Consider the following 55,289-nt stretch of genomic DNA (forward strand, 5'->3'; position numbering starts at 1 on the left):
TGCGCGCAGGGGGGCGCCTATCCCCCCGCGCTGGAAGACCGCATCACCAGGTTCCGCGACCGGCTGAAGACCATCCTGGCGCAGGATCTGGACGAGGTTCTGGTCATCGGTCATTCCTCGGGGGCCTATCTGGCGGTGTCGGTCCTGGCCGACCTGCTGCGCGAAGGCCCCCGCCCCGGCCCCGGCCCCGGCCCCGCGCTGTCGCTGCTGACGCTTGGCCATGTGGTGCCGATGGCGGCCTTTCTGCCGCACGCGGACCGGCTGCGGGCGGATCTGGCCTTTCTGTCGCAGGCGGATGGCATTTTCTGGACGGATGTCACCGCGCCGGGCGATGCCTGCTGCTTTGCGCTTTGTGATCCGGTGGCGGTCTGCGGGATGGCGGGGCCGGACCAGAAATGGCCGCTGGTGCTGTCGGCCGCCTATACCCAGACCCTGTCGCCCGAGCGCCAACGCGCCATCCGCAACCGCTGGTTCCGGCTGCATTTCCAATATCTCTGCGCCTTCGACCGTCCGGGCGATTACGACTACTTCGCGATCACGGCAGGGCCGCAGACGCTGGCGCAGCGGTTCGGAGGGCGCAAACCCTCGCCCGGTCGCATCACCCGTCCCGTGGGCGCGCGGCCGTGAAGGCACCCCGCCCCACCGGCACGCAGGGACGCGGCACCATGCGCACGCTGATGCGCGGTTTCCGGCACGACCTGCTGGGGGCGCTGCCCGAACGGCTGTACCGCGCCTGGATGGCCGAATTCCGCACCCCCATCATCCACAGCTTCTTCTGCAACGACCCCGCGCTGCTGAGGACCATCCTGCAGGACCGCCCCGGCGATTTCCCGAAATCGAACCGCATGCGCGAAGGGCTGGCGCCGCTGCTGGGCAATGGCGTCTTCATCAGCAACGGCGCGGAATGGGCGCATCAGCGCCGCATCATCGACCCCGCCTTCGAGGGCGGTCGCCTGCGCCACAGCTATCCCGCCATTCTGGACGCCGCTCGCGCGGCGGTGGCGCGGATGCCGCAAGGCATCACCGATGTCGAACCGCAATCGGCCCATGCCGCCGCCGACGTGATCTTTCGCGCACTGTTTTCGCTGCCGGTCGAACATGCCACCGCCGCGCAGGTCTTCCACGCCTTCCGCGCGCACCAAGAGGCACAGCCGCTGGTCAACCTGGCCGCCCTGCTGCCCCTGCCGCGCTGGATGCCGCGGCCCCATTCCCGCCGCACGCGGGCCAGCGCCGCGCAGATCCGCGGGCTGATCGCCGATCTGGTCGATGCGCGGCTGGCGCAGATCGCGGATGGCACCGCGCCCGACGATCTGGCCACCAAGATGATGACCACCCCCGATCCCGAAACCGGCGCCTGCTTCACCCGGACCGAGATGATCGACCAGGTCGCGGTGATGTTCCTGGCGGGGCATGAGACCAGCGCCTCGGTCCTGGCCTGGGCGCTGTGGCTGTTGGCGGCGCATCCCGAATGGCAGGACCGCGTCGCCGCCGAAGGCAGCCAGCTGGGCGATGATTTTGCCAGCGTCGCGACCCTGAAATCCACCCGCGCCGTCTTCCGCGAGGCGCTGCGGCTCTACCCCGCCGTGGCGATGTTCGCGCGCGAGGCGACGACGCCGCAGACCTTCCGCGAACGGACCGTCCCACGCGGGGCGCAGCTGGTCGTGTCGCCCTGGCATCTGCATCGCCATGAACGGCTGTGGGACCGGCCGGACGAATTCGACCCCGGCCGGTGGTCAACGCCCGAGGGCAAGGCCAGCGCCCGCGCAGCCTATCTGCCGTTTTCGGCGGGGCCGCGTGCCTGTCCCGGCGCCGGGCTGGCCATGGTCGAGGGGGTGGTGATGCTGTCGGCCATCACCCGCGCCTTCCGGCTGGAAACGACCGACCGTCAGCCCATGCCCGTGGCGCGGCTGACGATCCGGGCGCGCGACGGCATCTGGCTGCGCCTGACGCCGCGGGGTTAGCGGAACAGCACCAGCGATCCGGGCGACCAGGCCAGGCGGGTGCGGGTGCCGACCTCCTGCACGTCGCGGCCAAAGACGTTGCGCATGGAAATTCGCACCGTGCGCGCCTTGCCGTCGGCGCGGGCAACCCCGTCCAGCCGCAGGTCGTAATAAGTCATGTCGCCGTAGTAGACGACCTCGTCGATGGTGGCGTTGGTTTCGCGCGGCTGGTTATGCGTGGCACCGGGGCCGACCAGGGTCATGGTTTCGGGGCGGAAACCGATCATCGCGCCCTCGTCATCGGGATTGGCGCGGCTGATCTGGCGTTCGGGCAGCTCGACCTCGCCCAGCCCCGCGACATCGACGGTGACCGTGCCGCCGATATGCGACAGGATCTCGGCGGGCAGAAAGTTCATGACGCCGATGAAATCCGCGACGCGGCGCGTGGAGGGGCGGGCATAAAGCGCCTCGGGGCCGTCCAGCTGGGCGATCTCGCCGTCGAACATGACGGCGATGCGGTCGGACATGACCAGCGCCTCTTCCTGGTCATGGGTGACCAGAACGAAGGTGATGCCCACCTGGCGCTGCAGCTTGATCAGCTCGACCTGCATCTGTTCGCGCATCTTGCGGTCCAGCGCAGACAGGGGCTCGTCCAGCAGCAAGACCTTGGGTTTCAGGATCAGCGCGCGGGCCAGCGCGACCCGCTGACGCTGACCGCCCGACAGCGCATGGGCCGACCGCGCGCCGTAACCCTTCAGGCCGACCATCGACAGGGCCTCGTCCACCGCGGCGGCCTTTTCCGCCTTGCCGCGCGGGTCGCGCCGCAGCCCGAAGGCCACGTTTTCCGCGACCGTCAGATGCGGAAAGATCGCGTAGGACTGGAACACCATGTTGGTGGGACGCTTGTTGGCGGGCACGTCACCCATTTCGCGCCCGTCGATCAGCACGACACCGCTGCTGATATCCTCGAACCCGGCAATGGTGCGCAGCAGGGTCGTCTTGCCGCAACCCGACGGCCCCAGCAGCGAAAAGAACTCGCCCCCCTTGATGGTCAGGTCGATGCCGCGCAGGGCGTGGTAATCGCCGTAATACTTGTGCACGTCCCGGCATTCGATCATCGGCTTGGCGTCGGTCACAGCAACCCTCCGGTGGGCGAGCCGCCGATGCGGGCATTGCCCCGGCGGCGGAAATATTCGCCGATCGCCAGAAGGACGATCGACAGGATCACCAGCACCGTCCCAAGCGCCATGATGACGGGGATCGCGCGCGGAAAGCGCAGCTGGCTGAAGATGTAGGTCGGCAGGGTCGGTTCGTTCCCCGCCAGAAAGAAGGCGATGATGAATTCGTCCAGGCTGATCGTGAAGGATATCAGCAGCGAACTGATGATCCCCGGCATGACCAAAGGCAGCGTGATCAGCCGGAAGGCCCCCCACTTGCTTTCGCCCAGATCGAAGGCCGCTTCCTCCAGCGACCGGTCCAGGCTGGAAAAGGCCGTGGACAGGATCGCGATGGCATAGGGCATGCAGATCAGCGCGTGGCCCAGGATCACCGTCAGCAGGGAGAGCTGCACCCCCATGCCCAAGAGCACGACCAGCAGCGACATGGCCACGATGATCTCGGGCAGGACCATGGGCAGCATGATGAAGCCCATCATCCCCCCACGCCCCGGAAAGCGGAACCGCGTCGATGCGCGGGCCGCAAAGACCCCCAGGCAGGTCGCCAGCACCGACGAGCTGACCGCGATGGTCAGCGAATTGGTCAGCGCCCGGCGCAGGGTCGCATTCGCCCACATCTGGGAAAACCATTCGGTCGTGAAACCCTGCAACGGAAAGGAGATGATCGTGCCGGAATTGAAGGCAAAGATCGGCAGCAGCAGGATCGGCGCATAAAGGAACAGCAGGTACAGGACCGCATAGGCCTGAAGACCCCGCCCTTTGGAATGGATGCTCATTGGCGCACCTTCAGGAAGCGGCGGTTCAGGAACAGGAAGATCAGGCTGATCACCGCGACGATCAGCATGGCGGTCACCGCAAGGGCGGAGCCCAGGGGACGGTTGTCCAGCGCCAGCATCTGGACCTGGATCATGTTGGCGATCATCGGGATCTTGCCGCCGCCGATCACCTCGGGGGTGACGTAATCGCCGATGGTCGGGATAAAGACGATCAGCACCGCCGCCAGTACGCCCGGCATCGCCAGGGGCAGCGTCACCCGCCAGAAGGTCATCGCCCGGCTTTCGCCCAGGTCGCGCCCGGCCTCCAGCAGGGAACGGTCGATCTTTTCCAGCGCCACGAAGATCGGCAGGATCGCGAAGGGCGCATAGGCATGGGCCAGCGTGATCACGATGGAATTGACGTTGTAGAGGATGAAGGTCAGCGGCTCGTCGATGATCCCCAGCCCTGTCAGCGACGAATTTACGACGCCGTTATAGCCCAGGATCACCTTCCACAGGAACACCCGGATCAGATAGCTGGTCCAGAAGGGAATGGTGATCAGGAACAGCCACAGCGATTTCCGTTCGGGCCGCACCACGAAGCTGACGTAATAGGCGACCGGAAAGGCCAGCAGGACCGTCACCGCCGTCACCACCATCGCCACGATCAGCGACCGCGTCATCACCACACGCACGATGGGATCGGACATCACCTGCGCATAATTCGTCCAGGTGAAATCGCGGATGATTTCCAGATAGCCGTCGGTCAGAAAGCTGTAGGCCAGGATCGTCAGCAGGGGCGCGGCCAGGATGACCAGCGCATACAGGAATGGCGGTGCGATCAGGGACAGACCCGCCCTTGCCTCTGCGTCGAACTTGGCCATCGCGCCCCTTTCATCCTGCCCGATCAGCCGGGTCATTTTTCAATTCCTTCCATAGCTGTTCCGGAAGGAAAAGAGGTTTCTGCATTCTCCTCAGCGCCACCAGCGCCCGGTCATGGCCAGCCGCGCCAGCGACGCGCGCCGCTGGAACGGCGTCAGCGGCACCGTTTCCGCATAGGCATCGACCCGCCCCGAGGCGATCTCGCTCAGCAGGCGCGGCACGCGCGGCCCAGGATAAAGCGCCGCCGCCGCACGGGCAGGCAGCTTGCGGTGCAGCCGCGCGGCCATGCGCAACCCGTCGCGCCCGATCGCCGTCAGGGCCTTCGGATGGTCGGGATCGGGGCGATCCATGCCCATCCCCATTGCCTGCAAGGCGGGCAAGGCGCGCAGCCAGGCGGCAATCCCCGCACCACGTGCCTGATGGGCCACGATCTCGCGCGTGCCTTCGGGGGCGCCGCAGCGATGGGCCGCGGCCCAGACCAGCGCGCCCGCCGTGGCATCGACATAGGCCACCACCTCATCGACGCTGCGGAACGGTTCGCGCGCGCAATCGCGGCGGCGTGCCTCGGCCAGGGCCACCAGCGCACCGGCATCCTGCCCCCAGGCGTCCCACAGGGGGGTCAGCACGTCATGCAGGGGCGGCGGGGTCCCCTGCCCCATCTCCTCCAGCCGGTCCACCCACCATTGCAGCCGCATCTCGGCCAGCATCGGCTCGGAGGACTGGAAGGGCGCGCGGGCAATCTCCAGGTTCAGCGCATAGAGCGTGACCAGCGCGGCCCGATCATCGGTCTCCGCGGCCAGCACGGCCCCGAAACGGTCGGGGTCGTGCTGGCGCAGCATCTCGGTGCAGGCCTCGATGGTCATGCGCCCTGCGTCCGTGCCAGTTCGGCCAGACGTTCCGGATCAAAGCCTGCGGACAACGACCATTCCGGGCCGGCGGGCGTGTCCTTGACCTCGACCCCGGCAGCGGCAAAGCCGTCGCGGATGGCATCGGCGCGCGCGAAGTCGCGGGCCTTGCGGGCCTCCAGCCGCGCCGCCAGCAAGGCCTCGATCTGCGCCGAGGCCGCGTCATCGGCCGTGGCCCATCCCGCCAGTTCCGGCAGCAACAGCCCCAGCATCCGCGCCGAGGCCAGCAGCCCCGCGCCGTCCCCCTTGGCCGCCAACTCGTGCAAGGCCGCAATGGCACCCGCAGAGTTCAGGTCATCGGCAAGTGCCGCGATCACCGAGGGTGCCGGGCTTGTCGCGGGCTCGATGCCCGCGACAAGCCCATGCCACCGCCGAAGCACCGCTTCGGCATCCGCCGCCTTGGCCTCGGTCCAGTCCATCGGCTTGCGGTAATGGGTGGACAGCATGACGAAACGGATCACCTCTCCGGCCACGCCCCGGTCCAGCAGGTCGCGGACGGTAAAGAAGTTGCCAAGCGACTTGGACATCTTCTTGCCCTCGACCTGCAGCATCTCGTTGTGCAGCCAGATATTGGCGAAACCCGCACCCGGATGGGCGCAGCAGCTTTGCGCGATCTCGTTCTCGTGGTGCGGGAACTGCAGGTCGATGCCGCCGCCATGGATGTCGAAATGCGTCCCCAGCAGCGCCGCCGACATGGCCGAACATTCGATATGCCAGCCCGGCCGCCCGCGACCCCAGGGGCTGTCCCATCCCGGCAGGTCGTCGCTGCTGGGCTTCCACAGCACGAAATCCATCGGATCGCGCTTGAAGGGCGCCACCTCGACCCGTGCGCCCGCGATCATGTCATCGACAGAACGGCCCGACAGCTTGCCGTAATCCGGGAATGACCGCACGTCGAACAGCACATGCCCCTCGGCCTCATAGGCATGGCCACGAGCGATCAGGTCGGCGTTCATCGCGATCATCTGGGCGATGTATTGGGTGGCGCGCGGTTCGTGATCAGGGCGCATCGCCCCCAACGCATCCATGTCTGCGTGATACCAGCCGATGGTTTCCGCGGTACGTTCGTCGATCAGCGCCTCCAGCGACAGCGTCGATCCGGCGGCGCGGCGGCGCTGCGCCTCGGCGTTGATCTTGTCGTCCACGTCGGTGAAATTACGCACATAGGTGACGTGATCACCGCCATAGACGTGGTTCAAGAGCCGCACCAGCACGTCAAAGACCAGCACCGGGCGGGCATTGCCCAGATGCGCGCGGTCATAGACCGTCGGTCCGCACAGATACAGACGGACATTGTCGGGATCGATGGGCGCAAAGGCTTCCTTGCGCTTCGTGCGGGTGTTCGTCAGTCGGATCTGGACCATCTGGGCCTCTTTCGTGAAGTCCAAAGGGTTTAGCGCATCGCCCCCTGGCTTTCCACCCAGTCGATCTGGGCAGGCAGGCAGCGGCTGCGCAAGTCATAGCCCTGCACGATCGTGTCGCGCGCCGCCTGGCGCAGGCGCGGCGCATCGGGATCGCCCGCAAGGCCGTGGATCAGCGCGCCCGCCAAGGCATCCACGTCGAAGAACGGCACCAGCCGCCCGTTTTCCCCGTCGCGGATCAGTTCGCGCACGGGTTCCGTGTCCGATCCCACGACATAGCATCCCGCCGCCATCGCCTCGGTCAGGGACCAGGACAGAACGAACGGATAGGTCAGATAGCAATGAACCCGCGCCACGCGCAGCAGCGACAGATAGCTGTCATAGGGCACCCGCCCCAGAAAATGCACCCGCGACAGGTCCAGCTGCCCGCCGACCTCGGCCAGCAGCTTCTCCTTCCAGCTGCCCGCATCGCGCGGCTTGCCGCCATAGCTGACACCCTCGGCCCCGATCAGCACCACCTTGGCATGGGGCCTGGCCTTCAGGACCTGCGGCAGGGCGCGCATCAGGACGTGGAACCCGCGATAGGGTTCCAGCGACCGCGACACGAAGGACAGGACCTCGTCCTTCGGGGTCAGCACGGTGCCGTCCGGCAGTGTCAGGCTGGCATAAGGGTCGGGGCAGACAAGATCGGTGTCGATCCCGTCATGCACGACCGTGATCTTGCCGCGCAGTTCGGGGGGAAAGCTGTCGGCCTGATAGCGGGTGGGCGCAATGGCGGCGTCTGCCTGCAGCACGCCCTGCATCAGATGGGCCGACCGCGCGACGGTCAGGAACCGGCCTTCATCGGTGGCGGGGCTGATCTCGGGGTCGAAGCCGACGTCATGGCCGCGCGTGCGATACATCAGTTCGGCATAGACCAGCAGGCGCGCCTCGGGCCAGATCTCGCGCAGGAACAGCGTCTCGCCCCAGCCGGGATGGCCGATGATGACGTCGGGGTGAAATCCGTGGCGGTCGCGCAAGGCGCGCGCGCCGCGTGCGGCCATCAGCCCCCGTTCGGCATGTTCGGAATAGACCCGCCCCAGGGGGCTGTCGGTCTTGACCCCATCGGGCGCCTTGTAGCGCAGCGTACGGACCGCGCTGCTGCGCTGGTTCTTTTCATCGGTCAGCGCCAGGACCTCGTGGCCGCGGCGGACCAGTTCGGTGGAAAGATGGGGAAACTGGCCGGGAAAGTTCTGGTGGACGAAAAGGATCTTCACGAACGTCCCTGTGGAAATGCCGCCCTGAGCAGGTTGATGGTGTATTCGTGCGAGGGCGCGTCGAAGATCTGCGCGGCGCTTCCCTGTTCGACGACCTCGCCGGCGCGCATGACCATGATGTCATGCGACATGGCGCGCACGACGCGCAGGTCGTGGCTGATGAACAGGAAGGCCAGCCCGTATTTGCGCTGAAGGTTGCGCAGCAGATCGACGATCTGGACCTGCACGGTCATGTCCAGCGCGCTGGTCGGTTCGTCCAGCACCACCACCTTGGGGCGCAAGATCATGGCGCGGGCGATGGCGATGCGCTGGCGCTGACCGCCGCTGAATTCATGCGGATAGCGGTGCATCATGTCGGGCTGCAATCCGACCTCGGTCATGATCTCGGCGACCATCTGGCGGCGGTCGCGGCCCGGCTCGACGCCGTGGACGCCCAGGCCTTCGGTGATGATCTGTTCGACCGTCATGCGCGGCGACAGGCTGCCGAACGGGTCCTGGAACACGATCTGCATGTCGCGGCGCAGGGCGCGCAGCTGTTTCGAGCCCCAGCCCTGGATGTCCTGCCCCATATAAAGGATCGGCCCGTCGCTTTCGATCAGCCGCATGATGGCCAGGGCCAGCGTGGTCTTGCCGCTGCCCGATTCGCCGACGATGCCCAGGGTCTGACCCGCGCGCAGGTCCAGCGTCGCCCCGTTGACCGCCTTGATATGGCCGACGACGCGGCGCATCAGCCCGCGCTTGACCGGGAACCAGACCTTCAGATCGCGGGTCTGGACCAGCAGCGGCGCATCGGCGGGCAAGGGCTCGGCCACGCCCGCGGGCGCCGCGGCCAGCAGCTTGCGCGTATAGGGATGCTGGGGATCGGCAAAGATCCGGTCGACCGGGCCCTGTTCGACGATCTCTCCGTCCTTCATGACGCAGACGCGGTCGGCGATGCGCCGCACGATGCCCAGATCATGGCTGATGAACAGCATCGACAGACCCTCATCGGCCTTCAATTCCGCCAGCAGGTCCAGGATCTGCGCCTGGATGGTCACGTCCAGTGCCGTCGTCGGTTCATCCGCGATCAGCAGGTCCGGCCCGTTGGCCAGCGCCATGGCGATCATCACGCGCTGGCGCTGACCACCTGACAGCTGGTGCGGATAATCGGCCAGGCGGCTTTCGGCGTCGCGGATGCCCACGCGGTCCAGCAGCTGCACGATCCGCGCCCGCGCCTTGGCCCCCGTCAGCCCCTGATGCAGCGCCAGGCTTTCCGACAGCTGCTTTTCCAGCGTGTGCAGCGGGTTCAGCGATGTCATCGGTTCCTGGAAGATGAAGCTAATGTCGTTGCCGCGGATCTCGCGCAGGGTTCGGTCCGACGCGCCGACCATCTGGCGTCCCGCATAAAGGACCGATCCCTGAACCTCGGCCGAAGCCCCCAGCAGCTGCACCGTGCTGAGCGCGGTCACCGATTTCCCGGACCCCGATTCGCCCACCAGCGCCACGGTCTCGCCGCGCCCGACATGGAAGCTGACGCCCTTGACCGCCAATGCCAGCTGGCCCTCGGACCGGAAACCGATCTTCAGGTCGCGCACGTCCAGCACGGCATTCGACGCGCCCGCATCGATCGCCCGGCCATCGGCATTGCCCGGCATGGAGGCGCCATGACCTTCGGCCACGGCAGCCTCGGCGCCGGGCGCGGGGATGGTCGGGTGCAGTTCACCCTGGTCGTCAGGTCCGGTCATCGGAAGGTCTTTCTGGGGTCGAAGGCGTCACGCACCCCCTCGAAGATGAACACCAGAAGCGACAGCATGATCGCGAAGGTGAAGAACGAGGTGAAGGCCAGCCAGGGTGCCTGCAGGTTCTGCTTCGCCTGCAGCGCCATTTCCCCCAGCGATGCCGACCCGGCGGGCAGGCCATAGCCAAGGTAGTCCAGCGCCGCCAGCCCACTGATGGTGCCGGTGACGACAAAGGGCAGCATGGTCAGCGTCGCCACCATGGCGTTGGGCAGGATGTGGCGGAACATGATCTTCATGTCGCCCACCCCAAGCGCGCGGGCCGCACGGACATATTCGAAGTTCCGCGCCCGCAGGAATTCCGCCCGCACCACGCCCACCAGCGCCGGCCAGCCGAACAGGATGGTGACGAAGACCAGCAGCCAGAAGCTGCGCCCCAGGATCGCGAAGAGGATGATGATGACGTAGAGGCCGGGGGTGGATGCCCAGATCTCCAGCACCCGCTGGAACACCAGGTCGGTCCGCCCGCCGAAATAGCCCTGCACCGCCCCCGCCGCGATGCCGATGGTGGATGCGACCACCGTGACGATCAGCGTGAAGAGGATCGAGGTACGGAACCCGTAGATCACCCGTGCCAGCACGTCGCGCGCCGTATCGTCGGTGCCCAGCAGATGCGCGCCGTCGGGCGCACTGGGCGCGGTGCCGACATTGTTGATGGTGCGGAAGTGATAGGGGATGGGCGGCCAGATCATCCAGCCCTGTTCGGCCTTGGGGACGTCGGTCGATCCCGACCGGACGGCGGCCATGAAGCCCTCGGGCTCGTCCCAGCATTCCTCGCGGCCGCCCGACACGATCAGGCATTGCACGGCCTCGTCGCGATAGATGGCCTCGGTCCCGAAATCGCCGCCGAAGGCGGTCTCGGGATAGAAATTATAGGCCGGGAAGAACAACTCGCCGCGAAAGCTGACGACGACGGGTTTGTCATTGGCCACCACCTCGGCCAGCATCGCCACCATGAACAGGATCGCGAAGATCACCAGCGACCAGAAGGCGCGCCCGTTGCGGCGGAAATTGCGCCAGCGGCGGCGGTTCAGTTCGGACATCGCCATCAGCCCGCCCTCTTTTCAAAGTCGATGCGCGGATCGACAAAGACATACATCAGGTCCGACAGGATGCCGACGACCAGCGACAGCAGGCCAAAGACATAGAGCGTGCCGAAGATCACCGGATAGTCGCGCTGCACCGCCGCCTCGAAGCCCAGGCGGCCCAGACCGTCCAGCGAAAAGATCGTCTCGATCAGGATGGACGACCCGAAGAAGACGCCCAAGAACATCGCCGGAAAGCCCGCGATCACGATCAGCATGGCGTTGCGGAAGACATGGCCGTAAAGGACCCGCCGTTCGGTCAGGCCCTTGGCGCGGGCGGTCATCACGTATTGCTTGTTGATCTCGTCCAGGAAGCTGTTCTTGGTCAGCAGGGTCAGGGTGGCAAAGCTGCTGATGGTCGCAGCCAGCACCGGCAGGGTGGCGTGCCAGGCGTAATCCTTGATCTTGCCCCAAGCGGACAGGTCCGCGAAATTGTCCGATGTCAGGCCGCGCAGCGGAAAGATCTGCCAATAGCTGCCGCCCGCGAACAGCACCATCAGCAGCACCGCGAACAGGAAGGCCGGAATGGCATAGGCCATGATAATGACGCCCGACGTCCAGGTGTCAAAGCGCGATCCGTCCCGCATCGCCTTGCGGATGCCAAGCGGGATCGAGATGACATAGGCGATCACCGTGGACCACAGCCCCAGCGTGATCGATACGGGCATCTTTTCCACCACCAGGTCGACCACGCTGATCGACCTGAACCAGCTGGTCCCGAAATCGAAGCGCAGGTAGTTCCACAGCATGGTGAAGAAGCGTTCGACCGGCGGCTTGTCGAAACCGAATTCCTGTTCCAGCTGGGCGATGAATTCGGGCGGCAGGCCGCGGGCGCCTTCATAGCCTGTCGGGGCGGCCTGCCCCGCTTCGGCGCCGCCGCCGGCAATGTTGCGGAACGCGTCGCCTTCGCCCTGGATCTGGGCCGCGATCTGTTCGATCGGGCCGCCCGGCACGAATTGGGTCAGCGTGAAGTTGACCAGCATGATGCCGATCAGTGTCGGGATGATCAGCAGCAAACGCCGCAGGATATAGGCGCCCATCGGCCTGGCCCTTCCGTCCCCCTTGCAGGGTCATTCGGGCCTTGGCGGCCCCTTCTGTCATTGGCCCGTCTTGTCGGCAATCGGGCATCGAAAATCAAGCGAAATGCCCTAGCGCCGCAGGGCACCCGCATCGCGCAGCGCCTGCGCCTTGTCGGCGTCATACCACCAGAAATCCATTTCCCCCAAGGCATAAGGGGGCAGCGTCTCGGGGCGGCCGAACTGGTCGTAATAAGCGACCAGGTGATTGGCGTTGTACCATTGCGGCACCCACAGATGCAGGCTGCGCAGGGCGCGGTCCAGCGCGTGGACGCGGGTGTTCAGCTCCTCCTGGGTGGAGGCGGCTTCTACCTGGGTGATCAGCGCATCGATGGCCGGATTGGCCAGCCCCGCGGGGTTGAAGACATCGCCGACATTCGCGGATCCGAAGGCCTGCTGAAGGCCCGCGCCGGGGATCTCGGGCTGGCCCAGATGGTCGCTGATGATGTCGAAATCGAAGCTGCGGGCGCGGTTTTCGTATTCGGCATTGTCGACGCGGCTGTTGCGCGCATCAATGCCAAGGGCGCGCAGGTTTTCGACGAAGGGGTTGATGACCCGGTCGAAGGTCTGGCTGTCATTCAGGATCTCCAAGGTCAGCACCTGCCCATCCGCGTTGCGGCGCAGGCCGTCGCTGCCGGTTTCCCAGCCTGCCTGGCTCAGCAGGTCGGCCGCCTTGCGCAGGTTTTTCCGGTCGGTCTGGCGTTCGCCGCTGACGGGGGCGGTGACCACATCATCCGTAAGGACTCCGTCGGGCAGATCGGCAGCCAGCGGTTCCAGCAAGGCCAGTTCACCTTCGGAGGGCGTTCCCGTCGCTTCCAGGTCGCTGTTTTCCCAGAAGCTGTCGACCCGGTCGTAGAGGCCATAGAACAGCGCCTCGTTCGACCATTCGAAGTTGAACATCAATCCGATCGCCTCGCGGACGCGGACATCCTGGAACTTGGGGCGGCGCAGGTTCATCACCCAGGCCTGCCCCGAGGCGACATTCCCGTCCGGCAGCGTTTCCTGTTTCACCCAGCCCTTCTGCATGGCCGGAAAATCATAGCGGTTGGCCCAGATGATGCTGCTGACCTCGCGGCGGAAGGTGTATTCGCCGGCCTTGAACGCCTCGAAGGCGGCATCGTAATCCGAGAAATATTCATAGCGCAGCCGGTCGAAATTGTGTCGCCCCCTGTTGATCGGCAGATCGGCGCCCCAGTAATCGGGGTTGCGGCGGAAGGTGATGTTGCGGTTCAGATCGGCGCTGTCGAAGACATAAGGCCCCGACCCCACCATCGGCACCTGCATGGTCTGTTCCAGGTCGCGGTCGTTCGCCTCGAAATCGGCGCGGCTGAAGATCGGCAGGCTGCCCACGGACTGGATCACGTCGCGGCGCGGGTAGTCGGGGGTGAAGGTAAAGCGGATACGGTGATCGTCCAGCACCTCGGCCTTGGCGACCTGCTGCTTGATCACCACGCGAAAGCTGGACAGCCCCTTGTCGCGCAGCGTCTCATAGCTGAACAGCACGTCGGCGGCGGTCAGGGGGGTGCCATCGCTGAAGCGCGCCTCGGGGCGCAGGTTGAAGATCACCCAGTCGCGGCTTTCGGGATATTCCAGGCTTTCGCAGATCAGGCAATAGGCCGCGCCCACCTCGTCGGCGGGGGCCTCCAGAATGGATTCCAGCATCACCGTCGACAGCGCCGCCGCCCGCCCGCGGAAGGTGAAGGGGTTGTAATTGTCGAACCCCATCGAATTCGGGATCGACTGCGACATCTCTCCGCCCTTGGGGGCATCGGGGTTCACATAGGGCAGGTGGTCGAAATCGGCAGGCAGCGCCAGATCGCCGAAGATCGAGACCCCGTGCGTGCGCGTCATCCCGTCGGCGTCTTGCGCCATGGCCGGGCCAAGCGACAGGCCGGTCAGCAGCAGGGCAATCAGGGCGGTGCGGCGCATGGGGCAAGCTCCTTGGTCACGATCGGGAAAGGCTAGGCCAGCAGGCCGCCGGGCTTCAAGCCGCGTTTTCGTGAAGTGCCGCGTTTTCGCGAAACCCTTGCAGATGCCACGAAAAAGGGCGCGACCTGCCGGACGCGCCCCTGTCATCAATCCCGGCCGTTCAGGCGATCAGGACTGGCTCTCGATATAGGCGATGACGTTGGCCCGGTCCTCGGGCTTCTTCAGGCCGCCGAAGGACATCGCGGTGCCCGGCACGACGCCGCGCGGGTTCTCGATGAAGTGCTGGATCGCCTCGACGTCCCATACGGGAACCTCGGCGGCGTGGTCGGTCATCGCGCCGGAATAACCAAAGCCCGCGATGCTGGCCACCTCGCGGCCGACAAGACCGTTCAGATGCGGGCCGACGCCGTCGCTGCCGTCAAGGGCGTGGCAGGCCCGGCATTTCGCCCACTGCTTTTCACCGGCCGCGACATCGGCTTCGGCCATCAGGGCCTCGAAATCGATCTCCTCGACCTCGGCTTCCCCGCCGCCTGCGGCGGATTCGGGTACGTCGATCGCATAGGCCTGGGTGATTTCCTCTTCGCCATGCTCTCCGCCATGTCCGGCCGGGCCGACATGGAACAGCGCGCTGGCTGCCCAGTTCGCCAGCATCAGAAACAGCAGTGCGCCGATGAAGGCGCCGGCTGCCTTGGTCACGGTCATGGTGTTGAACATCGCGTGCGGTCCCCGCCTTGGTAAGCTCGTCAATTCGGGGGACATCTATCCGCTTTCGCTTTGCGTGATCAAGGTATAGTTACCCCGGCACGCTGACTTTCTTGGACCATCGGGGGCTTTGGCCATGACCACGAATCGTATCGCCTTCCAAGGAGAGCCGGGCGCCTACAGCCACGAGGCCTGCCGGACCGCCCGCCCCGACATGGAGGCGCTGCCCTGCCCCACATTCGAGGATGTGATCGAGGCCGTGCGCGGCGGCGCCGCCGATCTGGCCATGCTGCCGGTCGAGAATTCGACCTATGGCCGGGTCGCCGATATCCATCATTTGCTGCCCGAATCCGGCCTCAAGATCGTCGACGAGGCCTTCGTGCGGGTTCATATCAGCCTGCTGGCCGTCCCCGGCACGCCGCTGTCGGACATCCGCCAGGCCATGAGCCATACGGTCCTGCTGGGCCAGTGCCGCGGCTTTCTGCGCCAGCACGGGATCAGCGCCATGACGGGCGCCGATACCGCCGGATCGGCCAAGGAGGTGGCCGCGCGCGGCATTCCGTCGCTGGCGGCGCTGGCAGCCCCCCTGGCGGGCGAAATCTATGGGTTGGAGCGTCTGGCCGACCAGATCGAGGACCGCCAGAACAACACCACCCGATTCCTGATCATGTCGCGCCAGGCCGATCACAGCCGCCGCGCCGAACGGATGCTGACCAGCTTCGTCTTCCGCGTGCGCAACATTCCCGCCGCGCTTTACAAGACCATGGGCGGCTTTGCCACGAATGGCGTGAACATGACCAAGCTGGAAAGCTACATGGTGGACGGCGTCTTCACCGCAACCCAGTTCTATGCCGATATCGAAGGCCACCCCGAGGATGACAATGTCCGCCGCGCCCTGGACGAGCTGAGCTATTTCACGGCCTCTCTGGACATCCTGGGGGTCTATCCCGCCGACCCCCTGCGCGAGGCGCAGCGCCAGCAGGCGTGATGCGCCCTAGCTGTGCCGGCCGCTCATCTGGGTGACGAATTCGCCGACGCGGCGCTGGAAACGGCGGTCCATCTGGCCCTTGCCCAGCTTGGCCGTCTGCAGCATCAGCCGCGCCTTCATGTTGCGCGGCTTGACCTCGGTTTCAAAGATCAGGCGTGACTTCACGCGGCTCAGCGCGACGACGGTGGCATTGACCAGCAGGTCCAGCGCGTTCGAACGTCCCACCATGGTGATCTGTTCGGGCCGGTCAAAGCGTGTCACCGCCAGCCGCAGGTCGCGCCTGCGGCCGCGCCAGTCGAAGCCGACATTCCAGCCCATGGTGATGCCGGGTTCCTGCTTGGGGTCGATCCGCGACACACTTGCGCCCTTGCCGATCAGCATGCGCTCCAACGCATCGAAATCGCCGATCGCCTCGAAAAGTTTCTCGGCGGGAAGGTCGGTATCTATGCGTGTCGAAAATTTCATCGGAAACAACCCACTGACGATGTCGAACTGTCTTGGGGGACAGTTCCACGCCTGTTACTGATAGTCCAGAAGGGCTTTCCCTTTCAACAATGGTGCCGGATCGCCGCCTTGGCCGCGGCACCCGGCCATCCGCGGCCAAGGCGCTGTCCTAACGCTGCGCAGAGCGCCCCCAAGATGGCTGAATCATGGGCGAGTCGGCAACACAAGAACAATCTTTGATTGTGCGGCATTCCGCCGATGCGCTATCCAGAGGCGACACGCAGTTCAAGCAGCCACGGGACGGACAGAATGTCTTATCGCCCTTTCAGCCAAGCGAATGCCTGACGGCGGCCATTTGCCCGACAGGTCGGACCAGACCTCCTGCGGGACCGGCATCGGTCTGAAGCTGCGCATCCTGGCCACCAGCGACATGCACATGCATCTGCTGCCCCATGATTATCTGGCCGACCGGCCCTGCGACCGGTTCGGCCTGGCCCGGACCGCCGACATGATCCAGCGCCTGCGCGCCGAAGGGCGGCAATGCCTGCTGCTGGACAATGGCGATTTCCTGCAGGGTGCGCCGATGGGCGATGTGGTGGCGCGGCAGGGCGGCAAGGGTGCGGCCCATCCCGCCATCGCCGCGATGAATGCGCTGCGATACGACGCGGCGGCGCTTGGCAACCACGACTTCAACTTCGGGCTGACCTTTCTGCGACGGACCGTGGCGCAGGCCCGCTTTCCCGTGCTGGCGGCGAACCTGACGATGGCGCGTGGCCGGAACTTTGCCCGATACTGCCTGCTGGATCGCATCCTGCAGGACGAGGCGGGGCAGGATCATCGCCTGCGAATCGGGGTGATCGGCTTTCTGCCCCCCAAGACCGAGGAATGGGACCAGGACCTGCGCCCCGTCATGCGCAGCCACGACATCATCCGGACCGCGCAACGGCTTCTGCCCCGGCTGAAGGCCGAAGGGGCGGATCTGATCGTCGCCCTGGCCCATAGCGGCATCGGCAGCCCCGAGCCCCATCCGGGGATGGAACATGCCGCCACAGCGCTGGCCGCGCTGCCCGAAATCGACGTGGTCATCGCCGGCCACACGCATGAGGTCTTTCCCGGTCCCGGCTGGCAGGACCGCCCCGGCACGGACGCCCTGCGCGGAACCCTGATGGGCAAGCCTGCGGTGATGCCCGGCTATGGCGGGTCGCATCTGGGGGTGATCGATCTGGACCTGCGCATCGGGGCGCAGGGGCCGGTCATCCAGGATTTCGCCGTCAGCTGCCGCCGCATTGATGCCGGCACGCCCAGCCTGCCCCTGGTGTCCCGCCCGGTGGCCGAAGCCCATCGCGCCACCCGCCATCAGCTGGGCGCGCGGATCGGGCGCAGCGCCACGCCCCTGGGCAGCCATTTCGCCGTGATCGGCCATGATGCGGGGCTGCGGCTGGTCAACATGGCGCAGCGCTGGCATGTCAGGCGCAGGCTGCAGGGGACGCCCTTGGCCGATCTGCCGGTGCTGTCGGCCAGCGCGCCCTATCGCGCGGGCGGACGCGGCGGGCCGGGGGCCTATACCGACGTGCCGGCGGGGCGGCTGGCGCTGCGGCACCTGGCCGATCTCTATACCTATCCCAACCGCATCACGGCGATCCGCATCACCGGCGCCAAGCTGCGCGACTGGCTGGAACGCTCGGCCAGCCTCTTTGCCCGGATCACCCCAAAAGCCCAGGATGCGCCCCTGCTGGACCCGCGCTTCCCCGCCTATAATTTCGACGTCATCGACGGGGTCGAATGGCGCATCGACCTGTCGCAACCGGCGCGTTTTCACCCCCAGGGCGGGCTGGCCGACCCTGACGCGCATCGCATCCGCGACCTTTGCTGGCGTGGACGGCCGGTCGGTGATGCGGATGTCTTCGTGCTGGCCACCAATTCCTATCGCCTGGCCAGCTGCGGGTTGTTCAGTCCGCTGGTCGATGAAAACGAGGTTGTGCTGGACCGTGACGCGCTCAGCCTGGATGTGCTGCGCCGCTATGTGCGGGTCCGGCGCGACGTTGCCGTCCCGCATCGACCCAACTGGCGATTCGCGCCTATGCCGGGCACCACGGTGCTGTTCCCGACCGCGCCCGTCGCGGTGACACGCCCCCTGCCCGTCCCGATGGAACACGCGGGCATAGATGCCGATGGTTTCGCGCTGATGCGGCTTTCGCTGTGATGCGCAAGCACGGGCTTGCATCCGCGCGCCGCTTTGCCTATTTGTCGCCCCGAGAGGTTGGCGCGGGCAGGTGTCTTGCCAACTCGGTCAGGTCCGGAAGGAAGCAGCCGTAACAGGATCCACTTGGGTCGCTGTCCAGCCTCTCACCCATCCCCCCTTTTGACGCATTGCTGTCATGTCGCCATGCGACTTGTGACCGGCCGCGACCACCCCCATGTTAGCGGCGGACATGATGAAAGGACCACCCATGACGCAACCCCGCTTCGACGCCGTGATCTTCGATCTGGACGGAACGCTTTTGGCCACCGAACAGATGGGCATCGAGACGCAAGAGGCTGCGCTGCACCGCATGGGTCGGACCGCCCCCGAAGGCCTGCTGGAATCGCTGGTCGGCATGGATGAACCAAGCGCCCGCAAGATCCTGCGCGACCATATCGGCGCGGATTTCGATTTCGACCAGCTGGACCGGTTCTGGGCCGAGGCGCTGATCGAACGCCGCGACCGCGACGGCATTCCGCTGCGGCCCTATGTCGCCGATCTGCTGGCGGCGCTGCGCGAGATGGGCATGCCCTTTGCCATCGCCACCTCCAGCACCACCGACCAGGCGCGCGAAAAGCTGGCGGCAGCCGGGCTGACCGACAGCTTCCACATCGTCGTCACGCGCAGCGACGTGCCCGACCCGAAACCGGCGCCCGACGTCTATCTGCTGGCGGCACAGCGCCTTGGAATCGATCCGACCCGCTGCCTGGCCTTCGAGGACAGCGATATCGGTGCCCGGGCCGCCCGTGCGGCGGGCATGACCGTGGTGCAGGTGCCCGACATGACGCCGCTGTCGGGCGATCATGCCGACCTGATGGCCGAGGACCTGATCGCGGGCGCGCGCGGCATCGGATTGCTGGCCGCCTGACGTGATCCGGTTGTGGCAGAGGGGACGCGCCGCTAAGGTGGCGCGACGCCCGGGGGATCGATGACCGACACGACAAACGCATACCAGGTTCTGGCCCGCAAATACCGGCCCGAGACGTTCGCCGACCTTGTCGGACAGGACGCCATGGTGCGCACGCTGAAGAACGCCTTTGCCGCCGACCGCATCGCGCAGGCCTTCATCATGACGGGCATCCGCGGCACCGGCAAGACGACCACCGCCCGCATCATCGCCAAGGGCATGAACTGCATCGGCCCCGACGGCCAGGGCGGGCCCACCACCGAACCCTGCGGCACATGCGAACATTGCGTGGCCATCAGCGAAGGCCGCCATGTCGACGTGATGGAGATGGACGCCGCATCCCGCACCGGCGTCGGCGACATCCGCGAGATCATCGAATCGGTGCACTATCGCGCGGCATCCGCCCGCTACAAGATCTATATCATCGACGAGGTTCACATGCTGTCCACCAGCGCGTTCAACGCGCTGCTGAAGACGCTGGAGGAACCGCCCCCGCACGTCAAATTCATCTTTGCCACGACCGAAATCCGCAAGGTTCCCGTGACGGTCCTGTCGCGCTGCCAGCGCTTCGACCTGCGCCGGATCGAGCCCGAGGTGATGATCGCACTGCTGAAGCGCATCGCGGATGCCGAAAACGCGCAGATCAGCGAAGACGCGCTGGCGCTGATCACCCGCGCGGCCGAAGGATCGGCACGCGACGCGACCAGCCTTCTGGACCAGTCGATCAGCCATGGCGCGGGGGAAACCACCGCCGACCAGGTCCGCGCCATGCTGGGCCTGGCCGACCGGGGCCGCGTCATCGACCTGTTCCAGATGGTGCTGCGCGGCGATGCGGCGGCGGCGCTGACCGAACTGCAATCGCAATATGCCGATGGGGCCGATCCGGTCGCGGTGCTGCGCGATCTGGCGGAAATCACGCATTGGATCTCGGTCGTGAAGATCACGCCCGATGCGCTGGACGACCCGACCATTTCCCCCGACGAACGCGCCCGCGGCAAGGATCTGTCGGAAAACCTGCCGATGCGGGTCCTGTCGCGCATGTGGCAGATGCTGCTGAAGGCGCTGGAGGAGGTGTCCGCCGCCCCGAACGCCATGATGGCGGCGGAAATGGCAATCATCCGCCTGACCCATGTGGCCGACCTGCCCGACCCCGAGGCGCTGATCCGTCGGGTCCAGCAGGCCCAGAATGCCGGTGAATTCGCCCGCGGTCCCGCCGTTCAGGGACAGGTTCCCGATCACGCCCCGCAAGCCATGCGCCGCGCGCGCCCCGCGCCGGTGGTGCAACCCTCGGGCGCGGCCACCGCGCTGGCCGTGTCGCCGGACGTGCTGCATTCCTATCCCGATTTCGAATCGGTGCTGGAGCTGATCCGCCGCATGCGCGACATGACCCTGCTGGTCATGGTCGAACGCCATGTCGCGCTGGTGAAATACAGCCCCGGCCGGATCGAGTTCGAACCACGGCTGGACCCGCCCACCAATCTGGCGCAGCGCCTGGCCGAACGCCTGCGCGGCTGGACGGGCGGTCAGCGTTGGGCCGTCACCGTCACGAATTCCGGCGGCGCGCCCACCATCGCGGAAACCCGCGACGCCGAGGCGCGTTCCGCCCGCGAACGCGCGCTGGCCCTGCCCATCGTGCAGCAGGTCATGGCCGCCTTTCCCGGCGCCACCCTGACCAACATCACCCGCGCCGCGCCACCCCCGACCGAGGTCGAGGATCTGGCGGAAGGCGCAGCAAATCCCCATGATGCGACCCAAGGGCCCGTGGCCGAGGTCGAGGAATGGGATCCATTCGAAGATGAGGATTGAGACATGATCAAGGGTTTGGGCGGCATTGGCGACATGGCCAAGATGATGAAGGCCGCCAAGGATATGCAGGAAAAGATGGCGCAGATGCAGGAAGACCTGTCCAGCGTCACCGTGACCGGTGAATCCGGCGCAGGCCTGGTCAAGGCGACCTGCACCGTCAAGGGCGAGCTGACGGCGCTGGAAATCGATCCGTCGATCTTCGTGCCCTCGGAAAAGGAAGTCGTCGAGGATCTGATCCTGGCGGCCATCAAGGAAGCGCAGCGCGCCGCCGAGGAGAAGATGCAGGCCGAAATGGGCAAGATGACCGAAGGCCTGGGCCTGCCCGCCGGCATGAAGATGCCCTTCTGATCCATGGCCCAGGGCAGCGACGACATCCAGGCGCTGATCGCGCTGATGGCGCGGCTGCCCGGGCTCGGGCCGCGCTCGGCCCGGCGCATCGTGCTGCAACTGGTGCGCAAGCGCAGCCAGCAGATGACCCAGCTGGCGCAGCTGCTGGACCGGGTGGCGGTCAATTCCCGCGAATGCACCATTTGCGGGAACATCACCGATCGCAACGAATGCGCCATCTGCACCGATCCGGCCCGTGCCACGGGGGAAATCTGCGTGGTGCAGGACGTGGCCGACCTTTGGGCGCTGGAACGCGGGCAGGCCTTCAAGGGCCGCTATCACGTGCTGGGCGGCACGCTCTCGGCCCTGGACGAAGTCGGCCCGGATGAACTGGGCATCCCCGCCCTGATCACCCGCATCCATGCCGAAAACATCTCCGAGGTGATCCTGGCGCTGAACGCCACGGTCGATGGCCAGACGACGGCGCATTACATCGCAGACGCGCTGGAAGGCAGCGACATCTCGGTCACGGGGCTTGCCCAAGGCGTCCCCATCGGGGGTGAACTGGACTACCTGGACGACGGCACCATCAGCGCCGCCTTGCGCGCCAGACGCCGCATCTGAAAAAGGGCGGCCCGTCTGGACCGCCCTTCCGGTTCCGCAGCGACGCGAACGGGGGTCCGGGGGCAGTCAGCCCCCGGCCGTCGCGGGACGCAAGCTCAGGCGTCCAGCTTTTCCACCTTGCCCGCCGTCTTGGCGATCTCGATCCGGCGCGGCTTCAGGGCCTCGGGGATCTCTCGCACCAGGTCGATATGCAGCATGCCGTCCAGATGGCTGGCACCCTCGACGCGCACATGGTCGGCCAGGGTGAACTTGCGTTCAAAGGCGCGGGTGGCGATGCCACGATGCAGATAGGTGCGGGTTTCGTCCTCATCGGCCTTGCGGGCCGAGATGATGACGGCACCGTCGCGCATCTCGACATTCAGGTCATCGGCGCTGAAACCGGCAACGGCAACGGAGATGCGATAGGCATCCTCGCCGGTCTTCTCGATGTTATAGGGGGGATAGGTGGGGGCTGCCACGTCGGCAGACAGGGTCCGGTCCATCACATCGGCCAGTCGGTCGAAACCGATCGAAGCACGATAGAGCGGAGTCAGGTCAAAGTTACGCATGGGTCACATCCTTACGTCAAAGCGATGTCAACAGAGATGCCCCCCGATCATCGGGCGGGCAGATACCGACGCCGTCATGGCCGCCGGTGACGTTGATTTAGGATCGCTCGGACGCCGTTCAAGACCCCAGTGACGCGGGTTTCGGCCCGCCTGTCGCCCAATCCAGCAGTTCGACCGTATGCACGACCGGCAGGGCCGTCCCGCCGCCGATCTGCATCATGCAGCCGATGTTTCCGGCGGCGATGACCTGCGGCTCCAACACCTGCAGCGACGCCACCTTGCGCGCCTTCAACTGCGCCGACAATTCGGGCTGCAACAGGTTATAGGTCCCCGCCGATCCACAGCACAGATGCGGGTCGGCAGGCTCGACCACCTGGAAACCGGCCTGGGCCAGCAGGTCCTTGGGCGCCGATCTGATCTGCTGGCCATGCTGCAGCGAACAGGCCGAATGATAGGCCACGCGCATCCCCTGCCCCGCGTCGCCCGTGCTGTCGGGCAGGCCAAGCGCCTGCAGGAACTCGGTCACGTCGCGGGCAAGGCCAGCAACGCGGCGGGCGTCATCCTCCATCAGGTCGCCCGCGAAAAGATGCCCGTAATCCTTGATCGCCGTCCCGCAGCCCGAGGTGTTGATGACGATGGCATCGACCTTGCCCCCCGCCTCGGCGGCCAGCAGGCGCGCGATGCTGTCGCGTGCGTGGTCGCGGGCGTCCTCCTCCTGGCCCATATGCAGGGTCAGCGCGCCGCAGCAGCCGAATTGCGGCGGGATCACCACCTGGCACCCCGCACGGCGCAGCAGGCGGATGGTCGCGTCGTTGATGTCGGTGTTCAGCGCCCGCTGCGCGCAGCCGATCATCAGCACCACCCGCGCGCGCTGTGGGCCGATCGCCGCGAAGGTCTGGCCGCGGTCGTTGCCGCTGACCGGGGGGACGCGTCCGGGGGCCATGTCCAGCATGGCGCGCAGCCGCGCATCCGGCATCAGCCGCCGGAAGGGCCGCGCCAGCCGCGCCCCCGCCAGCGCCATCCGGAACCGCCCCGGATGGGGCAGGATCGCCGTCAGCAGCCGCCGCAGCATCCGGTCACGCCACGGCCTGCGATAGGTCGCGTTGATATAGCTGCGCGCGTGATCGACCAGATGGGCGTAATTCACCCCCGATGGGCAGGTCGTCATGCAGCTGAGACAGCTGAGGCAGCGATCCACATGCTTGACGGTCTTTTCATCCGCCGGACGACCCGATTCCAGCATGTCCTTGATCAGGTAGATCCGCCCCCGCGGGCTGTCCAATTCGTCGCCCAGCACCTGATAGGTCGGGCAGGTCGCGGTGCAGAACCCGCAATGCACGCAGCTGCGCAGGATCTTGTTGGAATGCGCGACGGCCGGATCGGCCAGCTGTTCGGGCGTGAAATTGGTCTGCATCAGCGGGCCCCCCGGAAAATGCCGCGCGGATCGAAGCGGTCGCGCAGGTCGCGCAGGATGCGGTCGGTGACGGGATCGGGCGGCGGCAGGATTGCCGCCCCCTGCCCCGCGATGCGGCGCGCATGCCCCGCGAAATGCGGCAGATCGGGGGCCTGCCCCCGGGGCATCGCCACATGGATCAGCGCGCCGCCCCAATCCAGCAGCATCGGCTGCGGCAGCCGTTCCAGCAGGGTTGGCGCCTGCGAGGGGCGGCAGATGATGCGCCAGACATCCTGCGCGGGATCGGCCGCGGCTGGTGCCGGGCGATGCCAGGGGTGGTCTTCGATTTGCGACAGGCTGCCGAAATCCGACAGGCGGCGCGCCAGTTCGGCGCTGCGGCTGGCGACCGATGCGCGCAGCCCCTCCAGCCGGATCAAGGCGCCGTGGTCCGGCGTCCAGCGTGCGGCGCTGACGTCATAGGGACCGCCAAGCGCCACCGTGAAGGCAGGGATCGCGCCCGCCGCGTCCAGTTCGCGCAGTTGCAGCGTGTTCGTGACCTGCGGCAGGGGCGTCGTGCGGAAGGACAGCTCGGTCAGCACGCCCAGCTGGCCGCGGCTGCCCGCCATCAGCTTGACCAGGTCATATCCGGTGACGTTCTTCATCACCCGCCCGCCATTGCGGATGACCTGCCCCTGACCGTCGACGAAGCGCACCCCGATCAACGCATCGCGCGCGCTGCCCGCCAGAACCCGCCGGGCGCCCGCCGCATTCGTGGCGGCCACCCCGCCGATGGTCGAGCCCGGCAGATCATCGGGTTCAAACCCCAGCATCTGGCCTTCGGCCGCCAGGGTGTCGCGGACGGTCTGCAGCGGGGTCCCGGCGCGGACCACCAGGGTCAGCGCCTCGGGTTCATAGAGCGTGACGCCGGTCATGGCGGTCATGTCCAAGCGCGCGCCCTGCCCTTCGCCGGGCCAGAGCCGCGTGCCGCCGCCAATGACCGACAGCGGGCCCGTCGCGTCGCGGATCAGCGCGGCAAGATCGGCTTCGGTCTCAGGCCGCATCGGAGGTCGTGCTGTTCAGGCGGCGGTCACGGCGCGGGGCCGACACCTCCAGCGGAAAGACCTTGGCGGCGTTCAGCAGCCAATGGGGGTCGAAGGCATCCTTGACGCGCATCTGCGCCTCAAGGTCGGGGGGATTGAATTGCGCGCTCATCAGGTCGCGCTTTTCGATGCCGACGCCATGTTCGCCGGTCAGGCAGCCGCCGACCTCGACACACAGGCGCAGGATGTCGGCGCCAAGCGCCTCTGCCCGGTCCAGATCGCCGGGTGCGTTCGCGTCATAGATGATCAGCGGGTGCATGTTGCCGTCGCCCGCGTGAAAGACATTCGCGACCGCCAGCCCGTATTGCCGCGACAGATCGCCGATGCCCGCCAGAACCATCGGCAGCGCCGTCACCGGGATCGTCCCGTCCAGGCAGATATAATCGCCCATCTGGCCCATCGCCCCGAAGGCCGATTTCCGGCCCAGCCAGATGCGGCGGGATTCATCCTCGGACCGGCTTTCGCGGAATTCGACGGGATCAAAGCGCATGGCGATGTCGCGGATCAGCGACAGCTGTTCGTCGATTTCCGGGGCGGTGCCCTCGACCTCGACGATCAGCAGCGCCTCGGCATCGGGATAGCCGGCATGGGCATGGGCCTCGGTCGCGCGGATGCAGGGGCTGTCCATGAATTCGATGGCCACGGGGATGATGCCTGCGCGGATGATGGCCGCGACGCAGGCCCCGGCGGTTTCACTGCTGTCGAAACCGATCAGCACGGGGCGCGCACCCGCCGGACGGGGCAGGATGCGCAAGGTCGCCTCGGTCACGATGCCCATCTGGCCCTCGGACCCGCAGATCACCCCCAGCAGGTCCAGACCGCCGCTTTCGCCCATCGGGCCGCCCAGCTCGACCACGCTGCCATCCATCAGCACCATGGTCACGCCCAGAAGGTTGTTGGTCGTCACCCCGTATTTCAGGCAATGCGCCCCGCCGGAATTCATCGCGATGTTGCCGCCGATCGCACAGGCCAGCTGGCTGGAGGGGTCGGGCGCATAGAAGAACCCGATGCCTTCGACCGCCGCCGACACCGACAGGTTCGTGCGCCCCGCCTGCACCCGGATCAGCCGGTCCTGGGCCGACACCTCCAGCACCTGCGTCATGCGCGACAGGCCGATCACCACCGCATCCGCCGTGGGCATGGACCCGCCTGCAAGGCTGGTGCCTGCGCCGCGCGGCACCACGGGGACGCGCATCTCGTGGCAGATGGCCAGCAGTTGCGCGACCTGCGCGGTCGTTTCGGGCAGCACCACGGCCAGGGGCGCGCAGCGATAGGCCGACAACGCATCGCATTCATAGGCACGCGTTTCGGCGGGATCGTCGATGACGGCACCGGGAAGCGCGGTCTGCAACCTTGCGACGATGGCCTGGCGTTGCGCCATCACCGCTGCATCGGGTACGGGCATCTGCATCATGGCCGGTCCTCCCCTCCCTGCCTGTTCGAATTCGACGATAGGGGGGTGGCCGGGGGCTTTCAAGCGCCGTGACCTCGGCATAGAGTCGCGCCATGAACCCGTTGGACCTGATCACCACCCATCCCCTGGCGCTGCCCGACCTTCTGGCGCTGATCCTGCTGTTCGCGGCATGGTTCGGAATCGGCTGGTTCACCGAACGGCCGCCCGCGGGGCGACCGTCGGTTTCGGTGCTGATGACACGGTTCCGGCGCGAATGGATGCATCAGTTCGTCGCCCGCGATCCGCGCATCTTCGACGGCAACATCCTGTCCAGCCTGCGCGAGGGCACCGCGTTCTTCGCATCCGCCTGCATGATCGCGACGGGGGGCCTGCTGGCGCTGATCGGCAATGCCGAACGCTTGCGGGGCATCGCCGCCGAACTGGAATTCGACCCGACGGCCAATACCGGATGGGAATTGCGGTTGCTGGTGACGATGGTCTTCATCGTCAACGCCTTCCTGAAATTCGTCTGGGCGCATCGGCTGTTCGGCTATTGCGCGGTGCTGATGGCCTCGGTTCCCAACGACCCCAACCATCCCGACGCGAGCGATCGTGCCATGCAGGCGGCCGATCTGAACATCACCGCCGCGCGCAGCTTCAACGCGGGCCTGCGCAGCGTCTATTTCGCCTTGGGGTCGCTTGGCTGGCTGGCCGGGGCCTGGGGGCTGATGGCGGGAACCGCCATCGTGCTGTGGGTGACGTGGCGGCGCGAATTCGCCTCGACCTCTCGCAGGGTCATCCTGCGGTCGCTGCCGCCGCCCGTGCTTTCCGACCGTGACGCAGTGCAAGCGTCCAGGCCACGGCCCCCGCAATCGTAAGCAGCACGCCGACGACGCCGGGCGCACGCCAGCCCCACCCCGCGCTGAGCGCCAGCCCCGCCAGGAAGGGACCAAGCGCATTGGCCGCGTTGAAGGCCGCGTGGTTCATCGCCGCGGCCATGCTTTGCGCCGATCCCGCCACGTCCATCAGCCGCGTCTGCAGCGGGATGACCAGCCCGGCCCCCGCCGCGATCAGGAAGGATGACAGCACCATCATCGGCCAGTTGCCCACCGCCAGCGCGGCAAAGCCCTGCGTCAGCGCCATGGCCAGCAGGCTGACATAGGCGGCGCGGTCGATGCCAAGCGCCTCGGTCATGCGGCCCGCGCCCCAGGTGCCAAGCGTGCCGCCCACGCCAAAGACCGCCAGTGTCAGCGGCACCACATAGGCGGGCGCATCGGTCGTGGCCAGGATCGCCGCCGTCAGGAAGGCATAGACGGAAAACAGCCCCCCGAACCCGATGGCCCCCACCGCCAGCACCCACAGGACGCGCGGATTGCGCAGGGCCTGCAATTCGTCCCAGGGGCGCGCGTCGGGATTGCCACCCACACGCGGTGCAAAGCGCAGGATCGCCCAGGCAGAAGCCAGCGCCAGCACGCCGGGCAGGGCAAAGCCCCAACGCCAGCCGATGCTCTGCCCCATCCAGCCGGCCAGGGGTACGCCGATGATATTCGCGATGGTCAGGCCCAGCAGCACCCGCGCCGCCCCACGCGCCCGTTGCCCCGCGGGCAGGGCATCGGCGGCATAAAGCATCGCCACGCCCAGGAAACCGCCATGTGGCAGGCCCGCCAGGAACCGCATGCCGGTCAGGCTGGCCAGCCCCGGCATGATCGCGGCCAGCATGTTCACCAGGCCATAGAAGGCCATCAGCGCCGCAAGATAGCGCCGACGCGGCAGCTTGGCCCCCAGGATCGAGGTCAGCGGCGCCCCCACCACCACGCCCAGTGCATAGGCGCTGATGACATGGCCCGCCTGAGGGTCCGACAGCCCCAGATCCGCGGCAAAGAAGGGCAGAAGCCCCATTGCCGCGAATTCGGATGTGCCGATGGCAAAAGCGCCAAGGGACAGCGACAGGATCGCTGCGCGGAATTCTGATTTCTGGGTCATCGGACGGTCCTGCGCGCGAATGGATTTGCGGCCCACGAAACAGCTTGGCCCGGCTTTGGCAAGACGCCGGCTGCGAAGGTCAGGGTTGCACCCTGTGCATGTGGCGCTAGAGCATGCCCCGTTGGATCATGATCCACAGCGCCACGCCCCCCAGCACCAGCAACCCCAGCACGACCGAGGCCGCAAACCCGATCGCCCGCCCCTGCCAGCGCGAGATCTCGCCCAAGGGTCGCAAGTGGGCGACCAGCGCCGCGTGATCGCGGGCAAGACCGTCCAGCGGCAACTGGCGGGCCACCTTGGGTTGGGCGGCCATGCGCCCCGCATCGGCCAGGCGCCTGGCCCGGCGGCGCAGCCCGGCAGGCAGCGCACCGCCCCGCCGACGCATCATCTGATCCAAAGGTGGGCGTTCGCCCCGCTTGGCCCCGCCAAAGCGCGATGCCATCAGGATGGCCACTTCATCGGCCATGGCGGAAATATCTTCGAAACTGCTGGGCGTTCGGGTCATGGGGCGCAGAATAGACGGGATGGCAGCCGCGCGCCAGACGATCTAGAGTGTCCCCATGAAGCTGCATCACGATATCATCGGGCCGGAAAGCGGCCTGCCCGTCCTTCTGGTCCACGGCCTTTACGGCCAGGGGCGCAACTTGGGGGCCCAGGCCCGCAGGCTGGCCGACACCCGGCGCGTCGTCACCGTCGATCTGCGCAACCATGGCGACAGCCCGCATGACCCCGATGCCAGCTATGCCGCGCTGGCGGGCGATCTGGCCGAACTGATCGCCGATCTGGGCGGACGCGTCGATCTGGTCGGCCATTCTATGGGGGGCAAGGCCGCGATGATGCTGGCGCTGACCCATCCGCAGATGGTGCGGCGGCTGGTGGTCATGGATATCGCGCCCATCGCCTATGGGCATGACCAGACCCGCTATATCGACGCGATGGAAGGCCTGAACCTGACGCGCATCGACCGGCGCAGCCAGGCCGACACCGCCCTTGCCGAATCGGTCCCCGAGGCCGGCACCCGCGCCTTTCTGCTGCAGAATCTGGACCTGAAATCCGATCCCCATGCCTGGCGGCTGAACCTCAAGGCGCTGCGCGATGGCATGGGGCAGATCATCGGCTGGCCCGACGACCTGCCTGCAGGCAATTTCGACGGCAAGGTCATGGCCCTGCGCGGCGCCCTGTCCGATTACGTCACCGAAGCCGGAGAAGAGGCCCTGCGCCACCATTTCCCGCAGGTGCGGGTCGTCACGCTGAAGAACGCCAGCCATTGGCTGCATGCGGACGCCCCCGAGGCGGTCTCCGAGACGCTGGCGGCGTTTTTGGGCGACGGCACCGACGCTTAATCGCGACAGCGCAGATCGACGCGGGCCACGGCGGATGCCGCATGGGCCTGCGTCGTCATGCTGGCGGGGATCACGTCGCAGCCGGTCGCATCCTCGGCGGCGCGGACCATCTGCAGGGGCAGATCGCCGCGTTTGGCGCGCGACACGCCGTCCAGCCGGATGATCTGGGCTTCGGTGTTGCGACGAAAGACGGCGAAGCGCATACCATCGACGGTCACGTCACGCCGTTCGGCCCCCATGAAATCGACCGAGGGCGAGGCGCAGCCCGCAAGGGCCAGCAAAAGGAGAGGGATCAGGCGCATTCCGCAAGAATGGCCCGAAACCTGCTAACAAATCGTTAAGATGCCTGCCCGCCGCCGCGCTGCTCCTCAAGACGGTCGGCCAGCGATTCCGCACGGGCGGCCATTTCGGCCATCGCCTCCTTGAGGTCCGAGGGGATCACAGGAACCTCGACCCGCGGCGGGTTCGCCTGCAGCCGTGCCGCCAGACGTTCGGCCCTTTCGGCGCGATCCTCCAGCGTGGCAAAGCGGTCGGCCAGCATCAGCCCGGCCAGCAACAGCAGCCGCGCCTCGGGGACGCGGCCCGCCTGTTCCAGAATCTGGCGCGCCTCGCCGTCCAGAACGGCAGCGGCGCGTTTCAGCAGGCTTTCCTCGCCGTCCTGCGCACCGATGCGGTATTCCTTGTGTCCGATGGTGAATTCGACCTCGGCCATGTCAGATCCCTTCCTGGGTTGGGGCGGGTTCGGGGTTCTGCTGATCATCCGCCTGCGCATCGCCCAGAAGACGCTCCAGCTCGGCCATGATCTCGCCCATCTGGGCGATTTCGGCCTGGCGCGCGGCGCGCAGGGCCTTGACCTCGGCTTCCAGCGCGTCGCGGATTTCGTCGGCACCGATGCCGCCGGTTTCCTGCGCCTCGATCAGGTTGCGGTTCGCCTCGGCCAGCTGGTCGTTGGCCGCGGCCATTTCCGCGTTGCGCTGCGTGGCCTCGTCCAGCTGACGGCGCAGATCATCCTGATCCTGATCCTGATCCGGCTGGACGGCATCCTGGTCTGGCTGGACGGCGGGTGCCTCGACCGCAGGGGCTTGGCGCAGCTGGTCGTTTTCCGCCTGCAGCTCTTCCAGCTGACGGGTCAGGGCCGCGATCTGCGCGGGGTCTTCACCGGGCGCTGTGGCTGGTACTGCGGCGGGCTGCGTGTCCAGCAGCTGGTCCAGACGGTCAAGCGCGGCGCTGAGCCGGCGTTCGCTGGCAGAGATATCGCTCATGTGCGTCGGTCCTTTGGTATCGATCGGACGGTTTTCGCACCCTATGGGCGATAAGACAAGAACGGGCAGGAAAACCCTGCCCGTTCCCTGTGCATCATTCAGGCGCGCGCATCACTTCAATTCGCGCTTTTCGGCCTGAAGGCCTTTGACCAGGGCATAGCAGGCCCCCAGCAGCACCATGGTGAAGGGGAAGCCGGTCGAAACCGCCATGGCCTGCGCCGCGGCCAGTCCCCCGCCCAGCATCAGGGCGATGGCGACCAGGCCCTCGATGCTGACCCAGAAGATGCGCTGCGGCACGGGCGCGTTGACCTTGCCGCCCGCCGCGATCGTGTCGATGACCAGCGAACCCGAATCCGACGAGGTCACGAAGAAGACGATGACCAGCACGATGCCGACAAAGCTGGTGATGGCCGACAGGGGCAGCTGACCCAGCATCTCGAACAGCTTCAGTTCAAGCGCCGCATCGGTGATGCCCATGAAACCGCCCAGCGTCTCGTCGATGGCGGTGCCGCCCAAGGCCGTCATCCACAGGATCGAGATGACCGAAGGCACGATCAGCACGGCGATCAGGAACTGGCGCACGGTCCGGCCACGCGACACGCGCGCGATGAACATGCCGACGAAGGGTGACCAGCTGATCCACCAGGCCCAGTAGAAGGCCGTCCAGCCGTGGCGGAAGTTGTCATCCGTGCGACCGAAGGGGTTCGACAGCGGGATCAGCTCCTGCGCATAGGCGCCCAGATTGCTGAAGAAGCCGGTCAGGATCGCCACGGTCGGGCCGACGACGATGATGAACAGCAGCAGGACGATGGCCAGGATCATGTTCAGCTCGGACAGGCGCTTGACGCCTTTCTCGACGCCCAACACGACCGATGCGCCCGCGACCATGGTGATCAGGACGATCAGCACGATCTTGGTGGTGTTGCCGTCCGACATGCCAAAGAGATAGTTCAGGCCGGCGGTCGCCTGTTCGGCCCCCAGGCCCAGCGATGTCGCAAGCCCGAAGATCGTTGCCAGCACGGCGGTGATGTCCACCACATGGCCCGGCCAGCCCCAGATCCGCTCCCCGAAGATCGGGTAGAAGACCGAGCGCAGCGTCAGTGGCAGGCCCTTGTTATAGGCGAAAAGACCCAGCGCCAGAGCCACCACGGCATAGATCGCCCAAGGGTGCAGGCCCCAGTGGAAGATGGTGGCCGCCATGCCCAGACGGCGGGCCGCCTCGGGGTCGTCGACTGCGCCGCCCAAGGGGGCCCAGTCGGTGCGGATTCCGTCCTCCATGGTGACGCCGCCCAGCGCCGCCTGAAAATGGCCCAGCGGTTCGCTGACGCCATAGAACATCAGGCCGATGCCCATGCCCGCGGCGAACAGCATCGCGAACCAGCCCGTCAGGCTGAAGTCCGGCGTCGCGTCCGGCCCGCCCAGACGGACCGAACCCAAAGGCAGCACGATCAGCGCCAGGCACAGCAGCACGAAGATGTTGCCCGCCATCATGAAGAACCAGTCCAGATTGGCGGTCATGCCATCGCGCAAACCTTCGAAGACGGGCTGCAGCTGGGCGGGGAACAGCATCGTGACGACGGTGAACAGCACCACGGCCGCGGCCGATATGCCGAAGACCGGGTTGTGGACGTCGAAGGCGAAGGGCGCGCGGCCTTCGATGTTGTCCTGACCGATGGTGTAATCCGTCTCGATGATCTCGGTCGGGCCCTCGGGTTCGGGAATGGGCTCGGCCCCGTCTTCGGTCTGGGGATCGGGCACCGGTTCAGGTGCGGGTTTCGGCTTGTCGCGGTCGAAACGGCCTTGCAGGGCGTCGCGTTCGCGCGTCCGGTCGCGGGGTGTGCCCTTGCCGCCGGGCGGCTTCGGAGGTGTCTGTGACATCTGTCCCTTTCTGATTTTTCTGATCGGGTGGAGGTCCTTGGACCCTTGGCGGGTTTCCGCCGTATGACATTTGTTCTCTCACAATCACATGAGAAAGACCACCACGCGCCAAAGGTTCCCCTCCAAGGCGCCACCGCGTCACGCCAGATGACAGCTTGACGCCAAGCGCCAGCAAGTTACAGCATTCGCGCGTTTTGCCATCTCACGAGGGATTCATGGGCAAGGTCAGTCGCAGCTTCGTCGTCATCGGCTTGGGCGCCTTCGGCAGCGTCGTCGCCGCCGAGCTGGCGCGCTTCGGCAACCAGGTGCTGGGCATCGACAAGGATCCACGCCGCGTCGCGGCCCTGGCCGAACAGCTGCCGGCATCCATCATCCTGGACGCCACCGACGAAGGCGCGCTGCGCGAGGCGGGGGTTGACCGCTATGATGTGGGGCTCGTCTCGATCGGCAACGACCTGGAAAGCAACGTCATCGCCGCCATGAACCTGCGCCTGATCGGCGTGGGGCATATCTGGGCCAAGGCCGACAGCCGCACCCATCACCGGATCCTGTCCAAGATCGGCGCCGACCGCGTCATCCTGCCGGGATTGGAGATGGGCCGCCACACCGCGCAGATGCTGAACAACCCGGCGGTGCAGGATTACGTCAGCCTGGGCAACGGGTTTTCGGTGGTGAACCTGATGATCCCCCAGCGCCTGTCGGGCCGCAAGCTGTCGGAACTGCAGGCGGGGCCGGGGGTGCAGATCCTGGGGATGATGCGCGGCACCGAATATCGCTGCGTGCGCGACGAAGACCCCGTGCTGCAGGCCAATGACCGCCTGCTGCTGCTGGGCAAGCGCGTCGATCTGACCAATTTCGGCGACCGGCTGTGAAACGCCCCCGCACGCCCCAGCGTGCGCTGCGGCGCTGGCTGTCCCGCACACCGCCCCCTGCGGTGCTGGCGGTGGGCTATCTGGCGCTGATCGGGCTGGGCGGGTTCCTGTTGATGCTGCCGCCGATGGCACGGGCGCCGATCACGCTGATGGATGCGCTGTTCACCTCAACCTCGGCGGTGACGGTGACGGGGCTTGCGGTGGTGGACACGGAACTGACCTTCACCTTCTGGGGCGAGCTGGTCATCATCTTCCTGGTCCAGCTGGGCGGTCTGGGCCTGATGACCTTCGCGGTCCTGCTGTGGTCGATGCTGGGCCTGCCGATGGGCATCACCCAGGGCAACTATCTGCGCGAAGACCTTAACCAGACCTCCTACACGCGGCTGTCGCGGCTGGTCTGGACCATCCTGCGCATCGTCATCATGGCCGAAGTGGCGGGCGCCATGCTGCTGTCGCTGTCCTTCATGCCCAATCACGGGCTGGCGGCGGGGCTGTGGCATGCGATCTTCCATTCGGTCTCGGCGTTCAACAATGCCGGCTTCTCGACCTTTTCGGCGGGGCTGACGGATTACGCGCTGGACCCGATGGTGAATACGGTCGTGCCCGCCTTGTTCATCGCCGGCGGCATCGGCTATGTCGTCATCGCCGATATCTGGCAAAAGCCGGTCTGGCGGGGCTGGTCGCTGCACACGCGGATGATGATGATCGGGACGGCGGTGCTGATCGTCGGCGGCGTGGCGATGACGGCCTTCCTGGAATGGAACAACCCCCGCACCCTGGGACAGTTCGACAATGCAGGCGCGCGCCTGACGGTCGCCTGGTTCCAGGGCGTGACCACGCGGACGGCCGGTTTCAATTCGACCGATATCGGCGGGCTGCATGATTCGACATCGCTGATGTACATGATCCTGATGATCATCGGGGCCGGTCCGACATCGACGGCGGGCGGTCTGAAGGTGACGACCATCTTCGTGATGCTGCTGGCCGCGGTGGCCTTCCTGCGCCGCCGGACCGAGGTCACGGCCTTCGGCCGTTCCATCCCCCTGGGCGACGTCCTGAAAGTGATGGCGCTGATGACCATCGCATCCGGCGTCATCCTGACGGCGATCTTCACCCTGATGATCAGCCATGACGGCGAATTCATCGATATCGCCTTCGAGGTGTCCTCCGCCTTCGGCACCACCGGCCTGTCGCGGGGCTATACCGCGCAGCTGTCGGATTTCGGGCGCCTTGTCATCATGGTGGTGATGTTCCTGGGCCGTGTCGGGCCGCTGACACTGGGTTTCTTCCTGGCGACGCGCACGACGCCACGGGTGCGCTATCCCGCCGGTCAGGTTCATCTTGGCTGACCCGCCCGCAGGGCCTATAAGGCCCGCGCGACGAAAGGACATCCCATGCGCCAGGCGACCATCACCCGCAAGACCTCGGAAACCTCGATCGAGGTGACGCTGAACCTCGACGGCACCGGGGTCTATGACAACCGGACCGGCGTGGGGTTCTTCGATCACATGCTGGACCAGCTGTCGCGGCATTCGCTGATCGACATGACCATCCGCGCCGAAGGCGATCTGCATATCGACGATCACCACACGGTCGAGGATACGGGCATCGCCATCGGACAGGCCCTGGTCGCGGCGCTTGGCGACAAGAAGGGCATCCGCCGTTACGGCAGCTTTCTGTTGGCCATGGACGATTCGCTGGTCCGTGCGGCGCTGGACCTGTCGGCGCGGCCCTATCTGGTCTGGAACGTCGATTTCCCGTCGGAAAAGATCGGCAGTTTCGACACCGAACTGGTGCGCGAATTCTTCCAGGCGCTGTCCACGCATGGCGGCATCACGCTGCATGTGGACCGCATCCACGGCCTGAACAGCCACCACATCGCCGAAGCCGCCTTCAAGGCCGTCGCCCGCGCCCTGCGCGAGGCGGTGGAACCCGATCCGCGCATGGCGGGCGTGCTGCCCTCGACCAAGGGCGCGTTGTGATGCGGGTCGCGCTGGTCGATTACGACAGCGGCAACCTGCATTCGGCCGAAAAGGCGTTCCAGCTGATGGGCCGCGACGCGGGCGTCGATGTCATCGTGACCTCGGACCCCGAGGTCGCCGCCCGCGCCGACCGCATCGTGCTGCCCGGCGACGGCGCCTTCCCGGCCTGCCGCACCGCCCTGGGCGAGGTGGACGGCATGGCCGAGGCGATCCAGGACGCGGTGATCACCCGCGGCGTGCCCTTCATGGGCATCTGCGTCGGCATGCAGATGCTGGCCACCACCGGGCATGAATACCGCGAAACCCCCGGCCTGAACTGGATCGGCGGAGAGATCCGCGCCATCGCCGCACCTAACCTCAAGGTTCCGCATATGGGCTGGAACGACTTGGTCATCGACCACCCCCACCCGGTGCTGGAGGGGATCGCGACCGGCGATCACGCCTATTTCGTCCACAGCTGGCAGTTCCAGGTGACCGACCCCGCGCATCTGCTGGCGCATGTCGAATACGGCGGACCGGTGACGGCGGTGGTCGGGCGCGACAACATCATCGGCACCCAGTTCCACCCCGAGAAATCCCAGCAGATCGGTCTTCGTCTGATCGCGAACTTCCTGCGCTGGAACCCCTGAGGGGCTTCTTCTTTGACGCAAATACCCTCGGGGGAATCCGGCATCAGCCGGATGGGGGCGGAAGCCCCCGCCCCTGCCCTCAGCCGCCGACGTAATCCGCGTAAAGCGCCGCGATCCGCGCCGTCACCGGTCCCCCGACACCGCCGCGCATGTCGCGCCCGTCGATGCTGGCCACCGGCGTGATGCCCCCCAGGGTGCCGGTCACGAAGGCTTCGTCCGCGGCATAGGTCTGGGCCAGGGTAAAGTTCCCCTCGCGCAGGACGCCCCCCGCCTGGCGCCACAGCCGCATCACCGTCGCCCGCGTGATGCCGTTGAAGCAGCAGGCGCCGTCCGACGTCCACAGCTCCTCTCCACGCACGACAAAGAAATTGGTCGAATTGCAGCTGGCGACAAAGCCGCGGTCGTCCAGCATCAGCGCCTCGTCGGCACCCATGCCAATCGCCTGGTTCAGCGCCTGGATGAAGTTCAGCCGGCTGTGCGAATTCAGGCGCAGGTCGAACACATCCGGCGTCGAACAGCGGATGGCCGATGTCATCAGCCGCAGCCCCCGCGCCTTCAGTGCCGCGTTGGGCTGCTTCCATTCGGCCAGGATTACCACCGTCGCGCCGCCGACAGTGAAGCGCGGGTCCTGGTTGATCGTCGTCTTGACCCCGCGCGTGACCATCAAACGGATATGGACGCCATCTTCCATCCCGTTGGCGGCCAGCAGGTCCATGATGCAGGCGCTCAGCGCCGCGCGGTCCATGCCGATATCCAGGCCGATGGCATTCGCCCCTTCATAGAGCCTGTCCAGATGCGCGTCTTGTGACAGGATGCGCCCACGGACCAGACGCAGCCCCTCCCAGACGCCGTCGCCCAGGCCGAAGCCCGCATCAAAGATCGACACCACCGCCCGGTCGCGCGGCACCAGCTGGCCGTTCACATGGACAAGAACCCGGTCGTTGCGGTCGTCATGGGCATAGCTTTGGGCGCTGGCATTGGACATCGGAACCTCCTGCTTTTGTCCGGGCAGGCAATCACGCGGTCCGACCAAGGGCAAGCGGGTCTGGACGCCCCCCCCGCTTTGCTGTCATGTGGCGCACCAAAAATGATCGGAGCGGCAGATGGACGAACTGGAACGGCGTATCGCACAGGCACGGGGCGACATGCCCGCGGATCTGGTCCTGCGTGGCGGTCAGGTCTTCGACCTGGTGACCGGCGCGATGATCGGCGGCGACGTGGCGATCTGCAGCGACCGGATCGTGGGGATCGGCGCCAGCTATGACGCCCAACGCATCATCGACGTCAGCGGCCTGACGCTGGTGCCGGGCTTCATCGACACGCATCTGCATGTCGAAAGCAGCCTGGTGACCCCCTTCGAATTCGACCGCTGCGTCACGCCTCGCGGCGTCACCACCGCCATCTGCGACCCGCACGAGATCGCCAATGTCATCGGCCTGGACGGCATCCGGTATTTCCAGGCCGCATCCGAACATCTGCTGATGGACCTGCGGGTCCAGCTGTCCTCCTGCGTGCCATCGACCGATATGGAAACATCGGGGGCGGACATCCTGGCCGACGATCTGGCGCAGGTCATGGGCCACCCTTCGGCCATCGGGCTGGCCGAGTTCATGAACTATCCCGGCGTCATCCACCGCGATCCGGCGGCGATGGCCAAGCTGCGGCTGTTCGCGGGCGGCCATATCGACGGCCATTGCCCACAGCTGTCGGGCCGCGACCTGAACGCCTATGTCGCTGCCGGCATCCGCACCGAACACGAGGCGACGACCGCCGACGAGGCGCTGGAAAAGCTGCGCAAGGGCATGCGCGTGCTGATCCGCGAAGGCTCGGTCAGCAAGGACCTGGACGCGCTGCAGCCCATCCTGACGCCCGCCACCAGCGCCTATCTGTGCCTGTGCACCGATGACCGCAATCCGTTGGATATCGGCGAACACGGGCACCTGGACTACATGATCCGCCGCCTGATCGCGCTTGGGACCGATCCCCTTGCCGCCTATCGCGCTGCATCCCTCTCCGCCGCCGAGGCCTTCGGACTGAAGGATCGCGGGCTGATCGCGCCGGGCCTGCGCGCCGATATCGTGGCCATCGACAGCCTTGAGGGGTGCAACGCGCAACTGGTCCTGACCGGCGGACGCGTGGTCGATGATGCAGCCTTTGCCGGGCGTGGCCATGTCGACCCCGTGGCCCGCCGGTCGGTCCAGGCGCCCACCGTGGCCGCGCAGGATTTCCGCTATTCCGGCAACCGCACCGAAACGCCGGTGATCGGCATTCTGGAAGGCAAGATCATCACCGAGCACCTGACCATCGACATCGCCCCCGAAGATGGCGACAAGCGCCCCGACCCGGCGCGCGATCTGATGCGGATCGCGGTGATCGAACGGCACGGCAAGAACGGCAATATCGCCACGGGCTTCGTCAGGGGGTTCGGGATCACGCGCGGGGCCATCGCCTCGACCGTCTGCCATGATCATCACAACATTGCGGTGGTGGGCGCGGATTACGCCGACATGGCGCTGGCCGCCAACCGCCTGTCCGATATCGAGGGCGGCTTCGTCGTCGCGCTGGACGGCCGGATCGTGGCCGAACTGCCCCTGCCCGTCGCCGGCCTGATGAGCCTTGATCCCTTCGAGGATGTCCGCGACCGCCTGGTCATCCTGCGCGATGCGGCCCGCGAGCTGGGCGTCACGCTGGAGGAACCCTTCCTGCAGTTGGCCTTCCTGGCCCTGCCGGTCATCCCCGCCCTGAAGATCACCGATCGCGGCATGGTCGATGTCGCGAAATTCGAGATCATCGCCCGCTGATCAGCGGGCCTTGCGCACCGTTTCGATGGCAAGGGCGATCGCCTGATCGACGCTGAGGGTGCTGGTGTCCAGCACCACCGCGTCATCGGCGGGGCGCAGCGGCGCCGCGGCACGTTCGCTGTCGCGGCGGTCGCGTTCCTGCAGCTGGACCAGCATCTCGGCCGGATCGGCGCCCAGTTCCGCCGCCCGCCGTTCCGCCCGCACCCGGTCCGAGGCGACGACATAGAGCTTGACCTGCGCATGGGGGCAGATGACCGTGCCGATGTCGCGTCCGTCCAGCACCGCGCCCGGTTCCTGCGCCGCGAAACGGTGCTGGAAATCGACCAAGGCCGCCCGAACCTCGGGGATGGCGGCGATGCGGCTGGCGGCCTGCCCCGCCTCGGCGCTGCGCAGGTCGGGGCCGGTCAGGTCATCGGCGCACAGGTTTTGCGCCGCCATCACGGGATCGCCGCCCTTGGCGCCCGTGGCGCGATACAAAAGACCGGTGTCCAGATGGTGAAAGCCGAAATGCGCCGAAAGCGCCCGCGCGATCGTTCCCTTTCCCGAAGCTGCAGGTCCGTCAATGGCGATGATGAAGGGCATGGCGGTCGTTCCGGTCTGGCATGAATGGGATCGGCCAACCCTTTGCACATCCAACCCCGAAAGGTCCAGCATCGCCTGCCTTACCCGCCCTGTTTCCCGTTATGCGATCCATCGCAGCCAATAAACCGTGACAATATAGAGAATATTAGAGCCAGATTGGGCTTGGAATGTGCATTCAAATGATTTCTGATTAACCCGGTAAACGTTTTGCAATATTGGTTATCATGAAATATTTTATCAGCGCCATCGTCGACAGCCAAAGCGTGCCGCAGGTCCGCGATGTTTTCCTGCAGGCGACACGGGATGCGGGCTTTGATCACGCTGTCTATGCAGGACGTTTTTCACTCAGCCTGCCGCCTTCGATCCTGCGCGGCATTCCGGTCACATTCAACAACCTGCCCGCGGATCTGCTGGCACAAAGCAAAAGCCTCTATGGGGTCAATCGCGATGCCTGGGTCGAATGGGTCCTGCAAAACGACGGAGAGATCACCGCAACCCAGCTGATCGCAAAGGTGGGCGCCGAACGGACGCCGTCGCTGGCAATGGGCGCGCGTCATGGGCTGCATGCGGTCAAGCTGCTGAGCCTGCGCAAGATCGTCCTGCACAGTGTCGGCGCGGTCATGCTGATCCCCGGCCGGGACCGGACCGAGGATGATCTGGCGCGGCTCTGGTCCGAAAAGGCGTCCGACATGTGGCTGTTGGCGCGCATCGCCCATATGCGCATCGCCACCCTGCCCCGCGAACATGCCGCGACCAACCTGACGCCCCGCCAGCGCGAGGTTCTGGGCTGGCGGTCGGCAGGCAAGACCGTCAACGAGATCGGCACCATTCTTGGCATCACCGCGGCCACGGTCGAAAAGCACATGCGGCTGGCCCGCGAGGCACTTGGCGTGGACACCACCCCCCAGGCCGTGCTGAAGGCCCATGTGACCGACCAGCTGTTCCACCCGGCCTATCACCCGCTGACCCTGCACCTGCCTTAGTGCAGTAAGGGTTTCCACCGTTTCACATTGCGCATATTTCAGGTCACATCGGCCTGTTCCGTGAGTGGTGGCACCTTTGTGCCAGGAACAGGCGGCGTTCGACCTGGTTGCCTTGGTCGACGCCGCTCCAGAAACCCGGCCGCGATACAGTCCGGCGCGTCGATCCCTGCCACCACAGCTGTCCCAATGACAAATGCCGGCCCCAAAGGACCGGCATTCGTGTTTCAAACAGAAAGTGGGGATCAGGCGCCGCTGAGGGTCTTGGCGACCTCGGCTGCGAAATCCTCTTCCTTCTTCTCGATGCCTTCGCCGACGGCGACGCGGGCAAAGCCGGTGATCGTCGCGCCGGCTTCCTTGGCGGCTTCCGCCACGGTCAGGTCCGGGTTGATGACGAATTTCTGGCCGGTCAGCGTGACCTCTTCGAAGAACTTCTTCATGCGGCCTTCGATCATCTTCTCGATGACGGCCTCGGGCTTGCCGGATTCGCGTGCCTGCTCGGTCAGAACCTGCTTCTCACGCTCGACCAGGGCCTGGTCCAGATCGGCTTCACCCAGCGAAGCGGGCGAGGTTGCCGCGATGTGCATCGCGATCTGGCGACCGATCTCGTCGTTGCCGCCTTCCAGGCCGACCAGCACGCCGATCTTGCCCATGCCATCGGCGACGGCGTTATGGACGTAATGCACCACGCGGGGGGCGGTGACGACGACCATGCGGCGCAGGGTCATGTTCTCGCCGATCTTGGCGATCGCATCGGTCAGGATTTCAGAAACCGGCTTGCCGTCGATCTGCTCGTTCTGCAGGGCCTCGACCGTGTCCACGTTCAGCGCGGCATGCGCGATCTTGCGGACCATGGTCTGGAATTCTTCGTTCTTGCCGACGAAATCGGTTTCCGAGTTCACCTCGACGGCGACGCCCTTGCCATCCTTGACGGCGACGGCGACCAGGCCCTCGGCGGCAACGCGGCCCGATTTCTTGGCGGCCTTGGCCAGACCCTTGGTGCGCAGCCAGTCGATCGACGCCTGCATGTCGCCGTCGTTCTCGGTCAGCGCCTTCTTGGCGTCCATCATGCCTGCGCCCGTGGTTTCGCGCAGCTCTTTCACCATCGCAGCGGTGATTGCCATGTTCATCTCCTTGTGATCAACGCGTCAGGCGGGGCATATCCCCGCCTGACGACAATTCCATGAAATTGCGGATCCCTGCGGATCAGGCTTCGGCGGCTGCTTCGTCCAGCACTTCCTCGGGCGCATCTTCCAGCGAACCCAGATCGACGCCTGCGGCGCCCATCTGTGCCGACATGCCGTCCAAGGCTGCGCGGCTGACCAGGTCGCAATAAAGCGAGATGGCGCGTGCGGCGTCGTCGTTGCCCGGGATGATATAGTCCACGCCCTCGGGCGAGCAGTTGGTATCGACCACGGCGACGACCGGGATGCCAAGCTTCTTGGCTTCCAGGATGGCCAGGTCTTCCTTGTTGACGTCGATGACGAACAGCAGGTCGGGAAGGCCGCCCATGTCGCGGATGCCGCCCAGGCTGGCTTGCAGCTTGGTCTGCTCACGCTCGAGCTGCAGACGCTCTTTCTTGGTCAGGCCTTCGGCGCCGCCGCCCATGGTCTCGTCGATCGCCTTCAGGCGGTTGATCGACTGGCTCACGGTCTTCCAGTTGGTCAGCGTGCCGCCCAGCCAACGGTGGTTCATGTAGAACTGCGCCGATTTTTCGGCAGCTTCGGCGATCGACTTCTGTGCCTGGCGCTTGGTGCCGACGAACAGGACGCGGCCGCCTTTTGCGACGGTGTCACGGACGACCTGCAGGGCAGCGTCCAGCATCGGCAGCGTCTGCGTCAGGTCCAGGATGTGGATGCCGTTGCGGTCGCCATAGATGTATTCACCCATGCGGGGGTTCCAGCGCTGCGTCTGGTGACCATAGTGCACGCCAGCTTCAAGAAGCTGACGCAGCGAGAATTCGGGAAGCGCCATGAGGAGTTCCTTTCCGGTTTGCGCCTTGGCAGGGGATCAAGGGGCGGATGCCCCAACCGGTGGACCTTTGCGGATGTCCCCGCAACGGCCCGCCCCTGCCTGTGAAGTGAGCGCGCATTAGCCCTTGCCCCGCCCGATTGCAAGGGGATTCACGCCCGACGCTGTGGCTTCGGGGTCGATAGCGGTAACATCGTGGCGGGTCGGCCGTCTGTTTCGCTTGCATCACTGGGGCCGCGGGTTCAGGTTCGGGCGCAAATCAACAGACCCGAAGGTGCGCCATGACCCCCGAAATCCAGTCGCAGAAGACCCGTGCCCTGTGCCAGCTGGCCCCCGTCATCCCGGTCATCGTCATCAAGGACGCGGCCCATGCCGCCGATCTGGCCCGCGCCCTGGTCACCGGCGGCCTGCCCGTGCTGGAGGTGACGCTGCGCTCGGACGCCGCGCTGGATTCGATCCGCGCCATGAGCCGGATCGAGGGTGGCCATGTCGGCGCCGGCACCGTCCTGACCCCCGATGACGCCAAGCGCGCCAAGGATGCGGGCGCCAGCTTTGCCGTGTCGCCCGGCCTGACCGACCGCCTGATCCAGGCCTGCGCGGATCTGGACCTGCCGTTGCTGCCCGGCGCGGTGACCGCGTCCGAGGTGATGCGTGCATCCGACGCGGGCTTCGACATGCTGAAATTCTTCCCCGCCGAGGCCGTGGGCGGCGCACCGGCGCTGAAGTCGCTGGCCGGTCCCCTGCCCCGTGTCAGCTTCTGCCCCACGGGCGGCGTGTCGCCCCAGAATGCGGACAGCTATCTGTCGCTGCCCAATGTCATCTGCGTGGGCGGCAGCTGGATCGTGACCGATGCCGATGTCGCCGCGGGCAATTGGCAGGCGATCGAGGATCGCGCCCGCACCGCAGCCGCCCTTCCGCGCGGCTGACCGGGCCATGACCGACGCCCTGTCGCGCACCCGGCGCAACATCGTCATCCTGGTGGCGGCGCAGGCCATCCTGGGCGCGCAGATGTCGGTCATCTTCATCATCGGAGGGTTGGCGGGCCAAATTTTGGCCCCCAACCCCTGCCTGGCCACCCTGCCGCTGTCGATGATCATCCTCGGTTCGGCGCTGTCGGCACGACCGCTGGCGCGTTTCATGCAGATGCGCGGCAGGCGGGCGGGCTTTCTGCTGGCGGTCTGCGCGGGCGGGCTGGGGGCGGCCATCGCGGCGGCAGGGCTGTGGTCGGGGTCCTTCCTGCTGTTCATGGCGGGATCGCTGCTGACCGGCATCTATATGTCGGCGCAGGGCTTCTATCGCTTTGCCGTCACCGACACCGCCCCCGACGACCTGGCTCCGCGCGCGATCAGCTGGGTCATGGCGGGCGGGCTGGCCGCCGCCATCATCGGCCCCGCCATCGTTCGGATGACCAGCGACCTGACGGCCGTCCCCTTCCTGGCCAGCTATGTCGCCGTGATCGGGCTGAACCTGCTGGGACCGTTCCTGTTCGCCTTCCTGGACATTCCCACGCCCCCCGCGCCCAAGGCCGGTGACACATCGGGCCGCCCGATGGGCCAGATCCTGCGCAACCCGGTCATCATCGTCGCGATGATCTGCGGGATGGTGTCCTATGCGCTGATGAACCTGGTCATGACATCGACGCCGCTGGCGGTGGTGGGCTGCGGCTATGCCGCCACCGATGCCGCCAACATCGTCAGCGCCCATGTGCTGGCCATGTTCGCCCCCAGCTTCTTCACCGGCCACCTGATCGCCCGCTTTGGCGCCGAGCGGATCGTCGCCGTGGGCCTTGCCATCCTGGCGGCCGCAGGGGCCGTCGCCCTGTCGGGGGCCGAATTGCCGCAGTTCTTCGGGGCGCTGGTGCTGCTGGGGATCGGCTGGAATTTCGGCTATATCGGCGCGACGACCATGCTGACCCGCGCCCATACCGCCGCGGAACGGGGCCGCGTGCAGGGCATGAACGACCTGGTGGTCTTTGGCGGGGTCTTCGTCGCGTCGCTGTCGTCTGGCGGGCTGATGAACTGCGCCGGAGGTTCGGCCCAGGACGGGTGGAGCGCGGTGAACCTGGCCATGCTGCCCCTGCTGGCGCTGGCGGGCGCATCGCTGATCTGGCTGGCGCTGCGCGACCGCAACGCCTGAGGGCTTACAGCAACGTCTTCTGCTGCGGGTTTGCGGGCTTGGCGCGGCTTTTGGGACGGGCGGGCTTGCCCTCGGGGTGGACGGCCACGCGGCCATCGCTGAACTGGACCTCGAAGCGCGGCGTGGCCTGCGCCTGCCCCGCCGAGGTCAGCAGCCCGTCCGGACCATGCACCACCGCATAACCGCGCTTCAGCGTTTCCTCGTATCCCAAGGTCAGGCGCATGCGATCCAGCTGGCTCAGCGCATCGCGCCGCTGCGCCACACGGCCCTGCATGGCGCGATCCATCCGCCGGTGCAGTTCGGTCAGGCGGTCGGTCTGCTGGGCAATGGCGCGACGGGTCGTCGCCTCGACACGCTTCAGCGAATTTTCCAGCCGGTCCTGCAGCTGGTCCAGCCGGTCGCGCGGGCGCTCCAACCGGCGGCTGCGTGCGGTGGCAAGCCGCGTGCCAAGCCGGTCCATGTCATGGCGCTTGGTCGCGGTGAACTGGCGCAGGGTCGCCGCCGGCATGGGCCGCGATGCAAGGTGCTGACGCCGCGTGCGGACCAGGTTGCGCAGCGCCGGTTCCAGCCGGACCCCCCACAGGTCCAGCCGCTGGCGCGCCCCGTCGGTCAGCGCGGCGGGGCGGCCCATGGCGCGGGCCAGGTCGCGCAGGCGCTGGCGGGGCCGGTCGATGCCTTGGGCATTGGCCCGCAGCATGCGCAGCCCCGTTTCGGCCAGCCGCGCGGCCAGATCGGCGCGGACCGGCACGGCGATTTCCGCCGCCGCCGTCGGCGTCGGCGCCCGCCTGTCCGAGGCGAAATCGATCAGCGTCGTATCCGTTTCATGCCCCACCGCCGAAATCAGCGGGATCGCGCTGGCTGCCGCCGCCCGCACGACCGTTTCCTCGTTGAAGCCCCATAGGTCTTCCAGCGACCCACCGCCCCGCGCCACGATGATCAGGTCGGGGCGCGGCACCGGGCCGTCATGGCCAAGCGCGTTGAACCCTTCGATGGCGGCGGTGACCTGGGGCGCGCATTCCTTGCCTTGCACGGCCACGGGCCAGATCACCACGCGGGTCGGGAAACGTTCGCGCAACCGGTGCAGGATGTCGCGGATGACCGCCCCCGAGGGCGAGGTCACGACCCCGATCACCCGCGGCAGGAAGGGCAGCACGCGCTTGCGGTCCTGATCGAACAGACCTTCGGCCGCCAGCGCCTTGCGGCGCTGTTCCAGCATCGCCATCAGGGCGCCGATGCCCGCGGGCTCGATCTGGTCGACGATCATCTGGTATTTCGACTGGCCGGGGAAGGTCGTCAGGCGACCCGTCGCGATCACCTCCATGCCTTCCTCGGGGCGTTGGGCCAGCTTGGCGGCCTGCCCCTTCCAGGTCACGGCGGCCAGAACCGCGCGGTCATCCTTGAGGTCGAAATAGAGATGCCCCGAGGACGGTCGCGACACGCGCCCCACCTCGGCCCGGACGCGAACGCGCCCGAACTGGTCCTCGATGCTGCGTTTGACGGCACCAGACAGCTGCGACACGGTGAATTCATGCGCGTTGCTGCCGTGCTCCGGCTCGTCCTCGATCAGATCCATGCGGCTTGTTCCCCTTCGCGCGCCAGACTAGAACGCCGCAAGATCAAGCGAAAGGGCGGCAGATGAATATCCTGATCCTGGGCGGTGGCGGGCGTGAACATGCGCTGGCATGGGCCATCCGACAGAACCCGAAATGCGACCGGCTGATCGTCGCGCCGGGCAATGCGGGCATCGCCGAGCTGGCGGAATGCGCGGACCTGGACATCCAGTCGCGTGCCGAGGTGCTGGAATTCGCCGAAGGCAACGCCATCGATTTCATCGTCATCGGCCCCGAAGCCCCCCTGGCCGCAGGCGTGTCCGACGCGCTGCGCAACGCGGGCTTCCTGGTCTTCGGTCCCAGACAGGCCGCCGCCCAGCTGGAGGCATCCAAGACCTTCACCAAGGAAATCTGCGACGCCTGCGATGCCCCCACCGCCGCATGGGCGCGCTTTACCGATGGCGCGTCGGCGCGCGATTACGTCACGACCCAGGGCGCGCCCATCGTGGTCAAGGCCGACGGGCTGGCCGCCGGCAAGGGCGTCACCGTCGCCGAGACCGTGGAACAGGCCCATGCCGCCATCGACCTGATCTTCGAGGGCGAATTCGGCGAGATGTCCGTCGTCATCGAGGAATTCATGGCCGGCGAGGAAGCCAGCTTCTTCATCCTCAGCGACGGCACGAACTGCCTGCCCATCGGCACCGCCCAGGACCACAAGCGCGTCGGCGACGGCGACACCGGACCCAATACCGGCGGCATGGGCGCCTATAGCCCCGCCCCCATCCTGACCCAGGCCCTGCAGGATCAGGTGATGGAGCGGATCGTCCGCCCCACCATCGCCGAAATGGCGCGTCAGGACATGCCCTTCCAGGGCGTTCTCTACGCGGGCCTGATGATCCAGGACGGCCAGGCGCGGCTGGTGGAATACAATGTCCGCTTTGGCGATCCCGAATGCCAGGCGCTGATGATGCGGCTTGGCGGGCAGGTCCTGGACCTGCTGCTGGCCTGCGCCGAAAGCCGCCTGGACAGCGTCGCCGTCAACTGGGCCGATGATCACGCGCTGACGGTGGTGATGGCCGCCGAAGGCTATCCGGGCCGCTATGCCAAGGGGACGGTGATCGGCGGCCTGAAGGATCTGCCCCAGACCAGCTTCCAGATGACATTCCATGCCGGCACCGCCGAACAGGATGGACAGATCGTCGCCACGGGCGGGCGGGTTCTGGGCTGCACCGGGCGCGGGGCGACCCTGGCCGAGGCGCACGCCCGTGCCTATGCCCTTGTCGATGCCATCGACTGGCCGCAGGGCTTCTGCCGCCGCGACATCGGCTGGCGCGCGCTTTGAACGCAAAAAGGCCGGCGCAGGTCGCGCCGGCCCTTTCCCATCCGGACTACCGGATCAGCTGGTCTGGTAAAGACCTTCATAGATCGGCAGCAGGGTGTCGGTCTCGAACAGCGAGCTGACCGAGGTCCCGTTCCAGATGTTCAGGATGGCTTGGGTGAACATCGGCGCGGTCGGCACGATGCGGATGTTGGGCGCGTTGATCACCGCCTCGGTCGGCTGGATCGAATCCGTGATGACCAGCGATTTCATCACCGACTTGGCCACCCGTTCGACCGCGGGGCCCGACAGGACGCCATGGGTGATATAGGCATGCACCTCGGTCGCGCCATTGTCGGTCAGGACCTGCGCAGCCTTGCAGAGCGTGCCGGCCGTGTCGCAGATGTCGTCGACGATGATGCAGGCCTTGCCGGAAACATCGCCGATGACCTTCATCTCGGCCACTTCGCCCGCCTTTTCGCGACGCTTGTCGACGATGGCCAGGGGCGCGCCGATGCGGGTCGCCAGTTCACGCGCGCGCGCCACGCCGCCCACATCCGGCGACACGACCATCAGGTCGTTCATCCGCCCCTTGAAGTGATGCTGCACGTCCAGCGCAAAGACCGGCGCGGCATAGAGGTTGTCCACCGGAATGTCGAAGAAGCCCTGGATCTGGGCCGCATGCAGGTCCAGCGTCAGCACGCGGTCGACGCCGGCTTCGGTCAGCAGGTTCGCGACCAGCTTGGCGCTGATGGGGGTGCGGGCCTTGGCGCGGCGGTCCTGGCGGGCATAGCCGAAATAGGGGATCACGGCGGTGATGCGCGAGGCCGACGACCGGCGCAGCGCGTCGGTGATGACCAGCAGTTCCATCAGGTTGTCATTGGCCGGGTTCGATGTCGGCTGGATGACATACATGTCCTCGCCACGGACATTCTCATAGACTTCGACGAAGATCTCCTGATCGTTGAAACGTTCGACACGGGCATCCAGCAGGCTGACGCTCATGCCGCGATGCATGGACATGCGCCGCGCGATGGCCTTGGCCAGCGGTCGGTTCGAGTTGCCTGAGATCAGCTTGGGTTCGGTCATGACGGGCATGTGAGAATGGCCTTTGGCGGGTTGCGTCAGATTGCACCCGCCTTAGCACCGGGCTAGCCTGCGGGCAAACCTAGAAGGACGCGCCCATGCCGAATATCGATTATTATCTGGGGACGATCAGCCCCTGGTGCTATCTTGCCGGTGATCGTCTGGAACGGATCGCCGCCCGCCACGGCGCGACCATTACCTACAAGCCCCTGGACCTGATGCAGCTGTTCGACCGGACGGGCGGCCTGCCCCCGGCCAAGCGCCATCCCAGCCGGATCGAATACCGCAACCAGGAACTGCCCCGGTGGGCAGAGTATCTGGACATGCCGATCACGCTGAAACCGGCGCATTTCCCCACGAACATGGCGCCCTCCTCCTATGCGATCATCGCGGCGCAGGCGGCGGGCGGCGGCGATCTGGCGGGGCTGGTCCAAGGGTTCCTGCGGGCCTGCTGGGTGCAGGATCTGAACATCGCCGATGACGGGGTGATCCGCGACCTGCTGGAGGCCCACGGCTTCGACCCCAAGCTGGCCGATAGCGGACTGTTCACCGGGGCCGAAACCTATGGCCGCAACCTGGAACAGGCGGTGCAGGCCGGGGCCTTCGGCGCGCCCTTCTATATCGTCACCGACGATGATGCACGTTTCTGGGGACAGGACCGGCTGGACATGCTGGACCGCCATCTGGCCCGGTCATGAGCGGCCTTCACAAGCGCCATTGGGCGGGCGACCCGGACCGCCCGGCCCTGGCCCTGCACTGCATGATGGCCAGCGGCTCCTATTGGGGACCGATCGCGGCCGCCCTTGGCGGCACGGTCGATCTTCAGGGCTTCGACATGCCGGGCCACGGGCGCAGCGATGACTGGGCACCGCAAGCCGGCGATCCCGATTATCACACCGCCGTCACCCGCATCGCCGCCAGTTTCATCGACCGTCCGCTGGACCTGATCGGCCACAGCATAGGGGCGACCATCGCGCTGCGCATCGCCGTGGCCGCCCCCGAGGCGATCCGCAGCCTGACCCTGATCGAGCCGGTGCTGTTCGCCGCGGCACCCGACGCCGCCGAAGACGACCTGAACGCCCGCATGGAGGCGGCGCTGGATGCGGGCGACGATCTGGCGGCGGCCCAGGCGTTCCTGTCGGTCTGGGGCAACCAGGATGTCGCCGCCCTGCCCCCCGCGGCACAGGCTGCGCTGGTTCGTCAGATCCGGCTGGTCGTGGATACCGGACCGACGCTGCATCAGGACAGGGCCAATATCCTGCGCGACGGCGGCCTTGAGGCGATCGACGCGCCGGTGCTGCTGATTTCGGGTCAGGACAGCCCGCCGGTGATCGGCGCCATCGCCGATGCGCTGGCCGCGCGCCTGCCCGATGTCGGGCGCGCGCAGGTGCCGGGTGCGGGGCACATGCTGCCCATCACCCATCCCGATCAGGTCGCGGGGCTGATCGCGGTCAATCTGGACCGCGCCTGAGCGGAAAAGCCACCTGCGCGACCAAAAGGCGGATGATCAGAGAATGAAATCCTGATCATCCGGCAGCGCGCCGATGGCCATCCAGTGGACGCGCATCCGCGCCACCCGCGTATCACCCCAGGTGTGGAAGACCAGGTCGAACCCCGCCGAGGTCACATTGTCCACCAGCAGATCGCCGCGCTGGTTGGTCGAAACATCCAGATCCCACATGCCAAGCGACAGATGTACGACCGGCGGCTTCAGGAAACGTTCGGAAAACGCGACCCTCTGCCTGGCGGTGCGTTCGCCCTGTTCGGTCCACATCGGGCCCTGCGTGTCGAAATCGGTGACCAGCGTCAGTTCGCCCTGATCGATGCCGACCTCGTTTGCGGTGAATCTCTGCATTGTCGCAATTCCTCCTGCCACGCCCTTGATAGACGCGAGGCGGCGACAATGAAAAGCCCCGGCCTTTCGGACCGGGGCTTTCCCTGCACGTCATTCACGCAAGCGCGCGATCAATCCGGGACGGTGGACTGGTTCGGGTCCAGACCGACATGGGTGCCGATCGCCTGCATGTCGCCAAGCATCTTGACGGCTGCGGTGACGAATTCCTCACCGGCATGGTCGCGACGGTCTTGCGCGTTGCGATGGGCGCGATGGGCGTCCCGCATCATGTCGTTGAAGACCTCCTGCGTGATTTCCTCACGCGGGTGGCCCCGTTCCGCCAGCAGGCTGACGGAATCGGCATTGATCTCGGCAAAGCCGCCGGTGACGGCGAATTCGCTTTGCGATCCATCGGCACCGACAAGGATGACCATGCCGGGACGAAGGGTCACGATCGTCGGCGCGTGGCCGGGCATGGCGGTCAGATCGCCGTCATTGCCCGGCAGGCGCACCTCGCGCACGGGAACGGAAGCCAGGCTCCGCTCCGGCGACACGAGGTCGAACTGCATGGTATCGGCCATGATGCCCCCTTACGCGGCTTCGGCAGCCAGACGCTCGGCCTTGGCTTTCACGTCATCGATGTCGCCGACCATGTAGAAGGCCGATTCCGGCAGGTGATCATACTCACCGGCAACGACTGCCTTGAACGAGGCGATGGTCTTTTCCAGCGGAACCTGAACGCCGTCCGAGCCGGTGAAGACCTTGGCCACGTCGAAGGGCTGCGACAGGAAGCGCTGGATCTTGCGCGCACGGGTCACGGTCAGCTTGTCCTCTTCGGACAGTTCGTCCATGCCCAGAATCGCGATGATGTCCTGCAGCGACTTGTACTTCTGCAGGATGCCCTGCACGTCGCGCGCAACCTGGTAATGCTCTTCGCCGACGACACCCGGATCAAGGATACGGCTGTTCGAGTCGAGCGGGTCCACGGCCGGATAGATGCCCAGTTCCGAAATGGCGCGCGACAGAACGGTCGTGGCATCCAGGTGGGCAAAGGTCGTGGCAGGCGCCGGGTCGGTAAGGTCATCCGCGGGAACATAGACGGCCTGGATCGAGGTGATCGAGCCGTTCTTGGTCGAGGTGATGCGTTCCTGCATCGCGCCCATGTCGGTGGCCAGCGTCGGCTGGTAACCCACGGCGGACGGGATGCGGCCCAGCAGTGCCGACACTTCCGAACCGGCCTGGGTAAAGCGGAAGATGTTGTCCACGAAGAACAGAACGTCCGTGCCCGACGCGTCGCGGAACTGCTCGGCCAGGGTCAGGCCGGTCAGGGCGACGCGCATGCGCGCTCCCGGAGGCTCGTTCATCTGGCCATAGACCAAGGCCACTTTCGACTCGGCCAGGTTGTCCGGCTTGATGACGCCCGACTCCACCATCTCGTGGTAGAGGTCGTTGCCTTCACGGGTCCGTTCGCCGACGCCTGCGAACACGGAGTAACCCGAGTGCACCTTGGCGATGTTGTTGATCAGTTCCATGATCAGAACGGTCTTGCCGACGCCTGCGCCGCCGAACAGACCGATCTTGCCGCCCTTGGAATAGGGTGCCAGCAGGTCGATGACCTTGATGCCGGTGACCAGGATTTCCGAGCTGGTGGCCTGCGCCGCGAAATCGGGCGCGGGCTGGTGGATGGCACGGCTTTCGCTCGCGGCCAGTGCCTCGCCCTCGTCGACAGGCTCGCCGACGACGTTCAGGATGCGGCCCAGGGTGACGTCACCAACGGGGACGGTGATCGGACCGCCGGTGTCGGTGACGGGCTCGCCGCGGACCAGACCTTCGGTCGCGTCCATGGCGATGGTGCGGACGGTGTTTTCGCCCAGGTGCTGCGCGACTTCCAGAACCAGCTTCTTGCCGTTGTTGTCGGTCGTCAGCGCGTTCAGGATCGCGGGCAGGTGGTCTTCGAACTGCACGTCAACGACGGCGCCGATCACCTGCGTGATTTTACCAGTGGCCTCTGCCATGTTGTTACCTCTGCGTTACGGTCAAAGCGCCTCGGCGCCCGAAATGATTTCGATGAGTTCCTTGGTGATCGCGGCCTGCCGGGTCCGGTTGTACTCGGTCGTCAGTCGATCGATCATGTCGCCCGCGTTGCGCGTGGCGTTGTCCATGGCACTCATCCGCGCGCCCTGCTCGGACGCTGCATTTTCCAGAAGCGCCGCGAAGATCTGCGTCGCCACCGACCGCGGCAGAAGCTCGGCCAGCAGGGCCTCTTCTCCGGGCTCATAGTCGTAAAGCGCATTCGCGGCGGGGGCACTTTCGGGCGCCTCGGCCGGGATCACCCGCTTGGCGGTCGGGATCTGGCTGATCACCGATTCGAAGCGGTTGTAGAAGATCGTCGCCACGTCGAAATCGCCGCCGTCGAAACGCGACAGAACTTCGTCGGTGATCTGGCGCGCGTTCTCATAGCCGATGCGCTTGACCTCGGACAGGTCGACGTGATGCACGAACAGGCTGCCGTATTCACGCTTCAGCTGCTCGCGGCCCTTCTTGCCGACGGTCAGGATGGACACTTCCTTGCCCTGGCCCCGCAGACGTTCGGCATGCTGGCGGGCCAGCTTGACGATCGAACTGTTGAAGCCGCCGGCAAGGCCGCGTTCCGCCGTCATGACCACAAGCAGGTGGCGCTTGTCGTCACCCGTTCCGGCCAGCAGGCGCGGCGCGCCGGTCTGATCCGCGGCATTCGCGGTCAGTCCGGCCATGACTGCGGCCATGCGGTCGGCGTAGGGGCGGGCAGCCTCCGCGGCGTCCTGCGCACGGCGCAGTTTCGCTGCGGCGACCATCTGCATCGCCTTGGTGATCTTCCGCGTGTTCTTGACGCTTCCGATCCGGTTCTTGAGATCCTTGAGACTGGGCATCTATCCCCCCTCAGGCGCGCGTGCGGTTGTATTCGTCCAGCGCCGCCTTGATCGCATTTTCCAGGTCACCCGAGACCTTGCGGTCGTTGCGGGTCATGTCGTCCAGCAGGTCCGACTTCTGGCTGCGCAGGAACTGGAGCAGACCGTCTTCCCACGCGACGATTTCCTTAACCGGCACGCTGTCGATATAGCCCTTGGTGCCGGCATAAATCACGATGACGATCTCGGCGTTGGTCAGTGGCTTGTACTGGGGCTGCTTCATCAGCTCGGTCAGGCGGGCACCACGGTTCAGCAGGCGCTGAGTCGCGGCATCCAGGTCCGAACCGAACTGGGCGAAGGCCGCCATCTCGCGGTACTGCGCCAGTTCCAGCTTGACCGGACCTGCGACGGATTTCATCGCCTTGGTCTGGGCGGCCGAACCCACGCGGCTGACCGACAGACCGGTGTTCACGGCAGGACGGATGCCCTGGAAGAACAGGTCGGTTTCCAGGAAGATCTGGCCGTCGGTGATCGAGATCACGTTGGTCGGAATGAACGCCGACACATCGCCGCCCTGGGTTTCGATGATCGGCAGGGCCGTCAGCGAACCGGCACCGTATTCGTCGTTCAGTTTGGCCGAACGCTCCAGCAGGCGCGAGTGCAGGTAGAAGACGTCGCCCGGATAGGCTTCGCGTCCGGGCGGACGGCGCAGCAGCAGCGACATCTGGCGGTAAGCGACGGCCTGCTTGGACAGGTCATCATAGATGATCAGCGCGTCCATGCCGTTGTCGCGGAAATATTCGCCGATCGCCGTGCCCGAATAGGGGGCCAGGAACTGCATCGGCGCGGGGTCGGATGCGGTGGCCGCGACGATGGTCGTATAGGCCATGGCGCCGGTTTCTTCCAGCTTCTTCACCAGCTGCGCAACGGTCGAACGCTTCTGACCGACTGCGACATAGATGCAGTGCAGGGTCTTCATGCCTTCGGCTTCGCGGCCGTTGTAGTTCTGCTGGTTCAGGATCGTGTCCAGCGCGATGGCGGTCTTGCCGGTCTGGCGGTCGCCGATGATCAGCTCGCGCTGGCCACGACCGACGGGGATCATGGCGTCGACCGACTTCAGGCCGGTCGCCATCGGTTCGTGGACCGATTTGCGCGGCATGATGCCGGGCGCCTTGACGTCGGCCACGCGGCGCTCGGTCGCCTCGATCGGGCCCTTGCCGTCGATCGGGTTGCCAAGGCCGTCAACGACGCGGCCCAGAAGGCCCTTGCCGACGGGGACGTCCACGATCGAGCGCGTGCGCTTGACGGTGTCGCCTTCCTTGATCTGACGGTCGTCGCCGAAAATCACGACACCGACGTTGTCGGTCTCGAGGTTCAGCACCATGCCGCGGACGCCGCCCGGGAATTCGACCATCTCGCCGGCCTGGACCTTGTCCAGACCGTAGACACGGGCGATACCGTCGCCGACCGACAACACCTGGCCGACTTCAGCAACTTCGGAGTCCTGACCGAAATTCTTGATCTGCTCCTTGAGGATCGCCGAAATCTCGGCAGCCTGGATTCCCATTATCCGACCTCTTT

At 66.3% G+C, this 55,289-nt stretch carries 55 protein-coding genes and 1 other RNA gene (2 of these 56 only partly in view); 22 read left to right on the plus strand and 34 right to left on the minus strand.

What is annotated here, in order from left to right; genetic code table 11:
- On the plus strand, window positions 1–627 hold the 3' portion of the coding sequence (locus IE00_RS01825; RefSeq protein ID WP_072295337.1) for a hypothetical protein. The gene continues 570 nt to the left of window position 1, outside the view; the window shows 627 of its 1,197 coding nt (coding positions 571–1,197); its start codon lies beyond the left edge, outside the window; its stop codon occupies window positions 625–627.
- Entirely contained in the window at window positions 624–1,961 is a 1,338-nt protein-coding gene (locus tag IE00_RS01830) for a cytochrome P450 (protein WP_371328417.1), read from the plus strand. Before IE00_RS01825 ends, IE00_RS01830 begins: the two co-directional genes overlap by 4 nt.
- Here IE00_RS01830 and IE00_RS01835 read toward each other — a convergent pair.
- The 11 genes from IE00_RS01835 to IE00_RS01885 all read right to left on the minus strand — a co-directional run bounded on the left by IE00_RS01835 (window position 1,958) and on the right by IE00_RS01885 (window position 14,853).
- Window positions 1,958–3,058 carry an ABC transporter ATP-binding protein gene (locus tag IE00_RS01835; protein ID WP_072295637.1) on the minus strand — a complete coding sequence of 367 codons (1,101 nt, stop codon included), beginning with the start codon at window positions 3,056–3,058 and terminating at the stop codon, window positions 1,958–1,960. The two genes, IE00_RS01830 and IE00_RS01835, sit on opposite strands and share 4 nt — an antisense overlap.
- Window positions 3,059–3,072: 14 nt before the next feature.
- On the minus strand, window positions 3,073–3,891 hold the full coding sequence (locus tag IE00_RS01840) for an ABC transporter permease (protein ID WP_072295338.1): 819 nt from the start codon (window positions 3,889–3,891) through the stop codon (window positions 3,073–3,075).
- Window positions 3,888–4,754 carry an ABC transporter permease gene (locus tag IE00_RS01845; protein ID WP_072295638.1) on the minus strand — a complete coding sequence of 289 codons (867 nt, stop codon included), beginning with the start codon at window positions 4,752–4,754 and terminating at the stop codon, window positions 3,888–3,890. The genes IE00_RS01840 and IE00_RS01845 overlap by 4 nt, the downstream gene beginning before the upstream one ends.
- A gap of 90 nt (window positions 4,755–4,844) precedes the next feature.
- The gene (locus IE00_RS01850; RefSeq protein ID WP_072295339.1) at window positions 4,845–5,615 is read right to left on the minus strand and encodes a squalene/phytoene synthase family protein; all 771 of its coding nucleotides are present in this window, start codon (window positions 5,613–5,615) and stop codon (window positions 4,845–4,847) included.
- On the minus strand, window positions 5,612–7,021 hold the full coding sequence (gene cysS, locus IE00_RS01855; protein WP_072295340.1) for a cysteine--tRNA ligase: 1,410 nt from the start codon (window positions 7,019–7,021) through the stop codon (window positions 5,612–5,614). Before cysS ends, IE00_RS01850 begins: the two co-directional genes overlap by 4 nt.
- Before the next feature lie 29 nt (window positions 7,022–7,050).
- A complete protein-coding gene (locus IE00_RS01860) occupies window positions 7,051–8,274 on the minus strand; it encodes a glycosyltransferase (protein ID WP_072295341.1) in 1,224 nt (407 codons plus the stop codon).
- Window positions 8,271–9,908 carry an ABC transporter ATP-binding protein gene (locus IE00_RS01865; protein WP_072295639.1) on the minus strand — a complete coding sequence of 546 codons (1,638 nt, stop codon included), beginning with the start codon at window positions 9,906–9,908 and terminating at the stop codon, window positions 8,271–8,273. Before IE00_RS01865 ends, IE00_RS01860 begins: the two co-directional genes overlap by 4 nt.
- A gap of 86 nt (window positions 9,909–9,994) precedes the next feature.
- Window positions 9,995–11,098: an ABC transporter permease gene (locus IE00_RS01870; protein ID WP_072295342.1), complete on the minus strand. Its 1,104-nt coding sequence runs from the start codon at window positions 11,096–11,098 to the stop codon at window positions 9,995–9,997.
- Entirely contained in the window at window positions 11,098–12,174 is a 1,077-nt protein-coding gene (locus tag IE00_RS01875) for a microcin C ABC transporter permease YejB (protein ID WP_072295343.1), read from the minus strand. The genes IE00_RS01870 and IE00_RS01875 overlap by 1 nt, the downstream gene beginning before the upstream one ends.
- A gap of 108 nt (window positions 12,175–12,282) precedes the next feature.
- A complete protein-coding gene (locus IE00_RS01880; RefSeq protein WP_072295344.1) occupies window positions 12,283–14,139 on the minus strand; it encodes an extracellular solute-binding protein in 1,857 nt (618 codons plus the stop codon).
- A 168-nt stretch (window positions 14,140–14,307) separates the two neighbouring features.
- Window positions 14,308–14,853 carry a cytochrome c family protein gene (locus IE00_RS01885; RefSeq protein ID WP_072295345.1) on the minus strand — a complete coding sequence of 182 codons (546 nt, stop codon included), beginning with the start codon at window positions 14,851–14,853 and terminating at the stop codon, window positions 14,308–14,310.
- Between the two features lie 124 nt (window positions 14,854–14,977).
- Between IE00_RS01885 and IE00_RS01890 the strand changes: the two genes are divergently transcribed.
- Window positions 14,978–15,829, plus strand: coding sequence for a prephenate dehydratase (locus IE00_RS01890; protein ID WP_072295346.1), 852 nt, complete (start codon window positions 14,978–14,980; stop codon window positions 15,827–15,829).
- Between the two features lie 6 nt (window positions 15,830–15,835).
- Here IE00_RS01890 and IE00_RS01895 read toward each other — a convergent pair whose 3' ends face one another.
- Entirely contained in the window at window positions 15,836–16,294 is a 459-nt protein-coding gene (locus IE00_RS01895) for an SRPBCC family protein (RefSeq protein ID WP_072295347.1), read from the minus strand.
- A 316-nt stretch (window positions 16,295–16,610) separates the two neighbouring features.
- Between IE00_RS01895 and IE00_RS01900 the strand changes: the two genes are divergently transcribed.
- The 6 genes from IE00_RS01900 (at window position 16,611) to recR (ending at window position 22,179) form a co-directional block, all read left to right on the plus strand.
- Window positions 16,611–18,476: a bifunctional 2',3'-cyclic-nucleotide 2'-phosphodiesterase/3'-nucleotidase gene (locus tag IE00_RS01900; protein WP_083553967.1), complete on the plus strand. Its 1,866-nt coding sequence runs from the start codon at window positions 16,611–16,613 to the stop codon at window positions 18,474–18,476.
- Between the two features lie 51 nt (window positions 18,477–18,527).
- Window positions 18,528–18,624, plus strand: an RNA gene (gene ffs / locus IE00_RS01905) — signal recognition particle sRNA small type.
- Window positions 18,625–18,723: 99 nt separating this feature from the next.
- A complete protein-coding gene (locus IE00_RS01910; RefSeq protein ID WP_072295349.1) occupies window positions 18,724–19,383 on the plus strand; it encodes an HAD family phosphatase in 660 nt (219 codons plus the stop codon).
- A gap of 60 nt (window positions 19,384–19,443) precedes the next feature.
- A complete protein-coding gene (locus IE00_RS01915) occupies window positions 19,444–21,228 on the plus strand; it encodes a DNA polymerase III subunit gamma/tau (protein WP_072295350.1) in 1,785 nt (594 codons plus the stop codon).
- 3 nt (window positions 21,229–21,231) lie between these two features.
- A complete protein-coding gene (locus tag IE00_RS01920) occupies window positions 21,232–21,576 on the plus strand; it encodes a YbaB/EbfC family nucleoid-associated protein (protein WP_072295351.1) in 345 nt (114 codons plus the stop codon).
- A 3-nt stretch (window positions 21,577–21,579) separates the two neighbouring features.
- Window positions 21,580–22,179 carry a recombination mediator RecR gene (gene recR, locus IE00_RS01925; RefSeq protein WP_072295352.1) on the plus strand — a complete coding sequence of 200 codons (600 nt, stop codon included), beginning with the start codon at window positions 21,580–21,582 and terminating at the stop codon, window positions 22,177–22,179.
- 95 nt (window positions 22,180–22,274) lie between these two features.
- Here the strand turns inward: recR and IE00_RS01930 are convergent, their stop codons facing one another.
- From IE00_RS01930 to IE00_RS01945, 4 genes are all read right to left on the minus strand, one after another.
- On the minus strand, window positions 22,275–22,727 hold the full coding sequence (locus IE00_RS01930; RefSeq protein ID WP_072295353.1) for an Hsp20 family protein: 453 nt from the start codon (window positions 22,725–22,727) through the stop codon (window positions 22,275–22,277).
- 118 nt (window positions 22,728–22,845) lie between these two features.
- The gene (gene glcF / locus IE00_RS01935) at window positions 22,846–24,141 is read right to left on the minus strand and encodes a glycolate oxidase subunit GlcF (RefSeq protein ID WP_072295354.1); all 1,296 of its coding nucleotides are present in this window, start codon (window positions 24,139–24,141) and stop codon (window positions 22,846–22,848) included.
- Entirely contained in the window at window positions 24,141–25,181 is a 1,041-nt protein-coding gene (locus IE00_RS01940; protein WP_072295355.1) for an FAD-binding protein, read from the minus strand. Before IE00_RS01940 ends, glcF begins: the two co-directional genes overlap by 1 nt.
- Window positions 25,171–26,631, minus strand: coding sequence for an FAD-linked oxidase C-terminal domain-containing protein (locus IE00_RS01945; protein WP_072295640.1), 1,461 nt, complete (start codon window positions 26,629–26,631; stop codon window positions 25,171–25,173). Before IE00_RS01945 ends, IE00_RS01940 begins: the two co-directional genes overlap by 11 nt.
- Window positions 26,632–26,726: 95 nt before the next feature.
- On the opposite strand from IE00_RS01945, the gene IE00_RS01950 reads away from it, so the two are divergent.
- Window positions 26,727–27,491 carry a DUF599 domain-containing protein gene (locus tag IE00_RS01950; protein ID WP_072295356.1) on the plus strand — a complete coding sequence of 255 codons (765 nt, stop codon included), beginning with the start codon at window positions 26,727–26,729 and terminating at the stop codon, window positions 27,489–27,491.
- Here the strand turns inward: IE00_RS01950 and IE00_RS01955 are convergent.
- Both IE00_RS01955 and IE00_RS01960 read right to left on the minus strand, forming a co-directional pair.
- Window positions 27,409–28,596 carry an MFS transporter gene (locus tag IE00_RS01955; protein WP_072295357.1) on the minus strand — a complete coding sequence of 396 codons (1,188 nt, stop codon included), beginning with the start codon at window positions 28,594–28,596 and terminating at the stop codon, window positions 27,409–27,411. The genes IE00_RS01950 and IE00_RS01955 overlap by 83 nt on opposite strands.
- 106 nt (window positions 28,597–28,702) lie before the next feature.
- Window positions 28,703–29,101, minus strand: coding sequence for a hypothetical protein (locus tag IE00_RS01960; RefSeq protein WP_072295358.1), 399 nt, complete (start codon window positions 29,099–29,101; stop codon window positions 28,703–28,705).
- Window positions 29,102–29,156: 55 nt separating this feature from the next.
- Between IE00_RS01960 and IE00_RS01965 the strand changes: the two genes are divergently transcribed.
- The gene (locus tag IE00_RS01965) at window positions 29,157–29,939 is read left to right on the plus strand and encodes an alpha/beta fold hydrolase (RefSeq protein ID WP_072295359.1); all 783 of its coding nucleotides are present in this window, start codon (window positions 29,157–29,159) and stop codon (window positions 29,937–29,939) included.
- Here the strand turns inward: IE00_RS01965 and IE00_RS01970 are convergent.
- From IE00_RS01970 to IE00_RS01985, 4 genes are all read right to left on the minus strand, one after another.
- A complete protein-coding gene (locus tag IE00_RS01970; protein ID WP_072295360.1) occupies window positions 29,936–30,241 on the minus strand; it encodes a hypothetical protein in 306 nt (101 codons plus the stop codon). The genes IE00_RS01965 and IE00_RS01970 overlap by 4 nt on opposite strands.
- 35 nt (window positions 30,242–30,276) lie before the next feature.
- Complete coding sequence (gene zapA / locus IE00_RS01975; protein WP_072295361.1) at window positions 30,277–30,651, minus strand: cell division protein ZapA; 375 nt, start codon at window positions 30,649–30,651, stop codon at window positions 30,277–30,279.
- Between the two features lies 1 nt (window position 30,652).
- A complete protein-coding gene (locus tag IE00_RS01980; RefSeq protein WP_072295362.1) occupies window positions 30,653–31,201 on the minus strand; it encodes a hypothetical protein in 549 nt (182 codons plus the stop codon).
- A 111-nt stretch (window positions 31,202–31,312) separates the two neighbouring features.
- Window positions 31,313–33,079, minus strand: a complete 1,767-nt coding sequence (locus IE00_RS01985; RefSeq protein ID WP_083553971.1) for a BCCT family transporter — start codon at window positions 33,077–33,079, stop codon at window positions 31,313–31,315.
- Window positions 33,080–33,294: 215 nt separating this feature from the next.
- Between IE00_RS01985 and IE00_RS01990 the strand changes: the two genes are divergently transcribed.
- From IE00_RS01990 to hisH, 4 genes are read left to right on the plus strand one after another with little or no spacing between them, the layout of a single operon-like run.
- Window positions 33,295–33,951, plus strand: coding sequence for a TrkA family potassium uptake protein (locus IE00_RS01990; protein WP_072295363.1), 657 nt, complete (start codon window positions 33,295–33,297; stop codon window positions 33,949–33,951).
- The gene (locus IE00_RS01995) at window positions 33,948–35,300 is read left to right on the plus strand and encodes a TrkH family potassium uptake protein (RefSeq protein ID WP_240493765.1); all 1,353 of its coding nucleotides are present in this window, start codon (window positions 33,948–33,950) and stop codon (window positions 35,298–35,300) included. The genes IE00_RS01990 and IE00_RS01995 overlap by 4 nt, the downstream gene beginning before the upstream one ends.
- A gap of 45 nt (window positions 35,301–35,345) precedes the next feature.
- Entirely contained in the window at window positions 35,346–35,933 is a 588-nt protein-coding gene (gene hisB, locus IE00_RS02000; protein ID WP_072295364.1) for an imidazoleglycerol-phosphate dehydratase HisB, read from the plus strand.
- Entirely contained in the window at window positions 35,933–36,562 is a 630-nt protein-coding gene (gene hisH, locus IE00_RS02005) for an imidazole glycerol phosphate synthase subunit HisH (protein ID WP_072295365.1), read from the plus strand. The genes hisB and hisH overlap by 1 nt, the downstream gene beginning before the upstream one ends.
- A 79-nt stretch (window positions 36,563–36,641) precedes the next feature.
- Here hisH and IE00_RS02010 read toward each other — a convergent pair whose 3' ends face one another.
- Window positions 36,642–37,547, minus strand: a complete 906-nt coding sequence (locus tag IE00_RS02010) for an aminotransferase class IV (RefSeq protein WP_072295366.1) — start codon at window positions 37,545–37,547, stop codon at window positions 36,642–36,644.
- Window positions 37,548–37,665: 118 nt separating this feature from the next.
- Between IE00_RS02010 and ade the strand changes: the two genes are divergently transcribed.
- The gene (ade, locus tag IE00_RS02015; RefSeq protein WP_072295367.1) at window positions 37,666–39,363 is read left to right on the plus strand and encodes an adenine deaminase; all 1,698 of its coding nucleotides are present in this window, start codon (window positions 37,666–37,668) and stop codon (window positions 39,361–39,363) included.
- Here ade and IE00_RS02020 read toward each other — a convergent pair whose 3' ends face one another.
- Complete coding sequence (locus IE00_RS02020; protein WP_072295368.1) at window positions 39,364–39,945, minus strand: d(CMP) kinase; 582 nt, start codon at window positions 39,943–39,945, stop codon at window positions 39,364–39,366. It lies immediately after the preceding gene.
- Window positions 39,946–40,169: 224 nt separating this feature from the next.
- On the opposite strand from IE00_RS02020, the gene IE00_RS02025 reads away from it, so the two are divergent.
- Window positions 40,170–40,928: a helix-turn-helix transcriptional regulator gene (locus IE00_RS02025; RefSeq protein WP_139291276.1), complete on the plus strand. Its 759-nt coding sequence runs from the start codon at window positions 40,170–40,172 to the stop codon at window positions 40,926–40,928.
- Window positions 40,929–41,170: 242 nt separating this feature from the next.
- Here the strand turns inward: IE00_RS02025 and tsf are convergent, their stop codons facing one another.
- Entirely contained in the window at window positions 41,171–42,049 is an 879-nt protein-coding gene (gene tsf, locus IE00_RS02030; RefSeq protein ID WP_072295643.1) for a translation elongation factor Ts, read from the minus strand.
- 82 nt (window positions 42,050–42,131) lie between these two features.
- The gene (gene rpsB, locus IE00_RS02035; protein ID WP_072295370.1) at window positions 42,132–42,899 is read right to left on the minus strand and encodes a 30S ribosomal protein S2; all 768 of its coding nucleotides are present in this window, start codon (window positions 42,897–42,899) and stop codon (window positions 42,132–42,134) included.
- Window positions 42,900–43,177: 278 nt separating this feature from the next.
- On the opposite strand from rpsB, the gene eda reads away from it, so the two are divergent.
- Together eda and IE00_RS02045 are read left to right on the plus strand one after the other, a co-directional pair.
- A complete protein-coding gene (gene eda / locus IE00_RS02040) occupies window positions 43,178–43,822 on the plus strand; it encodes a bifunctional 4-hydroxy-2-oxoglutarate aldolase/2-dehydro-3-deoxy-phosphogluconate aldolase (protein ID WP_072295371.1) in 645 nt (214 codons plus the stop codon).
- 7 nt (window positions 43,823–43,829) lie between these two features.
- Window positions 43,830–45,032 carry an MFS transporter gene (locus IE00_RS02045; protein WP_072295372.1) on the plus strand — a complete coding sequence of 401 codons (1,203 nt, stop codon included), beginning with the start codon at window positions 43,830–43,832 and terminating at the stop codon, window positions 45,030–45,032.
- A 4-nt stretch (window positions 45,033–45,036) separates the two neighbouring features.
- Here IE00_RS02045 and xseA read toward each other — a convergent pair whose 3' ends face one another.
- The gene (gene xseA, locus IE00_RS02050; RefSeq protein ID WP_072295373.1) at window positions 45,037–46,605 is read right to left on the minus strand and encodes an exodeoxyribonuclease VII large subunit; all 1,569 of its coding nucleotides are present in this window, start codon (window positions 46,603–46,605) and stop codon (window positions 45,037–45,039) included.
- A 62-nt stretch (window positions 46,606–46,667) separates the two neighbouring features.
- On the opposite strand from xseA, the gene purD reads away from it, so the two are divergent.
- Window positions 46,668–47,924 (plus strand): phosphoribosylamine--glycine ligase, encoded by a 1,257-nt coding sequence (gene purD, locus IE00_RS02055; RefSeq protein WP_072295374.1) that lies wholly within the window; start codon window positions 46,668–46,670, stop codon window positions 47,922–47,924.
- Window positions 47,925–47,978: 54 nt separating this feature from the next.
- Here the strand turns inward: purD and IE00_RS02060 are convergent, their stop codons facing one another.
- Entirely contained in the window at window positions 47,979–48,998 is a 1,020-nt protein-coding gene (locus tag IE00_RS02060; protein WP_072295375.1) for a ribose-phosphate pyrophosphokinase, read from the minus strand.
- 86 nt (window positions 48,999–49,084) lie between these two features.
- On the opposite strand from IE00_RS02060, the gene IE00_RS02065 reads away from it, so the two are divergent.
- Both IE00_RS02065 and IE00_RS02070 read left to right on the plus strand, forming a co-directional pair.
- A complete protein-coding gene (locus IE00_RS02065) occupies window positions 49,085–49,684 on the plus strand; it encodes a 2-hydroxychromene-2-carboxylate isomerase (protein ID WP_072295376.1) in 600 nt (199 codons plus the stop codon).
- Window positions 49,681–50,457, plus strand: a complete 777-nt coding sequence (locus IE00_RS02070; protein WP_072295377.1) for an alpha/beta fold hydrolase — start codon at window positions 49,681–49,683, stop codon at window positions 50,455–50,457. The genes IE00_RS02065 and IE00_RS02070 overlap by 4 nt, the downstream gene beginning before the upstream one ends.
- Before the next feature lie 36 nt (window positions 50,458–50,493).
- Here the strand turns inward: IE00_RS02070 and IE00_RS02075 are convergent, their stop codons facing one another.
- The 6 genes from IE00_RS02075 to IE00_RS02100 all read right to left on the minus strand — a co-directional run.
- Complete coding sequence (locus IE00_RS02075; protein WP_072295378.1) at window positions 50,494–50,841, minus strand: H-type lectin domain-containing protein; 348 nt, start codon at window positions 50,839–50,841, stop codon at window positions 50,494–50,496.
- Between the two features lie 110 nt (window positions 50,842–50,951).
- Complete coding sequence (locus tag IE00_RS02080) at window positions 50,952–51,401, minus strand: F0F1 ATP synthase subunit epsilon (RefSeq protein WP_072295379.1); 450 nt, start codon at window positions 51,399–51,401, stop codon at window positions 50,952–50,954.
- A 9-nt stretch (window positions 51,402–51,410) separates the two neighbouring features.
- Entirely contained in the window at window positions 51,411–52,835 is a 1,425-nt protein-coding gene (atpD, locus tag IE00_RS02085; protein WP_072295380.1) for a F0F1 ATP synthase subunit beta, read from the minus strand.
- Window positions 52,836–52,856: 21 nt separating this feature from the next.
- Entirely contained in the window at window positions 52,857–53,729 is an 873-nt protein-coding gene (locus IE00_RS02090) for a F0F1 ATP synthase subunit gamma (RefSeq protein ID WP_072295381.1), read from the minus strand.
- A gap of 10 nt (window positions 53,730–53,739) precedes the next feature.
- A complete protein-coding gene (gene atpA, locus IE00_RS02095; protein ID WP_072295382.1) occupies window positions 53,740–55,275 on the minus strand; it encodes a F0F1 ATP synthase subunit alpha in 1,536 nt (511 codons plus the stop codon).
- On the minus strand, window positions 55,275–55,289 hold the 3' end of the coding sequence (locus IE00_RS02100) for a F0F1 ATP synthase subunit delta (protein WP_072295383.1). It continues 552 nt past the right edge of the window; only the last 15 of its 567 coding nucleotides appear in the window; the start codon falls outside the window, past its right edge; the stop codon is at window positions 55,275–55,277. The genes atpA and IE00_RS02100 overlap by 1 nt, the downstream gene beginning before the upstream one ends.

It is taken from the genome of Paracoccus sp. SM22M-07 (genome assembly GCF_001887735.1).
Classification (GTDB): Bacteria; Pseudomonadota; Alphaproteobacteria; order Rhodobacterales; family Rhodobacteraceae; genus Paracoccus.

What these genes read in the sequence shown, in the direction of transcription:
- IE00_RS01940 (WP_072295355.1), bottom strand. Translation starts at nt 25,181, where the DNA reads ATGCGGCCTGAGACCGAAGCCGATCTTGCCGCGCTGATCCGCGACGCG.
- IE00_RS01885 (WP_072295345.1), bottom strand. Translation starts at nt 14,853, where the DNA reads ATGTTCAACACCATGACCGTGACCAAGGCAGCCGGCGCCTTCATCGGC.
- IE00_RS01985 (WP_083553971.1), bottom strand. Translation starts at nt 33,079, where the DNA reads ATGTCACAGACACCTCCGAAGCCGCCCGGCGGCAAGGGCACACCCCGC.
- xseA (WP_072295373.1), bottom strand. Translation starts at nt 46,605, where the DNA reads ATGGATCTGATCGAGGACGAGCCGGAGCACGGCAGCAACGCGCATGAA.
- IE00_RS02075 (WP_072295378.1), bottom strand. Translation starts at nt 50,841, where the DNA reads ATGCAGAGATTCACCGCAAACGAGGTCGGCATCGATCAGGGCGAACTG.
- IE00_RS01835 (WP_072295637.1), bottom strand. Translation starts at nt 3,058, where the DNA reads ATGATCGAATGCCGGGACGTGCACAAGTATTACGGCGATTACCACGCC.
- hisH (WP_072295365.1), top strand. Translation starts at nt 35,933, where the DNA reads ATGCGGGTCGCGCTGGTCGATTACGACAGCGGCAACCTGCATTCGGCC.
- IE00_RS01900 (WP_083553967.1), top strand. Translation starts at nt 16,611, where the DNA reads ATGCCTGACGGCGGCCATTTGCCCGACAGGTCGGACCAGACCTCCTGC.
- IE00_RS02020 (WP_072295368.1), bottom strand. Translation starts at nt 39,945, where the DNA reads ATGCCCTTCATCATCGCCATTGACGGACCTGCAGCTTCGGGAAAGGGA.
- IE00_RS01915 (WP_072295350.1), top strand. Translation starts at nt 19,444, where the DNA reads ATGACCGACACGACAAACGCATACCAGGTTCTGGCCCGCAAATACCGG.
- IE00_RS01930 (WP_072295353.1), bottom strand. Translation starts at nt 22,727, where the DNA reads ATGCGTAACTTTGACCTGACTCCGCTCTATCGTGCTTCGATCGGTTTC.
- IE00_RS01955 (WP_072295357.1), bottom strand. Translation starts at nt 28,596, where the DNA reads ATGACCCAGAAATCAGAATTCCGCGCAGCGATCCTGTCGCTGTCCCTT.
- IE00_RS02010 (WP_072295366.1), bottom strand. Translation starts at nt 37,547, where the DNA reads ATGTCCAATGCCAGCGCCCAAAGCTATGCCCATGACGACCGCAACGAC.
- IE00_RS01945 (WP_072295640.1), bottom strand. Translation starts at nt 26,631, where the DNA reads ATGCAGATGCCCGTACCCGATGCAGCGGTGATGGCGCAACGCCAGGCC.
- IE00_RS02060 (WP_072295375.1), bottom strand. Translation starts at nt 48,998, where the DNA reads ATGCCCGTCATGACCGAACCCAAGCTGATCTCAGGCAACTCGAACCGA.
- hisB (WP_072295364.1), top strand. Translation starts at nt 35,346, where the DNA reads ATGCGCCAGGCGACCATCACCCGCAAGACCTCGGAAACCTCGATCGAG.
- IE00_RS01865 (WP_072295639.1), bottom strand. Translation starts at nt 9,908, where the DNA reads ATGCCGGGCAATGCCGATGGCCGGGCGATCGATGCGGGCGCGTCGAAT.
- IE00_RS01910 (WP_072295349.1), top strand. Translation starts at nt 18,724, where the DNA reads ATGACGCAACCCCGCTTCGACGCCGTGATCTTCGATCTGGACGGAACG.
- atpA (WP_072295382.1), bottom strand. Translation starts at nt 55,275, where the DNA reads ATGGGAATCCAGGCTGCCGAGATTTCGGCGATCCTCAAGGAGCAGATC.
- recR (WP_072295352.1), top strand. Translation starts at nt 21,580, where the DNA reads ATGGCCCAGGGCAGCGACGACATCCAGGCGCTGATCGCGCTGATGGCG.
- ade (WP_072295367.1), top strand. Translation starts at nt 37,666, where the DNA reads ATGGACGAACTGGAACGGCGTATCGCACAGGCACGGGGCGACATGCCC.
- IE00_RS02025 (WP_139291276.1), top strand. Translation starts at nt 40,170, where the DNA reads ATGAAATATTTTATCAGCGCCATCGTCGACAGCCAAAGCGTGCCGCAG.
- IE00_RS01845 (WP_072295638.1), bottom strand. Translation starts at nt 4,754, where the DNA reads ATGGCCAAGTTCGACGCAGAGGCAAGGGCGGGTCTGTCCCTGATCGCA.
- rpsB (WP_072295370.1), bottom strand. Translation starts at nt 42,899, where the DNA reads ATGGCGCTTCCCGAATTCTCGCTGCGTCAGCTTCTTGAAGCTGGCGTG.
- IE00_RS01875 (WP_072295343.1), bottom strand. Translation starts at nt 12,174, where the DNA reads ATGGGCGCCTATATCCTGCGGCGTTTGCTGCTGATCATCCCGACACTG.
- cysS (WP_072295340.1), bottom strand. Translation starts at nt 7,021, where the DNA reads ATGGTCCAGATCCGACTGACGAACACCCGCACGAAGCGCAAGGAAGCC.
- glcF (WP_072295354.1), bottom strand. Translation starts at nt 24,141, where the DNA reads ATGCAGACCAATTTCACGCCCGAACAGCTGGCCGATCCGGCCGTCGCG.
- IE00_RS01880 (WP_072295344.1), bottom strand. Translation starts at nt 14,139, where the DNA reads ATGCGCCGCACCGCCCTGATTGCCCTGCTGCTGACCGGCCTGTCGCTT.
- IE00_RS01870 (WP_072295342.1), bottom strand. Translation starts at nt 11,098, where the DNA reads ATGGCGATGTCCGAACTGAACCGCCGCCGCTGGCGCAATTTCCGCCGC.
- IE00_RS01840 (WP_072295338.1), bottom strand. Translation starts at nt 3,891, where the DNA reads ATGAGCATCCATTCCAAAGGGCGGGGTCTTCAGGCCTATGCGGTCCTG.
- zapA (WP_072295361.1), bottom strand. Translation starts at nt 30,651, where the DNA reads ATGGCCGAGGTCGAATTCACCATCGGACACAAGGAATACCGCATCGGT.
- IE00_RS01950 (WP_072295356.1), top strand. Translation starts at nt 26,727, where the DNA reads ATGAACCCGTTGGACCTGATCACCACCCATCCCCTGGCGCTGCCCGAC.
- IE00_RS01990 (WP_072295363.1), top strand. Translation starts at nt 33,295, where the DNA reads ATGGGCAAGGTCAGTCGCAGCTTCGTCGTCATCGGCTTGGGCGCCTTC.
- IE00_RS01960 (WP_072295358.1), bottom strand. Translation starts at nt 29,101, where the DNA reads ATGACCCGAACGCCCAGCAGTTTCGAAGATATTTCCGCCATGGCCGAT.
- IE00_RS02045 (WP_072295372.1), top strand. Translation starts at nt 43,830, where the DNA reads ATGACCGACGCCCTGTCGCGCACCCGGCGCAACATCGTCATCCTGGTG.
- purD (WP_072295374.1), top strand. Translation starts at nt 46,668, where the DNA reads ATGAATATCCTGATCCTGGGCGGTGGCGGGCGTGAACATGCGCTGGCA.
- tsf (WP_072295643.1), bottom strand. Translation starts at nt 42,049, where the DNA reads ATGGCAATCACCGCTGCGATGGTGAAAGAGCTGCGCGAAACCACGGGC.
- IE00_RS02080 (WP_072295379.1), bottom strand. Translation starts at nt 51,401, where the DNA reads ATGGCCGATACCATGCAGTTCGACCTCGTGTCGCCGGAGCGGAGCCTG.
- IE00_RS01895 (WP_072295347.1), bottom strand. Translation starts at nt 16,294, where the DNA reads ATGAAATTTTCGACACGCATAGATACCGACCTTCCCGCCGAGAAACTT.
- IE00_RS01980 (WP_072295362.1), bottom strand. Translation starts at nt 31,201, where the DNA reads ATGAGCGATATCTCTGCCAGCGAACGCCGGCTCAGCGCCGCGCTTGAC.
- IE00_RS02065 (WP_072295376.1), top strand. Translation starts at nt 49,085, where the DNA reads ATGCCGAATATCGATTATTATCTGGGGACGATCAGCCCCTGGTGCTAT.
- IE00_RS01920 (WP_072295351.1), top strand. Translation starts at nt 21,232, where the DNA reads ATGATCAAGGGTTTGGGCGGCATTGGCGACATGGCCAAGATGATGAAG.
- IE00_RS01965 (WP_072295359.1), top strand. Translation starts at nt 29,157, where the DNA reads ATGAAGCTGCATCACGATATCATCGGGCCGGAAAGCGGCCTGCCCGTC.
- atpD (WP_072295380.1), bottom strand. Translation starts at nt 52,835, where the DNA reads ATGGCAGAGGCCACTGGTAAAATCACGCAGGTGATCGGCGCCGTCGTT.
- IE00_RS01970 (WP_072295360.1), bottom strand. Translation starts at nt 30,241, where the DNA reads ATGCGCCTGATCCCTCTCCTTTTGCTGGCCCTTGCGGGCTGCGCCTCG.
- IE00_RS02070 (WP_072295377.1), top strand. Translation starts at nt 49,681, where the DNA reads ATGAGCGGCCTTCACAAGCGCCATTGGGCGGGCGACCCGGACCGCCCG.
- eda (WP_072295371.1), top strand. Translation starts at nt 43,178, where the DNA reads ATGACCCCCGAAATCCAGTCGCAGAAGACCCGTGCCCTGTGCCAGCTG.
- IE00_RS02090 (WP_072295381.1), bottom strand. Translation starts at nt 53,729, where the DNA reads ATGCCCAGTCTCAAGGATCTCAAGAACCGGATCGGAAGCGTCAAGAAC.
- IE00_RS01850 (WP_072295339.1), bottom strand. Translation starts at nt 5,615, where the DNA reads ATGACCATCGAGGCCTGCACCGAGATGCTGCGCCAGCACGACCCCGAC.
- IE00_RS01890 (WP_072295346.1), top strand. Translation starts at nt 14,978, where the DNA reads ATGACCACGAATCGTATCGCCTTCCAAGGAGAGCCGGGCGCCTACAGC.